Origin of the sequence: Candidatus Desulfosporosinus nitrosoreducens, assembly GCF_030954495.1 — a bacterium.
Classification (GTDB): Bacteria; Bacillota; Desulfitobacteriia; order Desulfitobacteriales; family Desulfitobacteriaceae; genus Desulfosporosinus; species Desulfosporosinus nitrosoreducens.
In genome coordinates, this window is the sequence record NZ_JAVHUW010000050.1 from 1 (window position 1) to 57,671 (window position 57,671).

Consider the following 57,671-nt stretch of genomic DNA (forward strand, 5'->3'; position numbering starts at 1 on the left):
GCCTTCGAATGGGGGCCGGACCCGGTCAGGGCAGTTCCGCGGCGGGAAATGAGGTTAAAGCGGTAACAATCCGGACAAGCAGGACATAGAATAAATTGAACAGGTTGAGTTGTTAAGTTAATGAAGCTTAATACAGAGGAAAGGAGGGATGGGCATGGCAGTGAATGTCACTCCTTTAAGCTCGGCGGTGATTGTCAAATATCAGACCGGGACCACACCTGAAGGCAGCCCGGTCTTTAAGCAAAAAACACTGAATAACGTATTGGCTGACGCCCCGGAACAGGATATCCACGATGTGGCGATGGCTTTGTTCAGTCTGATCGGAAATAACGTGACAAACGTCTACCTGAGAAGAAACTACGAGTTGATCGAGGAGTAACCTCCCGGGATAAGGACTCATGAATTTATAATAGGGAAAATTTCGCGGAAAGGAGGCGGCGCCATGGCTATTACAACGACCAAGGTCATAAAACTTGTTTTTACCACTGCGGGCGACAAAACCTTCGCGCTCAGTATAACTGATCCGAAGGAAAACCTGAGTAAGGACGACATCGTGGCCGTAATGAACACGATTATTGAAAAGAACATCTTCCTTTCGTCAAGCGGCGCGTTAACGGGAATACAGGACATTCGGATAGTTAATACAACCACGAATGACCTGTTTGATCCGCCGCAGGCTTAAGCGCAGGGATAGGAAAGCGGTGGCCGGGCGGCCGCCGCATCTTATGTCCCAAAGACAAAGCACAAAACCTGAAGCCTGACGCCGGTCAATTTAAATACTCCTTTATTGGTATTGACCTGCAAAGTTCTCATTGAGCAAAAGGAAAACATTTTTCACATTGAATACACACTTCATTTCGTTGAGAACTTTATTTGGTCAAACCCGCATTCTTTCTTTTTGGTTTTGCCCCCAATTCAGGCAAAAACAGCATTACGACTCCCTAAATTCAACTCCTTATCTGAGAAGATGACATACATTGTTTAGGGAAATACCGTAATAAATAAAGAATTAGCAGTTTAAGATCAAGTCCAAGGCTCTTAAAGTACCAATGTGAAATAAGCTTATATCACCGGAACAATTTATTTTTTTGATACAATCATAAAATGTGGACTCATTCCCATAATTTCTTCTTCATTTTCTGTACGTCGTATAATATTTAACAATCGTTCTCTACTAGTATTGTCTTCCCACTTTTCATCTAAGTAAGGTGTAAACCAAATTACACCTTCAATAGCATATTTCTTAATTGTCTGGAAACCCATTGTTTCAAGCTCCTGTTGTAAACCTAACGGGGTATTAAAGTACGCTTGGGCAATAAAATTCGGAAATTCTTTTGGCCGCACATGAATTCCGGATGATAATTCTTCATTAATCATTTTATTAAAAATATCATCGTCCAAGAAGTTATTGCTTTTTCCGTATGTTGATAACGCCCAAGTTGTAGAGCTGAATTTTGATATGCCTACTGAAAATAAAAGACCCTCTTTTTTTAAAACTCGTTTAACTTCGTTCAAGACTTGCAATCTGTCATCTATATTTTGCAGATGATATAACGGTCCCATTAGCAAAATAATATCTGCACTTTCATCTGGTCTGGGAATATTTCTTGCATCACAAACCTCGGCAATAAAACTGTTATTTTCTGTTTGATTTTTGAGAGCATATTCAACAGCTGCTGGGGCCAGCTCTAAAAGATGAACTTCGTTATTCATCTCTGCAAGCCAAGACGAATAAACTCCAATTCCACCACCAATATCATAAATTCTTTGATTACTGGTTATATATTTCTTTAATATTTCTTTTGTCCTGTACAATTCAATTTTTCCAAGCCCTCTTTCTAATCTGCCTTCTTCAGCACCAGCGTTATAGAATTCAAATACTTCGTCTATCCTCTCCATATAACTCCCCCTAATAACTTAGTTATAATTTATTTCCTATTATCCTATTAACTACACATTATCCCAAGTTCGTCCAAACTTCCAGTTGGCAGAAAGAAGATTTGCCAAAAATCAGCCGTTGAGCAAAAGAATTATGCAAGGGTAAAATCAAACGGCATGTCCCAAATTCGAATGCGCATTCGAATTTGGGACATGCCTGCCTAAAAAGACCTACCGTTGGGTCCCTTCCTCCCGACGGTTACCTACAAAAACTTCAGCTTTTTAGCCTCAAATTATGGATTTCATCTGGTACCAGTTTACTCCTAGTCTCGCCCCTTACTCCATTTCTATTTTCTACAAATTCCGATACAAACTTCACAATGCTGCGTCCACGGGTACATGTACAAAAAATATATTTCCTCTACTGCTCTTTCTTCCTATTTCAAATTCTGAAATTTGGCGAGATGCACTAACTTGGGCAGCCCAAACAGCCCTACGGGATATTATAGGCAGGACTCAACTTGCTGAAATGCTAGCAGGAAGGGAGAATATTGATGAAGAATTGAGGAAAATCATTGACCTTCGTACGGAACCTTGGGGTGTATCTGTACAGTCGGTAGAGATTCGCGACGTAATTATCCCTAAAAATCTCCAGGATGCTATGTCCCGGGAAGCTCAGGCTGAACGGGAACGTAAGGCCAGGATTGTTTTAGGAACTGCGGAAACAGAGATAGCTACCAAGTTTGCTGAAGCTGCAAAAGCTTATGAGAATAACCCTGTAGCAATGCATCTAAGGGCTATGAACATGCTTTATGAGGGGTTGAAAGAAAAAGGAGCTTTGGTGGTAGTACCCAGTACCGCAGTTGAAACAATGGGCCTGGGTACAATTACTGGACTTGCGTCAATGGCAAAATATCCGGCTGAGAAAGGCTAAACGAAAGCTCTTATTATTAGCCAAAGCAGCTTAATCCCCCTTAACCGGGGGCTTTCTTTTCATTCAAATCGGAAATTCAACTTTTACAAATACGCAAAACACCTTATAATTCCGCCAATTTTTCGGATTGGTGTAAGAGTGCGCCTCCCTTCCCCCGGAACATACGTCCAAGGAAGCATAAAACACACTGTCACTCCCTCTAGTTCAGCCCGGTTGTATGCTGCTCATACTTTTTTAAAACAATCACTGCATTGTGACCGCCAAAGCCAAACGAATTTGATAGCCCTATCTTCATATTTTTTCTACGGGCCATGTTAGGTACATAATCTAAATCGCATTGCTCATCGGATTCTTCCTGGTTAATTGTGGGAGGTATAATTCCTTCTTGCAAACTTTTTATTAAGGCAACAGCCTCTGCTCCACCAGCAGCTCCCAACATATGACCGGTCATAGACTTATTCGCCGTTACGGGAATCTTATAGGCCTGGGTTCCGAAAACCCTCTTAATGGCCATTGTCTCGGATAAATCACCTGTCAATGTGCTTGTGGCATGAGCGCTTATAACATCCACTTGTTCACTGGAAATACCTGCATCTTGCAAAGCCTTATTCATCGCCAGAAATGCCCCATAGCCTTCAGGGTGTGAAGCCACCATGTTATAGGCATCCGAACTTAGACCGTAGCCGAGGACCTCGGCATAAATTCGTGCGCCTCTGGCCTGAGCGTGTGCTAAAGACTCAAGTATTAATATCCCCGCACCCTCGGACATGACAAATCCATCCCGCTTGGCATCAAAGGGGCGGCTGGCTTTAGTTGGCTCATCATTCCTCGAAGCCAGAGCCTTTGCATTCACAAAACTGGCTATGGCCAAATCAGTGATTGCGGCCTCAGCCCCACCGGCAGCTATGACATCTGCTTCACCATACCTGATTAGCCGAAACGCTTCACCAATTGCAGTGTTTCCGATTGCACAGGCAGAAACCGGTGACATTGTCGGCCCCAGTGCACCCCATTTAATACTGATCTGTGCTGTGGCGGCATTGGCAATCATTGCGGGCACCAAGGTTGGGCTTACTCTTCCCGGTCCCTTTGCGCGCAGAATATCTACATTGTCAATTAAAGTTTTAATTCCACCTATGCCCGACCCCACATAAACGCCGAGACGTTCCAAGTTAATTTGTTTTATTTCCAGCTTTGAATCTGACCATGCCTGATCGGCCGCAGCCATGGCAAATTGACAAAATCTGTCCATATGCCGTGCTTCTTTGCGGCCAAGTATTTCTTCCGGGTTAAAACCACGCACGATACCGGCGATTTTGGTTTTCATGTTGCTGACATCAAATACATCGATTGTTGAAATTCCCGACCTGCCTGCAATTAAACCTTGCCAAAATTCTTCCACAGTGTTCCCCAACGGTGAAACAATTCCCATTCCTGTGACAACCACGCGTTCCAATCCTGATCCCCCCTACTAAATAGGCTTTTCTATATTCTTACATATTGGTTATCCTATTACAAGTTATAGATTATCATAGTATAATTAACACCATGTACACGCTTAGGGGGATTCAATATTGAATGATAAAACAAGATTGGAAGCATTGTCTGCCTTTCTAAAAGCAAGGCGCGCCAAAATTCAACCAAATTCTGTCGGATTGCTAACGGGTGCTCGGAGAAGAACACCTGGACTTAGGAGAGAAGAAGTTGCTCAATTGGCTGGAATGAGCACCACTTGGTACACCTGGTTGGAACAAGGACGGGATATCCAGGTTTCTTCATCCGTGTTGGATTCTATTGCCAAAGCTTTACAGCTTAACAGTGATGAACGCAAGTATCTCTACGACCTTGCTTTTGAATCGAATACCAAAGTTTTTGAGCCTGAGGTCACGCAGTCTAAAATTCCTTCTCCCTTAGAAAGAATTCTGGCTGAACTTAAATATTGCCCAACCTTTATCACTGACCGGCATTTTCAAATTGTCGGTTGGAATCCTTTAGCAGCCCTTGTTTTTCTGGATTTTGAACAAATACCGACCGAGCAGCGCAACATGATTCGCTTAGTATTTTCAAGAAAAGAATTAAAAAGCTTAGCTGTTAATTGGAGACATTTTGTCAAAGGATTTCTAGCTATTTTTCGAGCTTACTATGGTCAATATGTCAATGATGAGTGGTATAATCAATTTCTTCAGGAAATGTCGGAGCTTTACCCGGACTTTCCGTCTTTATGGCAAGAAAGTCATGTTAGCATGGCACCGGAAGTAATCATCGAATTCAGACATGCTAAAGCGGGAAGAATGCTCTTCAACATGACTTCTCTGCAAGTGCAAGGTGCTATGGATTTGCGCTTTAATATATACACTCCAGTGGAGGACTCATCAACTGAGGTAAAGCTGAAACAATTAATAGATAAACAGAAGTAGGTTTCAAGCGCTTTCAATCCGAATTGCAAATTCGATTTTCCCTAATTTCTTCAGCGCCTCATTTTCAGTCATCTGTTTAAGCTTGTAAAAAAATTATTGCATTTTAAATATCTGTAAGATATGTTTACGCAGAAGTTCCCTCACGTGTTGAGTACGGCTTAAGTGAGATGGGTACAAGTTTGCTGACCGTCTTAAGAGAACTGAGAAAATGGGGACTTAAAACGGCTGCGCGACAGCTTCCGGTTAAATGTTTTCATTGTAAGCAATGTGAACCTTTTAATGATTAATCCCCTATAATTGCCCGACTGGGCTGCACTCTGTCATCTGCTCCCACTTGATTCGCTCAAGTTGGGAGCTTTTTTATATAATATCATTACTATAAAAACCTTCGCTTACTATATCCGTACTTCTGATGCCAAAGCGTTTTTGCGGCGTCATCCAAATCCAAGACTTCAAGAGCGTCTAAGTCCCTGGATAAGTGCGACTAAGATTCAGATGGAGTTAAAACTCCACCTGAATCAAGTCTTCTTTATTCACCCTCAGCTAAAAAGCCATTTTCAAAGGGCTTAAGTAATCCATAAAGGGCGCGAACTGTTGGCAGCTCCAGTCCATGTTTAATGCCAAGTCTAATTGCCGCACCTTGAAAACTTTCAACCTCTAAAGGTAAACCTTTACGAAAATCTTTGTGCATAGAAGAAGTAGAGCCTTTAGGGTAATTAGAAATAGCATTTAAATTTTGTGGCACAAAATCATCGCGCAGTATGGCACCGCATTCCCTAGACAGTGACCACATTTCCTGCAGTAAGTGAGAATAAACTTCCTTTGTCGCTTCGTTCTCTGCGACCTGGTCGATAGATAGCCGGCTTGCCGTTGTGATTGCGGAAAAAGCAGTAATGAAGGCATACTTGCTCCAAATATCATCCCATATGTTACCACTACACGTGATAGTTAAGAGAGAATTTTCTAGCGCTTGTTTCACCTCAAGGCAAAATTTGCTCTGTGATGGCTGAAGGGCTCCAAAAGTAATTTCATGAATTTTATCTGTGTGGTGAATTACCCCATCGGCATCAAGAGTTGAAAATATTTTGCATAATCCACCTAAAACCTTGTCTGAACCAAATTCTTTAGCTAAAAGTTCGTAGTGTTCAATTCCATTTAATAAGGGCAATAACTTGGCGCCTAGACTAACAAGCGGCCTAATTTGAGCAAACGTCCCCTCCAGATGATAATTCTTAGTACTTAGAATGATTAGGTCGCAAGTCTTTATTTCTTGGGGATTCTGGACTATATGTGGTGTGAGTGCCAGATCTCCATGGGGACTTTTGATTACTAAACCAGAATCGGCTAACTGCTTAGCTCTATTCTCACGCACCAGAAAAGTAAGGTTATGGCCGGCTTCCGCTAATCTTCCACCAAAATAACCTCCTACTGCTCCTGCGCCTATTACAGTAATATTCATTCTGTTTTTCACTCCTAATTCTATATTCTTAGCCTTAATTTACGCGGAGATCTGAGAAAACGGCCAAAATGACTGATCAGTTACTTCACAGTCGCTTTTTCGCTATTCGCGAATGCAGATTCGGAGATCTCATTTCCGAGGCCTGGCAGTTCAGGAATACTGTGCTCACACTACTCATTACTTAAAGCGATATTGCAACTGTCGATTTTAATATTTTCTTTGAATTTTTATTTACTTTTACCTTATTATACGGATTATAAACCTGCAATAACGCACTTTTAGGTATCATCACTGATATAAAGGTAACTGAAAGAACTCACCTTCAATTTATATTTATTAATTTGACACGCAATCTATTTATGGATATTATAGGTTCACAAAGTCTATGATAGGAGACAGTATTATGAAATATTCCAAAGCAACTGATTATGCCCTGCACACAGTCTTATATTTAGCGAGAAACCCTGCGGAAAAAAATATGGGCGTTAAAGAATTAGCGGAACAGCAAAATATTTCACCAACTTATTTATCAAAGATCCTCAACAAGTTGGTCAAAGAAGGTATGATTTATTCTTCATCCGGCGTTAATGGCGGATATGCGCTTAGCCCCCATTGGGAAAACATCTCTTTCCTGGATATCATTCACGCTATTGAAGGTAAATCCTCCTTGTTCGACTGTTGCTTAAACTCGAACCCCGAATGTTCAATCAAAAAGGTCATGCTGGCGGCGGAGCAAAAGCTTGAAGAAGAATTAAGAAATAAAAAAATTGCAGATTTAGTTTAGAACCGGCAAAAAGGCGAGAGGGGTAATTACTTGTGGCGATTACGATAAAACAACCCATTCAATATAGCAAGATAGGGGTCTTATCTTTGGCCCACATGCTCAATGATTTGTACAGTAACTTTCTCCCCCAGATGCTTCCCTTTCTTATCCTTATCAATCCTAGCTTTACAGCGACTCAGGCAGCGATCCTCGTCTCTTCTTTTACCATCACTTCTTCCATAATTCAACCCTTAATCGGCTATTATCTGGATCGTCAGGGCAAACGCTGGTTTGTTTATATAGGAACCCTCTGGATGGCAATTATGCTGAGCTTAACAGGCGTTGTCCACGGCAACTATCTATTGTTGGTGACTTTAGCGGCATTAGCCGGACTTGGCACTGCCGCTTTCCATCCCCAAGCCTCCACTATGGTCAATATTTTAAGTGGAAGCTACAAAGCGGTACTGCTTTCAACCTTCATCGCCTTTGGCAATTTTGGTTTTGCTTTAGGGCCGCTGCTCTTAGTTCCACTGTTCCAGACCTACGGTTTACAAGCTACGTTAGTCACGGTAATCCCGGGCATGCTCGTCTCATTATTGCTTCTCTTTTTTGCACCGCGGATCAACTTATCTTCCGACAACTCTTCGGACCTAGCCTCAGTGGTGGCATCCGTCAAATTTGCTGCCAAAGAGCTCTCCGCTATTGTCAGTGTAATTGCCGTCCGCTCATTAGCCTATACAGGTCTGCTGACTATGCTTCCCTTATATTTTCAAGCCCGGAACTTATCTAATATTGCAGCCAGCCACTTGGTGACAATCATGCTGGCTACCGGGGCTATCGGGGGAATCACCGGCGGCTTTATCTCCGATATGTTTGGCCGTAAACGTCTAATTGTCGGTTCCCTAGTTCTGGCAACTCCTTTATTCTTTGCCTTTCTCTTGACACACGGCCTATTAAGCACTGTCTTTCTTGCTTTAGCGGGTGCGGCTTTGCTTTCCAGTTTTTCCGTTACAGTTGTAGCGGCTCAAGAGGTTATCCCGAATAACAAAGCTATGGCAGCAGGCCTAACTCTGGGCTTTGCCAACGGTATCGGCGGTTTAGCCGTCGTGCTGATTGGCCGTGTAGCCGATTTCTGGGGACTTTATGCCGCAGTATCGGTACTCTTTACCCTCCCGCTTATTGCCGGTTTGCTGGCTCTTTTTATGAAAGACCGTCCGGCGGCACGAGCACAAAGGGTAGCTTAGCTTAAGCAAAAACACGCAAGTTGTCAAGGGCATCCAGAAAGCGTTCCTTCGGGAACGGCGGCATCACCCTTCCCCTGGCAGGGCTTATCATCCGTTCCGCATATCTGTCCGACGATATGAAAAACCGACATCTTCCCAATCCGGATTTTTCTTTTCCATGTTCATTTCCTCCGATTTAGCTTGACTGTTCCGTATGGGTAGCGGAACGATAAAAGGTAGCCTCTAATTCCATTTTTAACTATAAAAAAGCGGTCATTGCTACGAGCTATAGATCCGTATGGCAATGACCCCATTTTTCTTACTTCATTTTTGCCACGGTCCCACAGTGTTATCAGATTCTCTGGAGGTAATAATTTAAGCACCCGACAATCTTAGACAAGATAATGTCTTACCTCTGTGCTATACTTAAAACTATAAAAAATATAAAGGTGCTATAAATTATGGATAATGAAAAATTTCAAGAATTAGTCTTAAACTATTTAAAGAATAACGATAAATTCCAAGAGTCCGTCTTGAATAGTTTGGAGGATAATGCCAAACATTTGGAGGATAATGCTAGACTTTTAGAAGATAATACTAGACGTTTGGAAGATAATGCTAGACGTTTAGAAGATAATACTAGACATTTAGAAAAAATTAACCTAAAGCTTAAGGAACACGACGAACGTTTTGATCGACTGGAAGCCCTGAGTAAACAACATCACGAAGAACTCGAAAAGGTCGCTGCTCAAGTAGAAAAATTGATCCTAAATGAAGACGAAATAACAGATTTCCTAATTAAAAGACGCAAGAGGATGTAGGCTATGCCTACATCCTCTATCTATAAGGAATCTAATTCGGATAACTTTCATCGCTCAGAATCACTTGAGATGTACCTCGCTGTCTCGTGTTGTCTCAATCAGCAAAGTTAATACCCTTTCTTTTTTTAGGCTTACCGCTAGAAAACAAAGGCAAAAAAGAGAGAGTATAATCCCCAAACAACCCCAGTAAACAGGGTAACGTGTTACTGGGGTAATATTTTGTTCCACATCTTTCCCCTGATATTTTGCTTCTATCATTTTATATTCCTTAAACTAGATTCTTCTCAGAATCTATTAATACTGAGAGATTCTTGGGATTTTTTCATTAGTGCCATCATTAAAAGCAAAACAGCTATAGAAAATATAAACATTGGTATGAACCCTATTGCTAGTAGAAATGGAGCGGCTAAACCTATGGTAAACCAGATAATGAATACTACTTTGTAAAAAAAGTAATATTTCCACCTATGGTGTGCCAACTCTTGAAGATCATCATTGGATTGGTCTTTTGCCAGATCAATAATTCCCAGACACAGGTGATATACGAGAAGCAAATCTAATACCGTAGTAATGATTCCGAGAGCAACCGCTCCAAGTGATAAAAAATCAAAATTTACACGCCCTACCGAGTTCTGAACTTGGTATAAGCTAAATAACGATAGAACTGCTAGAGGTATTGAGTATTTTTTAGCATTACCAAACTGAGAACTGTATAAAGATAAATTCCCCAACCCATAATACATAAATATGTATCCTATAAAATTAGGTAAAATATCCCAGACCTGAATTCTGAAGTCAAACATAAAGAGAAAACCCCAAAAAATAGAACTAAAACCGCTCACTGTCCCAACTCCTTTCTTAAGTATCAATATTGTTTAAAGCCCATCATTATTGGCTTAAAACTGTAAATCCTAACCATCCTATTATGCCAACATATGGCAGTGTTAGAATCCACGCTAATCTGTTTTTACCAGATTTAATTGCTAATGCTGATCCAATAAAAAATAGAGGAAGACCATACATAATATATCTAAACTTTGGAGTCGAACCCAAATACCAAGATATTGGTATTGCAAAAGCCGTTCCTAAAATTATTAGGCGAATCCTCTTTGTATATATTCCGATACTTACAAGAGCGATAGCCGTAATAATACCAGGCCAGCCAATAAGAACTACTGCCAATACATGAAGCAATGCCATATCCATCCCCCCTTGTTAACAATAACTACTTGAGCCACCATAGGATATAATTCCTACTGAGAACCCCCATTGTGTCTTTATTGACCAATAATTCAAACTCCGATATGCCATTTTACATAACGCTTATGAATTTGCGCCGAACCATACCACTTTCAGATAGCCAAGTGGCGCCAAATTTTAGGTTATCTGACGTAGACCCCGCCTCAAATTTTTCTTCCAGTAATTATCGGCTGATAATATCCTGTCTCTTCGGGTAGATACCAAAGCATATCGGTAAATCCAGTTTCCGATAACAAGCGACTCAGCTCACACCGCAAAATTGCCCTGTACGTAGTTAAACGGCTGCTAGTCCTCCATTCGTCCCCATATTTCTTTACAATAAAATGCTCTAAAGTATAGATGTTATTGTTATTGTTATTGTCCTTCTCCCAGTCCCATACTTGAAATACAAGCCGTTTTCCCTTGTGGTCATCATAAGCCACCGGAATTGTCGCACGAGGTTTTTCCTTCAATAATTGATCATAATCTCGTATACTTGCTAAAAACAAGCCGCCTGATTCTAACTTATCCCATATATTTCTTAATGCTTTATTCAGATCGTCGTCATTCAATAAATGCGGCAATGAGTTATCACAAGAAATTAGCACATTAAATTTTCCTGAAACTTCTTTGAGTAAACGAAAATCTGCAACACCAAACGTAAGATTCGCGCCTAATCTATAAGCTTCCTTTTTAGCCCGAGAAATAGCACTCGGGCTTAAATCCGTAGCATGAACATCATAACCCAACAGCGCTAATCCAATTGCTTGGGTTCCAATACCGCATGAACAATCTAATAGCTTTAGTTCTCGGAATGGTTGATTAAAATAATTTCTAATAAGCTTGTTTAAGATATTACTTTGGCGTCTAATTGAAGCATCCCAATCTTCAAAAATAAGGTCATAATCACCTGATAAATCATCATAAAATTTCCTTACAGAATCCATTATGCAAAACTCCCCAGAGAAAAATTTACAAAAATAAAAGGCCGATATTTGTCAGCCTCATGTTGCTAATTAATACTATTATTCCGAAGCATCAAACAGTTTGATTTTCGTCCGCAAAATAAACCTACACTTTATAATTGTTAGTTGGTACTACCTGCTTCTAATTATACCTCAAATATCCCTTTATTGAAAAGAATGCCAACTATTATTACTAAATTGGCCTTAGTTCTCCTGTCCCCATGCAAGAGTCGCTTCCGGCTGTTGACCAAACTTTGCCGGGCAGGTTAATTCCCCTTACAAAGTAAAATAAGAAGGAGCAGACAATCTGCCCCTTATCCATCTGGTGTTATAAAAGCCCATCAAGCCCACTGCTATAATCGCAATAATTGAGTCATAATATCGGAATTAAATTCTCTTGTCGTGACCTTACTCCTTATGCAGCGTGGCCTCATCGCAATTAGCTGACTCTAGAATCTTTTTCGCGTTTTCTAATTCCTCAATAGTCCCATGTAAAATCACCAGAAACTTATCAGCCTTAAGTGAACTTTCGTATTTTAGGATGCTGTCTTTGGGAATTCCCAAGCTGTATAACGCTGCCCCAAAAGCGCTTAGTCCACCCGCAAAAACAGCACCTTCGAGTGCACCAATGATCCAGGTTACTAGGGGACCGCCAACAACTAGGGGACCGATCCCGGGAACAAAAAAGAACGCTGACCCAAAAAGAAATCCCCATAATCCGCCCCAGAATGCCCCTAGCCTTCCCCAGTATTTTACACGATCACCGGTATTATAATATCCTACTACATGCTCATCCGTATGATAGTCCTTGCCAATTACAGATAATTTCTTCATGTCAAATCCTGCTTGCTGAAGTTCCTTAATAGCGCCCTCAGCCTCCTGGTGACTGTTAAAAACAGAAACAACCGAATTCCCTTTTGACATAAGCTCACAACCTTTCTTTTTTAGGCTCTCCTATATACCACATTTATTTAGCGATTAGTACTGAACATTTTGACTTATGGATGACATATTGACTTACACTGCCTAGTAAAGTTCCTGTGATCGCCCCGTATCCATGACTCCCCATAACGATCAGGTCAATGTTTTCAGATTCAGCTTCTTGGACAATAACTTCCCCAGGTTTTCTTCCTACCATTTTTTTCTGAATCAAAGTGACTCCACTTGTATCAATTCCTTCAAGTGTGTTGTCAAAAATAATTTTACTTTCCTTTTCTAAATTTTCCGGTGATATTAAATACGCAAATACACTTGATTCATATGCTATTGGCATCTCCATAACAAATAGAAGCTCAATTTCAGCATTAAAAATCCGGGCAAGCTCTAAAGCGCTTATTAATGCTTTACGGGAATACTCTGAAGCATCTGTTGCTACCAATATTTTTTTCACTTAAATCCCTCCCTTGTAAGACCTTTAACACTTTCAACGTAATAATTAATTTCATGTTGAGTATAGTAATCCCTTATCAACTTATGACGTTGCCTACGGGTATTGAAAGATTACTGGTCCTTCCAGAGACCGTGAACTGTACAATATTCTCTGACCTCAACCACATCATCCGCATTGACCAGAAAGAAGCTTTCCGGATCTTGACCTGGTACTAATTCAGCTCTAAGTACTTGATCTTTTGTCAATACTTCGATAAACCTAATATAATGCTTCTCCTCCATAGGATGAGGTGCACTGCCTACTTTAACTTTTATTCCATCCTTGACTGCCTCAATAATAGGAACATGTTTCTCTACACTAGCGTCTTTACTTCCCGCTACAAGTTTTTCCATGGGTTTACCACAGCAGACCAAAGATGTGGCGCCATTGTTAACAACTTCAACTACATTTCCGCAAATAGCACAATGATAAAGTTCCCTTAGATTTGTCATTTGATAGGCCTCCTCTTTTTCTTTTGATCTGATTATTAACGTCCAACTTAATTGCCTTCTTTAGAAGTTACCGTATTAGCCGCAGGTTTTTTCCTTCGTCACTGAATCTGATCGGAAGATTGCACAACATAATTTACGGCAGGAGTAGCAGAAGTCACATTTTGAGACACTGGTTTCGATACTGATTTTGGTAAAAAACCTATTCCTATGAGTAATAATGCCGATAAGGCAATAAAAATTATTATTTCCTTTGCGTCCTTCATGATTACCCCCTCCGCTAATTATTAAATTTCTTAGGTATTTCCTTTACCGAGTGCCGTATTTGTTCTCGTTTATCTTAAGTAAATGATAATAAAAAAAAATGCCATTCTCATGACATTTTAATAATATTTAAATAATATTCTTTATAAGTTAAATAACTGGAAACCAGGTTTTGCGTAGGATTATCCATTGATATAATATTTCATCTCCAAAGGTCAAGAGCAACTAATGAAAGAGTTTTTGCACTTCTTTATAGATTCTTAGACATTCTTCTTTTTCTCGCTTTTTAACTGCTTCCTCAAGCTCCACGACCAAGTTATAAATTGGAGTTATACATAGATTTCCAGCTGTTCCTTTTTGCTTATGAGCCAAAATTCTCAAGTTTTCCAGATCATCATTGGCAAGATAATTTTCAACTTCCTGCAATATCTGTGAGAGTTTTTGAGCATAATCTGCAAATATTTCTTCAGCATCATCTCTGGAAATACCGGTGCGCTCGATAAATCCTTCAATATAATTGGCGATAAAGTTAAAGTGTTCTGAACTGACCCTACCTCTCTCTGTATAGGATTCTATTATTTGAAACATGTCATCAAAATTAATAGGCTTGCCAATATAATCATCCATACCGGCCTGAATACACTTTTCTCTATCACCTTCCATAACATTAGCTGTCATAGCAATAATGGTAGTATGTTTACTGCTGCCCTCCATCTCTCTTATTTTTGCTGTACACTTATATCCATCCATAACCGGCATCTGACAATCCATGAGAACAACATCATAGTCTTTTTTCTCTACAGCTTGATAAGCTTCCAGGCCATTGATCACTACATCACAGGCAATGCCCCTCGTCTTAAACATTGCTATGACAATTTTACGATTTATTTCGTTGTCCTCAACTAAAAGTATTTTAGGTTTCCTCTTATCAAGACTTTCTTGAACAACATATTTGGTAACAATCGGTTCAGTATTTTCCTCGCTTTTTAAACCTAAAACGATAGCAATACAATTATGCAGGTCATCTCTTTTAATCGGCTTGATAAGATATCCCGCGAAGCCCAGCTGCTCCGCCTCTTTGGCACCCCCTCTTTGAGCTGCCGAAGTAAGCAGTATTAATTTAATATCCTTGGCAAAAGGAATGGCTTTCAAAGAAGCTGCCAGTTCAAAGCCGCTCATACCAGGCATTTGGTAATCTATAAGCGCAATATCAATTTTATCTCTAGTATTCACTTTGGAAATGATGGCAGTGATTGCTTCGCCGGGATCTTTAGCTTCAAATACTTTGCAGCCCATACCCCCTAGATAAGATACGGCAATTTTTCTATTACTGGGATTATCGTCGACGATAAGGATATTGACTCCCGCCAGCTCTTTAAAGACATAGCTATGGTCTGGGGCTCTTTTAGCAATCTGCAAACGGGCGTCAAATTTGAAAGTAGAACCTTCTCCAAGTGTGCTTTCAAATTCAATTTCCCCGCCCATGAGGGCTACTAACTCTTTAGAAATTGCCAGCCCCAGTCCCGTACCTCCATATTTTCTTGTCGTTGAGGAATCAACCTGGTTAAAAGAATGGAACAATTTTTGAAAATTTTCCTGACTAATTCCGATTCCAGTATCCTTAATCACAAAGTTAAGTAAAGCAATTTCGTCCTCTTCCTCTAGACAATCAACGGTAACAGAAATCTCACCTTTTTCGGTAAACTTCACTGCGTTACCAATCAGATTATTTAAGACCTGTCTTAAGCGTTGAGCATCACCAATAACCTCTTCCGGAACGTTGGCATTTATCATAGAATAAAGTTCTATATTTTTCTCAAAAGCTTTATGCACATGGAGAGAAACAGCATCTTCAATAGCTGTCCTGGTTTTAAAGCGAGATTCTTCCATCGCAAGCCTGCCGGCTTCGATTTTGGAAAAATCCAAGATATCATTAATAACATATAATAATACCGCTGAAGCAGATTTCGCCTCACGTATATACTCTTTTTGTTCTGCAGACGGGTTGGACATATTCAGCAACTCCAGAAAACCCATGATGCCGTTCATTGGTGTTCTAATTTCATGGGACATATTCGCCAGAAACAGACCCTTGGAAATGTTTGCCGCTTCGGCTGCTTCTTTGGCCTTGATTAATTCCACTTCACGTTTTTCTTTCTCTTTGTTTTGCTTGGAGAGCTCATTTATGGTCATTGCCAGGCGTTCTGTCATACTGTTAAATGACTCGGAAAACTCCCCCAAAAAAGCAACACGTTGGGAAAAATCTCCCGCAGAAATTGCTTTTGTTTGCCACACTAAGTGACGCAAAGATGCTTGCCAACTCTTTATGGCACCGGGAAAATATCCTTTTGACTTAATAGGATATGTCAGTTCTCCCTTACCAAGAGCTATAAAAACATTGCGAATCTCCAGTAAAGAGGCATATATTTCTCCAAAATCTTCGATGTTCACAATCTCTTCCGGAGGTACTGATGGAACTTCTTTATCTTCAATGAGGCTCTTTAAACATTTTATGAGTAGATTAATTTCTTTCAAGTTATCCATCTAAAGTGCCACCTATACTCTATTTTATCGCCTTTGCCCTAAAACGACACGTTCTATCGCCAGTACACCAACAATCTACTTCCTTGACCTGGAATGGCGCTCCCAAATAGCATTCAAGCAGTGAGGAGATAAAGCCCTCATCGTATGTGCAAATCTCAAAATCCATTTCCGGCAAACCAGAACAATCTAGGTCTTCGGAAACTGTCCAAACCAGCTCTCCATTTTCCAGATCTGTTTTTTCAACGCGCAAAATCCCTATGCCCAGTTCCAGTAAAGCCACTTGTAATTGTCGGATAAATTCATTAAAATCTTTTGTCGGAGTGAGCATATGCTTATAGAATTCCTTACCGGCCAGTTTACCGGCTTGATAAAATACTTCGTCGGTTTTTTCCGTACCTAGATATTGTTCCATAACATCCCGACAAGAAAACTGCATGAGACGATAGGCCTCTACTCTTGCCGTATTACCCAAATTAGGACGACCATCCGCGATATCGCCCATATGATTCCACGAAAAAGTATATTTTCGGCCTTGCTCCATATATATGCTCTCCTTTCGTTCTTACATACAAAAACGCTATGGCGAACCTCTGGCTTATTCGTTAAAGTGGTTTCACTCCCAGTTTATATCCCACCCCATGTATTGTTTTAATATAATATTGATCAGAAACATCCGGCTCAATCTTTTCTCGCAGACGTTTTACCAGTGAGGTTACAACTGAAGTACTTCCGTAATAGTCTATATCCCATATTTGATCAAGGAGCTGTTCTCTTGTAAAGACCTGATCCGGGCGGTTAGCCAGAAGCCAAAGCAGAGCATATTCTTTAGGTGTCAGATCAACAACCCTGCCTTTAACCTCTGTAATTCTGCTGATATTATTAATTGTCAGGCCCGGAAGCTCAACAATATTCCGCTCCTTTTCCGGCTTACCGTGTTCTTTAGCTCTGCGCAATACTGCTTTGATGCGTAACACAAGTTCCGTGCTGTCAAACGGCTTGGTTATGTAGTCATCACAGCCCAGGATTAGTCCTGAAATCTTATCCTCATTATTTTCCCTTGCAGTTAGAATGATGATAGGCAGATTACTTTCTTTCCGTATGTTGCGGCAAACTTCAAAACCATCCATCCCAGGCATCATTATATCAAGCAACAGTAGATCCGGCTTAGAAAGCCGGCACTCATTGATTACTTCAGTCCCTCTTTCCACAACTTTTACATTAAAACCCTCTCTAGTCAGCAAGATACTTAAGAATTTCCTGATACTATCATCATCTTCCGCCACTACTATTGTTTCGATGGTAAACAACCTCCTTTTCCCTGGATACCAAAAACTGCAGTAAAATAAAATTTACTCCCAATCCCCTCCGTACTTTCGACATATATTTTACCTTTCATCAATTCAACGAGTTTTTGGGAAATTGCCAGCCCCGCGCCTTCAGATTCCAACCTATGGATACTTTCATCCGGACTGAAACTCTTTACGAGTCTGACAAGCTTTTCCTCAGGCACTCCTGCACCAGTATCTGTCACTATGAATTTTAACTGCATACTAATGTCATCTTGCTCCCCAATAACAACTTGTATTGTTACTTCACCGTTGTCAGTGAAGTTTACACTATTGCTTATTAAGTTTGAAAGTACCTGTTTAAGTCTTGTTGCATCGCCAATCAGCTTTTCAGGAATACTCTTATCCAGGCTGTTTAGTCTTAGCTGAATATTTTTTTGTTGGGCCGCAAGGGTAAATATACCAACTACTTCATTAATTGTTTCACGCATGTCAAATGGAACTTGCTCTATATTGACTTTGCCCACCAGGATTTTGGAATAATCCAGAACATCATTTAACACTTTCAAGAGTAATTTTGTTGATGACTTGATGATTGTCAGATAATCCAGCTGTTCTTCTGTTAGCTCAGTCATAAGTGTTAAATCTGTCATACCGATGATTCTGGTCATATAGGTCCGAATTTCATGGCTCTTATGATCAATAAGATGGCTTTTTAGCTTATCGCTTTCCACTTCTTCCACTGCTTAATAGCCTCCTTTGTGTATTTTTGATTATGATTACATTTAGCCGGATGTCACTTACAAAGGAATTCGATTATCTTAGAGACATAAATCGACTTTATGAAAATACTGGTGATCATATCTGCATACGATTGAATTGAATTTGATATATTAATTTATTATTCTACATTTTAACCTCTGTTTCCTTCTCTGATAGATACCGAAAAAGCTATAGAAGGTCAGACCATCCAACAGACGGCCCGACCTTCTATAGCTTTATTTACCCATGACTAATTCTATATATCTTTTACCATTTATAATTTTAGCTTCTCACAGCGCTATTAACATACACCTTTAAAACCTTAAAGTCCCCCCACCGCATTTAGATCCATGTAATTTTCAACATTTTCTTCAAAGAGATTAAGAACATCCCGCCAATTAACAAAATTCCACCATGCTTCAATCCAGCTTGCCCGCTTGTCCTGATAATTGAGATTCGTTACCGGATTCCAAGCATCAAAGACTAAAAGTGGAATAACTCCCCACTGGGTAAGATCCTGATGTTTTTCCGCCTGGATAATTTCTAATTCTTTAAAACATGGACTCCAAACTAATAATGTCCAACTGGATTCCTCAATAGACGCGGCGGTATCAGTAAACGTTTTTTTGAAATTAGCAAAAGAGCCAAAATCATTAGTAATTTGCTCCGCTAATATTCCCTGTACCGGCCCACTGCCGCCAGAACATAACTCCTGCCATAAAATGCTGTGCAGTTGGGACTTTCTGCTATGTAAACCTTGGTAAGGTTTTAATTTAGCCTTGTTGTAATAATGTTCTGATAGATTATAAGGATACAGCCATTCGGGTAATCGACCTGTCATTTTGATCTCCTCCTAGTTATTAATAAATCTTAAACCAAATGTCTTCCTTAAATAGAATCTTAAATGAAAGGAATGCCATTATTATGACATTTTTCTTTTATTTAAGTGATTTCATAATGTTTATCCGATGACTAAGCCGCTCTAAGACTCCCGCTTTGGCAAGCGGTAGTCAAGAGCGGCTAAGTCCCTGGATAAGGGCGACTAAGATTCAGTTGGAATATAACTCCGCCTGAATCAAGTCTGCTTTATCCGATGACTAAGCCGCTCTAAGACTCCCGCTGCTGCAAGCGGTGAGTTAAGAGTTTCCCTCCGTCTTGAAAACGAATGAACACCCGCTTATTTTTTAGTTAATGATAACAAAAAAAAAATGCCATTTTATTATGACATTTTTCTTATAAATAAAGTTATCACCCTGCCGTTTTCTTTGCATCACATAACGTACTACAGTTCATCAATTATTTTGAACATTTCTGCAAAGTCGACAGGTTTGCTAATATAATCATCCATACCGGCTTCAAGACATTTTTCTTTGTCACCCAGCATAGCATTTGCCGTCATAGCGATAATTTTGGTATGCTTGCTGCCTTCGGCTTCTCTGATCTTCTTGGTGGCTTCATACCCATCCATAACAGGCATCTGACAATCCATAAAAACTATATCGTAGTCTTTTTTCAGTATTACTTCATAGGCTTCTTGTCCATCCATGGCAACATCACAGGTCAGGCCGCGGGATTTAAATGTTGCTAAAACGACTTTACGATTCACTTCGTTGTCTTCAACAAGTAATATTTTGGGTTTGAGTACACTCTGATTTTCATTATGAGTATATTTTGTGACAATTTGCTGGCTATTCTCCGGATCTTGTTCCAAACCTAAGACGATAGACATACAATTAAGTAACTCATCTCTTCTGACCGGTTTCGTAAGATACCCTGAAAAGCCTTGTTCTCGCGCCCTAGCAGCATCACCCATTTGGGCAACAGAGGTTAATAATATTAATCTCAAGTCCTTGGTAGCGGGAATCATATTTAAAGCTGTGGCCAAATCAAAACCATTTATTCCAGGCATATGATAATCTACCAGAACAAGCTGTATCTTGTTGTTTTCTGAATAGGCATTATTTATGATGGCAGATAGTGCTTCATCACTGGATTTGGCTTCCATCACTTTACAGCCTGCATCTTCAAGATATGATCTGACTATTTTGCGATTGTTATCATTATCGTCCACAATACAAACATTGACGTTATTTAAGCTGACATACTTATCGCAGGCAGCTTTCTTATTGAGAATTTCAAATTTTGCCGTAAAGTAAAATTTAGAGCCCTGGCCTGGCACACTATCCAGACCGATGGTTCCCTTCATGATCGTTACGAGTTCTTTAGTTATAGCAAGGCCCAGTCCTGTTCCTCCATATTTCCTCGTTGTTGAGGCATCAGCTTGGGCGAAGGGCTGGAAAATCCTTTCAGCGTCCTCTTTTTGGATACCAATCCCAGTGTCCCTAACCTCAAATCTAATCGTTGCCAAACCATTTGTTTCTTCAACTGTTTCGACAACAATCGATATTTCTCCATTTTCAGTAAACTTCAAAGCATTAGAGATAAGATTACTTAATATTTGTTTAAGTCTTGAGGGATCCCCACTCACTTCATCCGGTACGTTTGCTTTTATTTGCGTGTATAGTTCGAGATGTTTTTCATAAGCAGTTGGTATAAACAAGGATATTGCATCCTCGATAGTAGTTCTTAGGTTAAAGTTCAAGGTTTCCAAAGTGAGTTTTCCAGACTCTATTTTGGATAAATCCAAAATATCATTAATAAGGTGCAGCAATGTTTCGGAAGAAGATCTTACCTCACGAACATACTCCCGTTGCATCTGTGACAGCTGGGAATGATTTAATAATTCCAGAAACCCAAAAATGCCGTTCATAGGTGTTCTGATTTCATGGCTCATATTGGCAAGGAATTGACTTTTGGCTTGGTTTGCTGCTTCGGCGGCTCTTTTTGACGCTTGTAATTCTAAGGCTGTCCTTTGATGGTCTGAAATTTCTTCCTCAAGTGTCGCATTGGTTTCTTCTAATTCAGCATTCATTTCTTCTAATTGAGCATTCATTTCTTCCAATTCATAATTCATTCGCTTTATTGCTGCTTCAGCTTTTTCACGTTCGTCTTCCGCTTTCTTCTTTTCCGAAATGTCATTACTCATAAGAAGATAACCAATGGGATTCCCCGCAGAGTCGTCACGGCGCGTGACAACAACGCTGGCAATAAAACGCGAGTTATCTTTCCGAACGCGCTGAAGCTCACCTTCTGCTAAGCCCTGCTCATAAGCCAACTTCAACAGTTTAGCCGCCTCACCCGCTTGGAGGTCTTCGGGTGTATGGAGGATGCTTGAGTCCTGGCCGATAATCTCTTCTGCTGTATAGCCGTAATTTCGCATCGCTCCCTCGTTCCAGGAGAGTATCCGGCCCTTTAAATCTTTACCGATGATAGAATACTTTGTTGAACTTTCCAAAATATTATTAAGGTATTCCTTGGTCTCCGAGAGTTCATGCAAGGTTTCTTGTAATTCTAAGGTTGTTTCCCGATGCTCATGAATTTCTTCTTCCAGAGTAGCATTTGTCTCTTCCAGAAGCCTGTTTGTTTCCAGAAGTTGTTTATTAAGATTTTTAATATTATCTTCTGCCTGCTTTAGATGAGTGATATCACGGGCTGTTATTACTGATCCAACGATAACGCCATTCTCATCTTTTATCGGACCAAAGCTATAGCTGCCGATCCAAGTCTCCCCGGTATCTCTCCTCCGCAGTGTATATTCGGCATTGCTGATTGATTCACCCCGCAAAGCTCTCGGTACAGCCAACCCCTCTAAAGCCGCCGGCTTGCCGTCTGCTGTAAAAACATCGAGTATATCCGGGTACTTGCTCAGAGTTTTCAAGCATTCATCTTTGCTCCTGAACTTATGGAAGGTAGCGAAGGCCTCGTTGAAATTGATCAAATTGCCCTCGGCATCAGATATGAAGACGGCATCTGTCATGCTTGCCAGAGCTGATTCCAGTTTGGCTTGGCTTTCCCGCTCCTGTTTGACTTGTTCTGTGATATCTCTAATGCAAAGAATAGCTTCTTTAACCAGACCATCATTTCCTATAATAGGGCTTCCATTTATGCTGGCATAAATCTTTTTGTCAGGCCGGACAATTGTTAAAATATAATTATCAAAACTACCTTGATTGATTATCCTAAAAGCCGGCAAATCAGTCTTTGGGATCTCTTCACCATCAAGACCATAATAGTACTTGTTATTTTTTAAGGAATCCCCGGCATTTAGTTTTGATTCCGGACAATAAAAGAAATCTTCCGCAGACTGGTTCAAGAAGGTTATTTTTAATTCATGATCAACAACCTCCAAGCCATCAGACATACTTTTAATAATTGCTTCTAACCGTTCTTTTTGTTGTTTGTTTTCTGCCTCAGTTTTCCTAAGCGCTTCTTCAGCTTTTTTCTCTTCGATAATATCAATTCCCAGAACGGTAATTCCTTCCGCCGAAGGAAATGCAGCCATTCTATAATACGAATCAGTATATTGCCCGCTCACTTCGAAGCGTGTTATCGCCCTTGTGTTCATTGCCGCACGAAAGTTCTTTTCAAATAGTGTTCCTTTATATTTCGGTAAAACATCCCAAATGTTAGTTCCGATTAAATCCTTAGGTTCCTTACCGATTCTGGAAGTGAATTGATGGTTAGCAAAAACAAAGTTAAAATCAAAGTCAAGAACATAAACATCATCTCGTATACTGCTTAAAATATCATTAATTTTCTTATTTTGAAATTCAATAATCTTTACCTGCTCTTCAATTTGAGTCTTATATACAACTCTTTCTGTTACTTCCGTGCAAGTTTGAAAGATATATTTAAGCTTTTTACCTGAAAATATCGGAACTACGGAACCATCCCAATAGGTAATTCCTCTTTCATAGTGATTATATTTAAATTCATTATAGTAACTAGGCATACCGGTTTTTAGAATAGACAAAAATAACTCTTCAGAATTACTGCCTTCAAATCCAGGCCTGCTTTCCCACAAGGACAAACCTAGGCATTTTTCCATGGTATTACAGGATTGATCCATGAAATCAAGATATTTGTGATTTGCTTTCAGCAAAATTAAATCCGGTACACTGTAAACGGAACAACCCACGTTATTATCTTTGAATAATCGTTCTTCAAAAATGAGTTTATCATCGAGCCTGGAATTTTGCTTTTCCACAACAGTATAAGTATAATTTTCTGCATTCTGATCCTGTAAAACAGATATTATAACTTCCCTTACTTCTAAGGATTTTGTGAATATGTAACACTCTAAATTATTTTCCGGGTCAATTTGCGCCAACATCTTTGGTGATAATCTTAAGAGCTTGGTAAACACTTCCGAGATATCCTTATTTTCAAGTTCATCTTTTGAATATCCGGTGAGCTCAAGAAAGCCATTACCTATGTGAGTCACCCTGGAGGCGGAGGATATTATGTACGAGTTATCTTTAGAATCAATGTTACTTAGTTCAGTTAACAATTTGAATTTCCCCTCTCTCCAAAACGACTTAGTTTAATTGATTAGTCAAAGAGATTAATAAAGAAGACTTGATTCAGGTGGAATTTTAACTCCCTCTGAAGCTTAGTCGCACTTAGCCAGGGACTTAGCCGCTCTTAACTCACCGCTTGCCGAAGCGGGAGTCTTAGAGCGGCTTAGTCAGCGGATAAATGGCCAAATCTTTGGGTTTCTGTAAGTTTTTATAAATTATAGCTGTTATGTGGTTAGATCTTTTAAACTATAAGGGGATGATTTTATTTAATTTTTTATAGTAAATTATTATAACATTATTTGCTCGACATAGCACCCCAGTTAGGTGAGTGAACTCCGAGCACCCTATGGCAGGCGATATCCGAAGACGAAAGGCGTGTTTATTAAAATAAAAAGAAAATGCCATAATAATGACATTTTCTTTTTATTTTAAGACTTTTTTTATTTAAGTTTTAAACTTCAAAGCAGGTTCATCTTAATTGCTGAATAACCTCATTAACATCTGGGAGTTGATGTATATCGTAAATTTTAACCCAACAGATTTTACCGTTTTCATCAATAATCACATTTGCCCGCTCAGAAAACCCTTCCAGTTCACGAAACAAACCATATGCTTTGGCAACTGCTCCATGAGGCCAAAAATCCGAGAGTAATTTGAGATTGGCAATTTTAAGTTCCTTGGCCCAGGCATTTTTGGAAGGAACCGGATCAACACTTAACCCCAAGGGAACCGTACCAAGTTCTTCAAATCGTGCATAATTAGTTTCTAATGATTTCATCTGTTCAGCACATACACGAGTCCAGGCTAAAGGATGCCAGGAAAGCAATACTTTTTTGCCGGTATAATCACTTAAGCCAAGCATATTGCCTCGATTATCCTGCAAATTAAAAACCGGGGCAGTTGCTCCAATCATTATTGAATTTTCCATTTTTTGTGCCTCCTATTTTTTTACTTACTATCTTTTGTCCGCTAATAACAGTTTCATACATCTGAACAGAACATTTTACTTCATGGAGTTTTAATTCTACTTAAGAAATCCGCTGAGGATGACATCTTCCGCCTCGGACTCTGAGAATCCTAACGACATCAATTTAATTAATTGTTCGGATTCGATTCTGCCAATTGCGGCCTCATGTATGAGCTGCGCATCACTATGATAGGCAGAAATCTTTGGGATGGAATGAACCTGGGCATTATGCATAATAATTGCATCGCATTGAATATGACCACGCCCTTTATTCCGCCCAACCAAATCAAAATTGAATTCTTGCTTCGAATTGTCCTGTGCAACAGAGCGCGAAATAATCTGGGCCGAAGAATTCGCTCCTAATATTTCGACGCTTATGTTGGATTCTGCTTCTTGATCTTTATTTGTTAAGAGTCGTTCGGTGACCACTAGCCTAGCTTCACTCATAAGCCGAATTTCCGTATCTCTTTTCGTACGGTCAATGCCCTTGATCTGAATAAGTTCGAGTTCGATAGTAGAACCTTCTTCTGCCTCAATAAAAGTCCTAGGATTTAAAATTCTCTGCCCCTGTCCTTCACCCTGTCCATAATGCTTTTCGACATACTTTAGTTTAGCGCCTTTTCTCACAAAAAAATTGTGTATTCCGTCATGCTGTGAAGCGTTAGTCCCTGGATTATGGATTCCACAGCCGGCAACGACCAGCACGTCCGAGTATTCTCCAATTTCAAAGGTATTATAGACAACATCATTGATATTATCTGCTGTCACAATAACCGGAATATGGACACTTTCTCCGACTGTAAAGGGCTTTACGATCACATCAATTCCAGACTTATCTGCTTTAGTGACGATGTCTATATTAGCAGTTGTATTTCGCTGTACCCCTGCTCCATTTTTTCGGATATTAAAAGCTCCTTGAGGTATTTCGTGGAGATCGGCCACTTTCTCCAGCATCAGCCTATCTAATGCATTCAACATTCTGACCAACCCCTTTCTCACAATTATTTTTACACTCACAATTATTGGGATTCAAGATTCTAGCAAGAAGTAAATTCTTTTCGGATTGCTTACTGATCACGCCTCCGGCTATCAAAATTATTTCATCTGCCAGCTGCATTATTCGCTCCTGGTGGGAAATGATGACAATCGTTGTATCATATTTCTGATTAATATTCTTAAACGTTTCTGCAAGTTTCTGAAAGCTCCATAAATCAATCCCTGCTTCTGGTTCGTCAAAAACCGCCAGCTTTAGATTGCGAGCCAGCACAGTAGCAATTTCGATCCTTTTCATTTCTCCCCCAGAGAGACTGGCGTCCACATCCCGTTCGAGATAGTCTTGGGAACACAAGCCAACATTAAAGAGCAGATCACAAATATTTACTTTTTCAGGATTATGGGAGGCTGCCATATTAAGTAGTTCTTTCACTTTGATGCCTTTAAAACGAGGGGGATTCTGAAAAGCATACCCAATCCCCAGACTAGCTCTTTGGCTGATTGTCATCGCAGTAATGTCTTGCCCATTCATCAGAATTTTACCTAAGGTGGGACTATATACCCCCATAATAATTTTGGCTAGAGAAGACTTTCCACCGCCATTGGGCCCCGTGACAACGTATATTTTTTTGTTGTCAAATTTCAAATTTATGTCCTTTAGAATCTGAACTCCGTCCTTTCCTTCAAGTTCTAAAGATACATTCTGAATTTCGAACATTACCCTTCCCCCTCTGTTATTTGTGAGTTTCAGGAAATTTCTTAAATTTACATATATTCGTTCTACTCCTTTTGAGACTAATAGATAAAAACGCCATTATGATGGCATTTTTATTACATTGAAAGAGCTATATTTTTTCAGAGTTTTAATTGGAAAATGATGCCACATGGCTCATAACCTGAGGGCATTAAAATCATATCCGCTCCTCCGTAAATTTTATGAGCCAGTTTATTAGCGTATTCTAGCTTTCAGGCACCCACACCATAAAATGTGTCCCCTCAAGCCATCCCTTTCTGTGATATGGGCACCAAATTTGCAGTAACTACAAAACAGTTCTCCCCTATCAAAAAAGGCAGAGTTCATGCTGATCAAGAAAAGACTCTATTTCCATAAACATAACATCCTTATTCTAATGGCCGAATAATGCCTTAAATAGCCCATGGCCAGGTTCCATTCATACACTCCCCTATAATTGAACCTTCAGAAACTTTTTGATAATCCTTAATAACTGTAATCCTTTCATGGTCCTGATGGATACTTTCCCAAGCACCAACGATACAGTTGTTCATAATTTCAGCATTTTCTCCGACAATCGTTTTATAGAGGCGTGATCCTGTTTGAATCTTGGCAAAGGGTAATAAAATTGAATCTTTAATTTGAGCACCTTTTCCAACATAAACCCCTGGAGCAAGAATTGAATTCCTTACTTCGCCATGAACAATACAGCCTTTACTGACGAAACTATTTTCCACTTTTGCTGTAAAACCAAATGAGCTTGGTGATAGGCTATCTTCATTCGAAAATATCCTGGATTTCGAATCAAAATTATTAAGGAAATGATCCTTATGTAAGGAATCCATATTGGCATGATAATAGCTTTCGATTGTCCCCACATCCCGCCAGTAACCCTGAAACTTATAGGCGTAGACTTTTTTCCCGTGCTTTAGTTGCTGAGGGATAATGTTCTTACCAAAGTCATGCTGAGACTGAAAATTTCCTTCATCTTCAAGTAAAGCCTGTTTAAGGGTTGACCAGTTAAAAATATAGACTCCCATTGAAGCAAGATTACCTTTGGGTTGAGATGGTTTTTCTTCAAACTCTGTGACCCGTTGATCTTCATTTAGAGTTAAAATACCAAATCGGGAAGAGTCCTCTCGGGGCACCTCAACTGTTGCTATGGTTATTTCTGAATTCTTCATTTTATGAAACGCTAACATCTGGGAATAATCCATTTTGTAGATATGATCTCCGGAAAGAATAATCACATATTCGGGATCGTACAAATCAATAAACTCAAAATTCTGGTAAACGGCGTTGGCGGTTCCGCTATACCTGGTTTCTCCTTGTTCATTGGGAATAGGGGGAAGTATATTCACTCCGCCGTATGGGTTAGCTAAATTCCATGCTGAGCCCAAACCGATATAAGAAATAAGCGATAACGGTTCATATTGAATAAGAACCCCAACCGTGTTAATCTTTGAATTTGTACAGTTACTTAAGGTAAAGTCAATAATTCTATAGTTTCCGTAGAAGGAGACCGCAGGTTTAGCCCGTTTCTCAGTTAGACCACCTAGCCTGATCCCTTCCCCACCTGCTAATAGCATTGCCACACATTCTTGCTTGTACATCCTCGTACCCCCTTCTCTTATTCTTGGTTAATGCAATCTCCCTCAATCCCATAATCAGACAGATTCGCCTATTTATATAATCCGGCTTTTTGAAGTTCCGAGATTTATCCCCAACTTCCGGCCGGTTTGTTGCTGCCAATATTTTTCTATTTTGGCCCGTCTCCAGTGTGTCCTGGTTTTTGCTTGTCTTAAGTAAATGCTAATAAAAAAAAATGCCATTATTATGACATTTTTCTTATATTCGAGATATTTTTTAATATTATTTTAAATATAAGTCGCTACTCCAGCTCTTTCATAAACCTCTCGGCATCGCGCGGTTCCCAGACCCGGTCGACGAGTGGCGGCCGATCAGATAGCCAATAAAGACGTTCTTGGAACGTTTGTTTTTGCACACGGTAAAATATGCCGATTGGTATCTTTTCTCCCCATTCCTGGGCTAGCTCCATTGCCTTACTCAGATTGCCGGTATCAAACTCCTCTGTTAATTCATAAACCCGCTCCGCGTACCAACGGTAAGTGTTAACTTTATTAAAACTGACGCAGGGTTGAAGAATGTCAATCAAGGCATAACCGGGATGTTTAATAGCCTCTTTCATTAGCTTGATGAGGTGTTCCTGGTGTCCGCTGAACCCCCGCCCCACAAAAGTAGCTCCGGCTGCCAGGGCTAACATGAGCGGGTTAAGAGGTTGATCCAAATTACCTTTCGTCTGAATTCCGGTCATCTGTCCCAAAGCTGTTGTGGGTGAAGCCTGTCCCTTGGTTAAACCATAAATCTGATTATCATGGACAAAATGGGCTATGTCCACATTGCGCCGGATATTGTGAATAAAATGATTCCCACCTTCACCATAAGTATCTCCATCTCCGGAATGCACAATAACCGTTAATTGCGGATTGACGATTTTAGCCGCTACCGCCGGGGGTAAAGCACGCCCGTGCAAGCCGTTAAAAACATTGGTTCGCAGATAATGAGGGAGTTTGGCTGCCTGGCCTATGCCTGATACCAGCAAAATTTCTTCCGGCCGCTTGTTTAATTCCAACAAAGCCGTCTTGATTGCCCTCAGAATGGCAAAATTCCCGCAGCCCGGGCACCAGGCGATTTCGTCATCGGAATCAAACAGCTCTTTTATAAGCTCATCTTTAGACATTTGCCATGACCTCCTTTACTTTCGCTGAGATATACTGGCCGCTCATGGGCCTGCCGTCATAGCGCAGGATACTGTATTGACAAACCAGCAGGGCTTCTTGGCGGATTAAAGCTGCCAATTGGCCGGTGGCATTCTGCTCCACGTTTATCATGGTTTTAACTTCGGGATACAACTCCTTAAGCAGCTTCGTCGGCAATGGGTAAATATCTCCGAAGATTAAGGCCCCAATAGAGTAATCTGCTTGCAGAAGTTCGATTGCTTCACGCACCGGCCCGGCAGATGAACCCCAAGCCAAGAGCAGGATCTCAGGCTTAGTCTGTCCGATAAACCATGGTTCCCGAACCTCATTCTTAAGATTCTCCCAGCGCTGCAGCCGTGATTTCGCCATGGCTAAACGTACGTCTGCCGCTTCTGTAATATGCCCGGTCTCAGTGTGCTCATCACTATCCGCGATGACGACCTGTGATCCGCATCGACCAGGAACTAAACGAGGGGAAACCCCGTCCTCTGTCAATTTATAGCGCTGATAAGCTTCCTGTTGCTGCCAGACTTCTTTACCGGCTAAAGCACGTTCAATGGTCAAAAGGGAAAAATCAAAAGGAGGAATCGTCTGATAATAATCCCCTAAATATTGATCGCCAAGCAAAATCACCGGCATCTGGAATTTATCGGCAATATTGAAGGCCCGCACAGTTTGATAAAAAGCATCTTCCGGATCACGCAAAGCAATAATCATTCTTGGAAATTCGCCATGGGAAGCCGTTAAGACAAAACTCAGATCGCCTTGTTCGGTGCGTGTAGGAAAACCTGTCGCCGGACCCGGGCGCTGAATATCGGCTATTACGAGTGGCGTTTCCGTCATTGCTGTCAGGCCCAGTCCTTCAACCATCAAGCAAAGCCCTCCGCCGGATGTTGCAGTCATGGCACGGGCGCCGGCATAGGATGCCCCAATCGCCATATTGATAGCAGCTATTTCATCTTCGGCCTGCTCTACCACAATCCCCGCCTCTTCCATCTTGCCCGCTAAATAAGTCATAATCCCTGTTGAGGGAGTCATAGGGTAGCCTGAATAAAAACTAACCCCTGCAGCCAAAGCCCCCAGGCCAATGGCTTGGTTACCTGTTACCATAATTCTCGGCTGAGCTTCCGGAAATTCGACCTTGAAGCGGGATTGGGTCAAATTGTAACCAAATTCCAAAGCCCGCCGGTTCATCTCAAATATCTCCTCTTTAAACAGGCTGCTTAGCACCGGCCAGATCTTAGCAAGCTCGAAATCAAACAACCTCAAAATAGCACCTACGGCTACAATTCCTTCCGTTACTATGTTACCTGCCTCGGTGGCCTTGGCCTTCAACGGAAGCCAAAAAGCCTCGCCTTTACTTATCGCCCCACTGTTACTCTCGTCACTAACCAGAACACCTCGCGGAGAAAGCTGTGCGGAATGCAGCTCTACGGTTGTAGAATCAAGCGCCAGGATAACATCGATATCCTCGCGATGGGAGTATAGCGGCCGATCCGCAAAACGAAGCTGCTGGAAATTGTGTCCGCCTCTTACACGGGACATATAATCTTTGTAGGAAAATACTTCGACACCTAGTTTTTTGAGGATTTGTTCCAGCACTTTTCCGGCTGTATCAATTCCTTGGCCGGCAGCGCCACCCACTAATATGTTGAAATCCAAATTAATCACCTCGTTACTTCAATTTATTAAATAAGCCCCTTTGTTCTCTTAAGTAATGCCTAACCGTACGTTGTAAATACCTCTATTTATCTAAAATGATAATATAGAAAAATGCCATTATCATGACATTTTTCTCGCAATTTGATCTTACTTCTTAATCAGGTGCAAACACCTTTGCATATAGGTTCAAAAAAGAGCTGTTTTTATCCCGTTTCCAACCAGGAGCTTTTGTAAACACAAAAGCCTCTTCCGCCATCCCTGGCAGAAGGGGCTCCGTTTTTCGTGTATCCCGTTTACAGCAGAGGCTGAGTGCTGACTGTTATCTCAGAAACTTAACAGTCGTATCAGGTAAATATTTCCACGAGGTAGTAAATAGGTTGTTAATAAATTCCTGTTCATCGTTTAACATTTGTTCTAAGACACTTTTATCAACAATTACATACGGTCTAATAATTCCTAACGGAACGTGCAACTCCGACGCTAAAACTCCGTATTCGATATCCCGAATTTGCAGACCATCCAAATGAAATGTGTATTCACCAACAGTGCCTCCGTTTTCTGTAACCCTCATCCCAATCCTATTATTATTCCCGGCTAGGTACTTTTCTGCCAGACCAAGAATATGAGGATGTTTTTGTAATAGACTATCAACCAATCTCTTACGCATAGGAATAATCTTTTCTTTAACTAGGGTATCTACTTCATTCATCTAACCACATCCTGTCTTATAATTTCAAGCTTTGTTCTATGCAGCTATTCTTTACCTTTTTTCAACCATTCGGCGACTTCGATAGTTCTTTTTGCCTGATGGCAAACGCATTTTCATTTACGACTTGAACCTCTGCAAGTGTTCCCTTCAGCCCACTTCTCAACAATAGCGTAAAATTCCTTTGTTTCAATAGGTTTTGTTAAGTAATCATCCATTCCAGCATTGAGACATTTTTCCCTATCTCCTTCTAAGGTGTTAGCAGTCAGAGCAATAATAGGTATGCGAGTACTACTGTTACTCTCTAATTGTCTTATTGTTCCCGTTGCCTTGAAACCGTCTAATATCGGCATCTGGCAATCCATTATGATTACTTCAATTTCCCGTTTCTGATAAATATCAATAGCAACTTTTCCGTTCTCTGCCAATAAAACCTCCCATCCTTTTTTAATTGCTATTTTTTCCATCACCATTCTATTGATCTCATCATCCTCCACAATTAGCAATTTCAACGGCTTAATCAGGCTAGTATTATCTGTAGTATTATCTGTATTTTTAACTATGTTCTTCTCTGTTTTATTCACTGCCCTCAAACCCCTCCAAATTAGTTAAAAAATAGTTAGTCAGATCTAAATCTACCGTAAAAGCAACGCTTGTGCAGCCTTCCTTACATCTTCCAAGGCTGTAGGATGATCCATGATCTCTCCGGCCCGATCAACACCACTGTAAAGACAGGCTTGATCATATTTTATTTCTAACATATGAAAAAATGTTTGAATAGAACGTTCGGCACACTTGAATACATCTGGTTTTTTAGTACCGGCGGCTGATAGGAAAAGTCCTCTGCGCTCGGATTTAAATGAATTGATTAAAGGAAGATTAAGAACGTATTTACGAGCCCAAAGCACCTGCATGCGGTCAATTAAAATCTTCGTTTGAGCATTTACTCCCATCATAAAAATTGGAGCAGCTATAATAATCCTATCTGCAGAGATCAGCTTTTCCTGAAGTTTTGGCACATCGTCTTTGATTACGCATACCCCGCTAATCGAACAAGCATTACAGCCTTGACAGGGATTTATTTTTAGATCAGAAAGATAAATGAGCTCTAAAGTCTGACCCTCGCCCATTATAGTTTCTTTTGCCTCTAATAGTAACCGGGCAGTGTTGCCACTGCGCCGAGGGCTGCAAGCAATTCCAAGTACTGATAACGGCATGTAATCCCCAACTCCCTTTTTCATAATCCAAGGCGTTATAATTTGTCCCAACCATAGGAGCCAAAGGCAACTGCGAGTTTGTCTTTGTTATAAATATAATAATTTGAAAAAATGATATTATAATGACATTTTCCTATTATTTAAGTTCAATTTAAAATTGGCATTAAAATATCTTTTCCCTGATATTTTGCTTCTATCATTTTATATGCCTGTAATACCATTACTAATAAAAATATAAGTTACTTATAAATTTCCTAATATATTTTCAGGCTTTAGTTGTTTAGTTATACTTTAGCCATGAAGAAAACCAAACTATTATCTGGAGGAATTAATATGAGTGTAAAAGCATACTTAGAAATCACAATGGTGATTGACGGTGCCAATCGTCCGGCAGCAGTAAAGGTCTATACAGATTATCGGCAACCTTTCTTAGATCAAATCAAAGGAGCGCTTACTAAAGAGCTTCTTGTCCGAGACGAAGATGTCCAGGTTCTTCATGGTTTTGACAGCGTCGAAAATGCCAGGGCTTATCTTGACAGCGACATGTTTAAAAATGATGTTTTTGTTGGCTTAAAGCCGCTTTGGAGTGTTAACCCTGATGTGAAAATCTATAGTGTCGCTTAAGCAGAGAAGTTTCTGCAAGAACTAACTTTATACTGATGAACAATATTTCTGCTCTCAGGAATAATGTTAAACGGCGGTTTGAGATTTACATCAAAGCCGCCGTTTTATTATGAAATTCAAATTAAGACAGATAGATTCAGAGAGCAATCTCATGATATAGGAACTATTTCATGAGCTGTGGCTCACATGCCTTTATATTACAGCTTGTCACAGGTTCGGCACGGGGGCAATTTTTTATCCAAATTCCCACCTGTGTGCTGATTTGACCATTGGCAAATGCTTTGGAGAATTGGCAGTGCCGATTTACCTTTTTCAGTAAGAGTATATTCTACTTTAGGCGGAATTTCATTATATTGTTTACGAAAGATAATTTCATCTGCCATCATTTCTTTTAGCATCGCGGCGAGTACGGGATCGGTAATATTGCTGAGTTCCTTTTTGATTTCATTGTATCTCATGACATCTTTAGTCGATAATATGCAAATTATCCTTGATTTCCACTTTCCTCCGAAAATATCAAGACCGTACTCGAGGGGACACATGATTTCCTTTACTAATTTGGGCTCATATTTCATTATTTTTCCTCCAACTTAAGCCTATCATTTTATCACTAACTATATCAAACAAAAGTAACTATGTAAATTTAAGTAATAATATTATATGAAGGTATCTCTCACTGTCCTTGCTCCATCCTTTAACTGACCGGCAAGAGGTCTGTAACTTTCAAGGTTAGTGAAGTCATCCTATGCACATTGGACCCCAATATCGGAAACAATCTAACTGCAATTTGATGATAAAATTGAGAAAACACAGAAATGACCCGCTTAACGAGCAGCTTTTAACTGACTTTTTCCCTGCTACATCTGATATTAGAGTATCATATACGAAAACTTTCATGCTATCACCACACTGGGTCTTATTCAATTACGCTTCACCATCAGGGGTTATTTCTTCTTAACCATAGCAAGGCGCAACCGGCGCAGCGATTTAGCAATAAGAACTTTTAGAACGTATCGAAACATTGTACACGCATCGCACATAAAATAAAACGATAAATCATAAAAAGGGTGATGTTTGTGCAGTATTTGAAAATCGGCTCCCGAGGAAGCGATGTCGCGGAAGTACAGTACTTTTTGCAGCAATGGGGCTATGATCCCGGCCCAACCGATGGTATTTTCGGTCCAAGAACAGATCAAGCCGTCAGACAGTTTCAAAGTGCTCACGGTTTAGTGGTTGATGGTATTGTCGGGCCGGTTACATACCAGGCCCTCCGGTCTGATTTACCCGGTACTATGACATACACCGTCAAACCCGGAGATACCTTGTACTCAATCAGCGTCAGCTATGGGATCTCTATCGACGCGCTTATTGCCGCCAATCCAGGTGTAGACAGCAGGAACCTCCAAGTCGGACGGCGGCTGAGAATTCCGGTCAGTCGCTAGACTGGCTAATTTGGAGATAGGGACACCATTCAGTAACTCCACTCCCACGGAACACAAGTGCGAATTTCCCCGCTCCAGGTTTTTCTGTACTTGACTGCTCCCGGCAGTGGTTTACTTTCAAAACATTTATTGCCTCAAATGTAGAGCAATTTGGTCTATATGAGTATTATCAGTTCCACAACACCCACCGGCAATTTTTAAGGAAATTAATTCTCTTAGCTTAGATACGGCCCACGCTAATTCAATAGGATTAGAGCATATTAATTCAGCAGAATTATCCAATTCTTCGGGTGATAGCGCCGAAGTATTGGCTTGAATTCCATGAAACCGGCTTTTTACTAAAGGCGTTTTATTAAAATCATAGCTTAAAGCTTTGAACAAAATTGTCGGATGTATACAGTTGGTCATATAGCAAACCGGCTTTTGATTAACGCTATTATCTATCTGTAAAATTGCATCGTTTATTGTTGTGCCATCAGGCAATTTTCCATTATCTCCAAGCATAAAACTAATAATATAAGGTAACACAGTTTGTTCCATTGCTTTTGCCATGCCAATTGCTTCTGATAAAGAGGGCATAATTCCGGCAAACAGAAAATCGACCCCGGCTTTCATAAATAGGTCAGCCTGCCAAGAATGAAATTCTTGAGCTTCATCTACTTGTAATATTTCGGTTGCTTTATAGGCGTCCCCTTTACACCCCATTAATCCGCCAATGTATATTTCGTGATCAGAAGTATCTCGTAGTTGCTTTAAAAGAGAGACGTTGTCAAGAACGATTGTTTCACTAAACCCCGCTCTAAATACACGCTCTTTATTGGCACGCCGTGTTGGTGTCGTGGCGATAAAGGGGAGGTTATATTTTTGGGCTATGTCAATATATTGGTTCCATAATTCGGCAAGTGCTTCTTTTCCCCCTTTTCTGTAAATAATGTCAGCCAAAGCTACGATATCATTGAAAGGCATATTATACTCTCTCTTCAGCCTTTCGCCCAAGGCCCCCTCCATTAAAATAATTGAACTTCTTTTATAGCAAGAAACAAAACTCACTTTCTCAGCCCCTCCACCATTAAGTTGAGCAGGCAAACCCTACGAATTATCAAGCAAATATCTGGTTTGCCCTCTGAGTTAAACTCATCGTCATTCGTTATCCAGCCAGATTTCAGTATTATTTTCATCGCTTGCTCTTATTGCCCATACTTTAGAACCATCGGCCAAAATCGAAAAGTTAAGTCTCGTTGCTTTAAAATGCTCTTTGGAAAAATTCCCTTTTAAGGATACCAAAAACATAGGCTGATGGATACCATCGGTTAAATCCGGATTAATACGCGTTATTTCAGGATGACTTTCGCCATATCGTTCAGAAATCTGTTGAACTGAATTCAGCGGGGGGCCTGTGGTTGGCCCTTTATTTTTTGAACAACCCAGAGTTGTAAACAAAAAGACAATCGTAAGCAATATTAATAATCTCTTTTTTAGATACATCTAAAAACACCCCTATCCGTATAGCATCATTATACTATTTGGACAGGGGTGTTTCCGCTTTTTTCTGCAGTCTGAACAGAACGTTCAAGAAGATGTTTGGCTTTTTCCTCCAAATCACTGTGGATCAAGTACCTCTATACCCTTTTTTGCCTAAGGAAAATATTATATCATCGAAATCAGGCGGTTAAAATCAATGTTTTGGTCACTCGCAATAGCTTAAGCACTCTTTCGCGGTTGAGGTTCAGAGAAGCGATTGAAGTCAACTCATCTATAACACTTGTATGGGGATATTCCTCGATAGCAAATCCTGCCTTGCTGAAAAATTGCCGCATATCATCTTCGTCCACAAAAGTATTGTTTTCAATGTCACTGCCGGTGGCGCCGGATATATTTCTGATCCGTTGCTGCACGCAGTTCTCGTCGTCTTGGGCAATACGCTGCCAAGACTGTTTGCTGCTCACATCCGGGGTAATCCATATTCCGCCATATTCTTTAAGCAGAGCATGGATATTCGCCGCCAGAGTTTCTTTCTCCGCCCGGGTAAGGTAGGAAAGCAAACCCTCAGTGATGACAGCAATGGGCCTGCCGGACTGAAAAGGCGAGGCTGCCTGCAACAGCTCATCCCGCTCAAGGGCATTGACAACCCGGAAATAGAGGTTAGGACGTTGGCTGGGCAGCTTTGCCAATATTACCCCGGCAAGCGTCTTTATCTGCGCTAAAATCTGAGGCAAATCAGTGGCTACATAAACAACGCCGGGATTTTCCGTCAGGGCAAGGCCACGGGGTGAAAGGCCGGCGGCAAGCTCCAAAACTTGTGTGATCCGGCGCTGGGCAATAATCCGGTTGGTTGCCTTGTAGCGCGCCTCCCAGATGGGGGTGAGCTGGATTACTGACTCAGCGCTCTCGCCTGCCAGTGCTTGAAAGTCTCTCTCCGCCTGGCTCTCCTCCGCTATCTCTTTGGCATACGGGATGTCGGTATACGTTCTGATATGCGCCACATACCTGGCTGTGGGACTGATTTTTTCATTGCCTTCCTGTCTGCTCATCATTACTGCCTCCCCTTACTCCTGATGTTTGATAATAGTGTAAGGGCGAATTATACTTAAAACAATCAACAAAAACAGCAATGTGTTGCATAATGAGACAAGGAGGAACTATTGATGCCCAAACACACCGATTTACGGGTGAGATATACTCGTTCAATCTTAAGGGATGCTCTGATCGATTTGATTAACGAGAAGGGTTTCGATGCGGTCACAGTGGGGGATATTGCCGAACGGGCAATGGTCAATCGGGCCACCTTCTATAGACATTATCAGGATAAATACGCCCTGGTCGAGAGCATATTTCAGGAGACAGTCGACACGATGCTCAACGAGTTTGGTCCGCCGGCTGAGGATATAGAGACCTTCATCAAACTCGACAGCGCTTTTGAATCGGGCTGGACAAAGCTATTTGAGCACTTTGCCAGGTATGACCGCTTATACCGGGCCATGCTTGGCAGTCGGGGCAGCAACTGGTTTAAAGCACACATGATTAACTCGATAGCGGAACTTTATAAAAAACGTGAGTCGCCGCTGATCCTGCAACTCATGGCCTCCAAAAAGATGGATATACCACCCGAGGTCATCAGTTCGTGGTTTGCCGGTTGGCTTGTAAGCGTGCTGACCTGGTGGCTGGAAAACGACATGAAGTATTCTCCCCAGCAAATGGCCTCCTGGAATCGGCAGCTTATGGCTCAGGGGCTTCATTCAACACTGGGTATAAGCGATGCTTTATCCGGCAATTTGTAAAGGCTCAGTGCTTAGCAAAGTGGCTTCTTGACCTTAGCAAGGCGCAGCAGCAGGTGATTTGGTTCGCTGCCGTCTAGCTTACGTTTTTCCGATGGTATTCTACGATATCACTGGCAATTTTATGAGCAGTCTTCCCTACTTCCTGGGAATCCAGGGTTAAAAGAACTCCATCTTTAACAATTATTTTGCCGTTCACAATCGTCATTTTGGTCAGACTTGAGTTTCCCAAACATACCAGGGACACCAGAGGATCATGACATCCCGCATACTCAATGCCATTGAGATCAAAAAGAATGATGTCTGCCGCTTTTCCCGTGTCAAGCCTTCCCGTATCCTTGCGTCCCAGGACATCGGCTCCGCCGCGTGTTGCAACTTTTAAGATTTCGTAGGCATTGAGACCTTCTGTTCCATATTTGAGGTGATTCAAAAGATAGGCCCTTCTCACTTCTTCCCACATATTAGAGCCATCATTACTCGCGCTTCCATCGACTGCAATACTCAGCTTTCCCCCGGATTTAACAATGTCCGATGTTCTGCATATCCCGCTGTTCAACTTCATATTGGAAGAAGGACAATGAGCGATCCCCGAACCTTTGAGGTTAACCACTTCGTTATCATTGAAATATATGCCGTGGGCAAACCAGACATCCGGTCCCAGCCACTCCAATTCTTCCATCAATTCATACGGTCTTCTGCCAAACTTACTTAGGCAAAAAGCCTCCTCATCCATGGTTTCGGCAAGATGAGTGTGCATCATGACGCCTCTTTTTCGGGCAAGTTCTTTAGTTTCAGTCATGAGCTTTTTGGTCACTGAAAAAGGGGAACACGGTGCAAGAGCTATTCTGAGCATGGAGAAGTCACTTGCGTCATGGTATTGGGAGATCAGCCTGTCACTGTCCTCCAATATCTGGCTCTCAGTCTGGATGACAGTCATGGGAGGAAGCCCTCCCTGATCCTTGCCAAGGGACATAGAACCTCGCGTTGCATGAAATCTTATTCCAATATCCTTAGCTGCTTTAATTTGATCGTCTATCAAGGTTCCCGGCTGATTGTTGGGGAAAACATAATGGTGGTCGGATGTTAATGTGCAACCTGTTCTCAATAATTCGCTGAAACCTACCAAAGCACTGTAGTACACCGCTTCCGGGGTTAGATGCTTCCAAAATTCATAGAGTCCGATAAGCCATGGGAAAAGAGGTTTCTCCTGCACCTCCTTGATCCCTCGAAACATGGTCTGATATAAATGGTGGTGAGTATTAACAAAGCCAGGCAAAGCAACTAAGCCGGTACAATCGATCACTTCGGTTTCTTCAGATGCGGCAAGCTCTTTCCCTATCCTCTCAATCTTAGATCCTTCAATCAGAAGATCTGTTTTTTGAAATATCTCGTCTCTGTCGTTAAATGTAAAAATATGGTCGATGTTTTTTAATAATAACTTACTCATTTAAATCCTCCCTTAAGTGTTAAAAATAAAAAACAAAAAAACCACTCAAACGTATTTCAAGTGGTTAACGTACACTATTACTTCCGAAAAGTTTTAACTTCATAATATCCTAATTATAAATCAATAAAATACTTTTTTCAATATCGGTTTAAGCGCTACTTCAAATACAACATATTAGTTCAGGGAATGACTTGGACCTTTCCTTAGGTTGCCCCCTGATTTAAATTGACAAATAATGTTACAGTGCTATACTAAAAGCGTATTATCCGAAAGATGAGGTGTCTTGATGTCGGTTCCGTCTGTTATGGTGAGAGTCAACTAAATTAGAGTTGCCAAGGGATAGGATTGCGGGTAACTCCCGTTTATTTGTTGTTCCTTGGAAAGACACTACCTGACAGACTGCTTCAAACCGTGCGCTAGATGAGGCGTGGCAAGGAGTGCTTGTCACGCTGTTTTCATATCTTGAGACTTTGGCCCGCAGGAGCATTCTGCACTTTTTTGGTGTAGTCTGTCTTTGGCGGGCTATTTCATTTTGAGGAGGACTCGCCTTGAATTATATTATTCAAACACATAGATTATCTAAAGAATACAAACGCTTTGCAAAAGAAGCGGGCCTGAAAGGCAGCCTAAAAAGCCTTTTCAACCGAAAGTTTGTCAGCAAAACCGCTGTATCCGATTTTGACCTTACCGTTGAGCAGGGGGAGTTTGTCGGACTGATTGGGCCTAATGGCGCGGGCAAGACCACTCTTGTCAAGATGCTCACCGGCATCATTGCTCCCACGAGCGGGGAGATCTCTGTGCTGGGTCATTACCCGAACAAGCTGGCAAACGCCTTCAAGAAGCAATATGCCGTTGTGATGGGGCAAAAAAGTCAGCTCATTTACGATATGACCGCAGCCGATACATTCCTTCTGTTCAAAGAGATGTATGAGATACCGGAGGCGGTCTACCGGCGCAATCTTGCCTTGTTTACCGACCTGTTTGACGCCGAAGAATACCTGAATATGCAGGTGCGGACGCTTTCGCTTGGTGAACGCCTGAAGATGGAACTTGTCACCGCTCTCTTACATGATCCCAAAGTGCTATTCCTCGACGAGCCGACTATCGGGCTGGATGCCCCGGCACAAAGACAAATCCGCGCCTTTTTGCAGGAAGTAAACAGCCGCAAGGGGACAACGATTTTGCTGACCTCTCACTATATGGAGGATGTTCGCAGCCTTTGTCCGCGCAGTATCGTCGTCAACAACGGCTGTAAGATTTATGACGGTGAAACAGCTGCCCTCTTTGCCTCCTATCAGACCCAGAAAAAAGTAACCATCCAGTTTGAGAGTGCAAGCGAGTTTGTTGCTCCGCCGCATTGCACCATCCTTGAGAAGAACTCTCATAAAGCTTTGTTTATGATACCTAAAGAGAAAACCGGAACAATTCTTGAGCGGATCATGAAGGAGTATCGGCTCAAGGATATTTCCGTTGAGGAAGAAGATATTGGTCTGGTGGTCGAAAAAATCTATCAAAACGGCAATGGGGTGCAATCATGAGAAAATACTTTGAAGTCTTCCGTCTGAGCTTTAAAATGCAGATTGTCTGGCGCTTCGATGTCGCCATGACAATGTTCGCCACGATCAGCCGCATCGTGGCAGCTTGGATTTTGTGGAACGCGATCTTCAGCGGCAAAGCACTCGTGAGCGGGTTTACCTTTCAGGCTATGCTATCCTATTACCTCGTCAGCTCTTTCCTGACCTCGCTTGACCTGTCCGGCCAAATCAGCGGAGAAGTTTCTTATTTGATCAGGGATGGCGGTTTTACCAAGTATATGGTAACGCCCCTGAATCCCTTGGGATTTTTCAGTTTTAGGACGGCGGGCGAAGCGGCTTTTCAGCTTGGATTCAGTTGCCTTGCCGCAGTCATTTGCGCGCTGCTGTTGCCTATAAACATCATATTGACCAGCGATATCAAGCAGATTTTCCTGGCCATTGTTATGATCCTGCTGGGGCTTCTGTGTATGATGTGCTTTCACCACCTACTGGGGATGCTCGCCTTCAAATTTCTTAGCGTCAGCACTTTTCTCCATGCCGCAAACAACCTGACTGCCTTTCTGACAGGGGCCCTTATTCCCTTGGCCCTCTTGCCTGAGTGGAGTATAACGGCCATGCGCATGTTCCCATTTTATTATGTGACCTATCTGCCGGCTATGCTATTAACCGGGCAAAGTGGCGAAGAAGCTTTGACCGGGGTTATTACGCTTGCTTGCTGGACAGGTGGACTGCTTGCGCTCAACCACTTTATTTATCACAAACTCAGAGTTCAGTATGACGGGGTGGGCATATGAGAAAAAATCTGCGTTTTATCTGGCTGCTTCTGAACTACAAATTCAGCCGTATGATGATGTACCGGGCCGATTTCTTTGCCGCTTTCATCAATGACGGTATCCTGTTTATCGTTCAGCTGCTGGCCTTTGAGACAATTTATTCTCAGGTGGATACTATCGGCGGCTGGAACCGTGGGCAAATGATTATTTTCGTCGGTACATTCTCAATTATCAACGCCTTGAACATGCTGATCTACTTTTTTGGCGTGGTCGATATTCCCGAAAAAATCAAGCGGGGCGACCTCGACCAATATCTCACGAAGCCCGTCAACCCGCTATTGCGTCTCACCTTTGAAAAAATAAACGTCGGCTCTGTACCACTGGTTGTGATGAGCGTTTTGATTGTTTGCTATGGTGTCTCAGTTACCGGCCTTAAGGTTTCTTTTACCGTTGGGCTTGGCTATGCCGCCTTGGTTCTTTTGATGACACTGCTTTGGTACGACCTGGAATTGATATTGCGTTCCGTCCCTTTCCTGGTGATTTCCGCGCAGGGCATCATGAAGATGGAAGGTCAGCTTCTGGAACTAAATTTCAAGGTCCCGGGCGTGTTGTACAAAGGGATATTCAAAATCCTGTTTTACTTTTTGCTCCCCTATGGCATCATGTCAACGATCCCAAGCCAATTTCTAACCCAAAGCATCACCTTACCCGGCGTTTTGCTCGCGGTCTTAACGGTGGCAGCCTTTACCGCATTGGCGCTGTGGTTTTGGCAGTTCGGGCTAAAGCATTACCAGAGCGCAAGCAGTTAAGCGCTTATGCAGCTTAGACCCTGCTCTGAAAAAAGCGTTGGCAGGAAGACTTATAGCTTCCCAACCAACGCTTTTCTCGATTATCCAAAAAACGTGGGTACTCAAGCATAGTCAATTCAAGGAGATGCTTGAACTCAAGTTCCAGAAATCAGCCCTAATGTGGCTGAGGAATTCCATACCCCGACAGGCACTAGAAAATTAAACCGGTAATACCTTAGATATTGTAATTTGCAACGAGACGTACTATAATTTATTTTACAAGTTACGTATTTCAATAAATGTAACTGGTAACTCTCATTATACAGTCTGTGTCCAAGGAGGAACTATCTGGATATAATCTTTCTTTCAATTAAATACCTTGAGTTTAAATACCTTAAGTTTTTGGGAAAGGCAGGGTCTTAAATGAGTAAAGTTATAGCTTTCCTTGGTAGCCCGAGAAAAAACGGGGTTACCTCCAAACTAATTGAGGAAGTCATTAAAGGAGCTCAGGCCAAAGGCGCTGAAGTGAAAATCTATGACCTTAATGATGACAGAGTCAGGGGATGCCAAGGCTGTTTTTATTGCAGAAGTCATGAGGGCTGCGCTACGAAAGATTACCTACAGCCGATGTATGAAGACATAAAGAAAGCCGACGGAATAATCTTCGGCTCACCCATCTATAACCAGAACATCTCAGGACAAGCAACGCTGTGGATTAACAGAATGTATCCGATGGTAGCAGGGACACGCTTTCCATTCCAGGCCCGTTATCCGGGAAAAAAAGCAGTTACGGTCTTCTCGCAAGGAAATGAGGACAAAGATGCGTATCGATCCACCATCCAATCTCTTAATGGCGCCTTCTCCCACTATGGTTGGGAGCTTGTTGACAGCCTTCTTTGTTCGGGCACAAGGTCACCTGGCTTTGAACCGTCGGATGAATTATTAAAACAGGCCTTTGCTGCCGGAGAGTCCTTGACAAAATAAATACGAACCATGGACTCAAAACGAATAATAAATAAAACTGTGCGTCAGCCCGCATTGGGCGGCTGGAAAGTCTCAATTTAGCAATCACTTTTCGTCTTACCATGAGAAGGAGGATATTATCATGCGCGTTTTCGTAACAGGCGCGACAGGATTCATAGGTTCCGCCGTTGTCCGCGAACTCATCGGGGCCGGGCATCAAGTTGTCGGCCTTGCCCGTTCGGACAAATCTGCCGCCGCCCTAAAGGTTGCAGGGGCTGAGGTGCACCGCGGCTCCCTCGACGACCTGGACAGCCTTCGCCGCGGTGCCGCTGCGGCGGACGGCGTCATTCATCTAGCGTTTAAACACGACATCATGTTCTCAGACTACTCCGGAGCGGTCACAGCCGATCTGCGCGCTGTCGAGGCCATGGGGGCAGTGCTGGAGGGGAGCGGCAAACCCTTCGTCATCACCTCGGGGACATTGATGCTCACCTTCGTGCTCCCGCCAGGACAACTCGGGACGGAGAAAGACAGGGTCAACGCCTCGGTGCCCCGGGGCGCAGCGGAGAACGCGGCTATCGCGCTGGCTGAGCGCGGGGTGCGCTCAGCGGTCGTCCGTCTGGCACCTACCGTACATGGCGAAACCAAAGCCGGTTTCGTTTCAGTGTTGATCACTATTGCTCGTGACAAAGGCGTCTCGGCCTACAGCGGTGACGGGGCCAACCGCTGGCCGGCCGTACATTACCTCGATGCGGCGCGCTTGTTTCGCTTGGCTTTGGAAGGCGCTCCAGCGGGATCTCTGCTGCACGGGGTCGGTGATGAGGGTGTGCCGGTCCGTGACATCGCCCACGTTATCGGACGCCACCTGAACCTGCCGGTGCTCAGCATTTCCGCTGAAAAAACGGACACCCACTTCGGCTTTCTTGGTTCCTTTGCGTCAACCGACAACCCAACGTCGAGTGCGCTGACTCAAGAACGCTTGGGCTGGCAGCCGGTGCATTCGTCATTGATCTCGGATCTCGAAGAAGGTCATTATTTCCGGGACTGAACACCGGCGTATTAGGCTCCTCTCACCCGGACTGTGTATAGGCACTTTTTTAAAATATGGCCGCCAATAAGGCGGCCATATTTTTATCTTCAGGATTCATTTGTTGGAATTTTTAAGCCCGCTTAGCAGAAGATTGACAACGGAATCTATGTTTTTCTTTCTGTCGGGATCTGCGAAGGAGTCTGGGTGGATAAATACACTGGTTGCCAGATATACTGATTTGGCCACTTGAGGGGAAGATTCCGTAAAAAAAATACCTTCTGCAATCCCTTGCCGTATAACCTTTTCAATTTTATTAATCCCATCTTCTTTGACCTTTTCTATTACTTCCATTGAGCTGTGGGCTAGTTTGATGTAATGGGCAAACATTTCCGGGTCGTTGATCGCGCTGAGACGCTTAGCTTCCGCAAAATTCTCAAGTAAATGGTAAAGCTTAACATCCGCCGGCATATCTTCATTTAAGATGTGATTATAGGGAGCATGCAAACGTGCGAGCCAGCGTTCTGTAACGGCATTCCAGAGGGCTGTTTTTCCATTGTAATATCTATAAATGGCAGCGTGGCTGACTTTTAATGATTTGGCCACGTCAGAGATATTCGCTTTGTCTGGTCCGAAACGGCGAATGACCTCTTCTGTAGCATCGAGAATTATTTCTTTATCTAAGGAGATCTTATCCAAAACTTATCACCGTTTCCTCAATAATATTCCAATCATATCATGTTTAGTTTTATGTTTCAAATTACAACGCTTGTAACAAGCCGGTTTAGTCACTCATCGGCTAACTCCAAGAGTCAGTTTTCCCAACATAGAATTTGATATTTTGATAGCATCTTCTTTATAATGCATAAGGAGAGCAAAAAAAGAACCGACTCATTGCGGTTGAGTTCAGTAAAAACCATCAGGAAAGATCACGGAAACCACTGCGCGCCGGCGGTTTAGTGTTATTTATAAAATCGACAGCTCAGGTCAAATTATGACTTCCGGTTTTGTTTATAATGATTGGAAAAATCATGGAACCTTAACTCTACAGGGAGGAAAGCACGATGACATTACAACAACTTAAATATTTTATCGAAACCGTGAACTGCGGCTCCATCAACAAAGCCGCCGAACGCCTGTTTATTGCCCAACCGAGCCTTTCAAACGCCCTTCGCGACTTGGAAGCGGAAATTGGCCTTGAACTTTTCACCCGAACTCCGAGAGGCATATCGCTAACTTCTGACGGTGCGGAGTTTTTGGGTTACGCTCGTCAAGTCGTTGAACAGGCTAGCTTTTTAGAACAACGCTGGCTGAACAAGAAACCATCGCGACGGTTATGTTCTATATCGACCCAGCACTATGCTTTCGCTGTGAACGCTTTTGTAAATATGGTAAAGAAAACAGATGCGGAAGAATACGAGTATACTTTTCGCGAAGCAAAGACTTTTGAGATTGTCGAAGATGTTAAAAATCTACGCAGCGAACTCGGCATACTTTATATGAACAATTTTAACCGCCAGGTGATAGAAAAACTGCTCCACAAAAACAATCTGACCTTCCATCCGCTGTTTACCGCCAAACCGCACGTTTTCATAAGCACCGCAAATCCCCTCGCTAAGAAAAACCACGTTACCCTTGAAGACTTAGCTGATTACCCACGTTTGTCGTTTGAACAGGGCGATTACAACTCCTTCTATTTTTCGGAAGAAATACTCAGCACGGAATACGCCAAAAAAGACATTCGCGTCGGCGACAGGGCAACTATCTTCAATCTTATGATAGGGCTTAACGGCTATACAATTTCTACGGGAATTGTGAGCGCGGATTTAAACGGCGACAATATCACTGCCGTACCGCTCCGTGTTGACGATGCAATCGAAGTTGGCTGGATTTCGCACAAAGATATTCAGCTGACATGGCAAGCGGCAATGTACCTGGAAGAGTTAAAAGCTGTTGTTGCCGAATATGGCGTTGACCTTGAAAATAAGTTATAGTCGTTGGCTATAGCTCCGCATATATTTTTAGCGTTACCCATAAGCCCTCCTTGCATAGTACAATCGATTTACACTAAAGCCACATCTAATCAAGGAGGGATTTCCGATGAGCAAAAAGTTCCAAACAGTAGGCAGTCTGTTACGCCCGGCAGCTTTATTAAAATACAAGGGGCAAATCGAACACCGCGATGACATCATCTACCCGTTCTACCAAGACTTTGAGGGCTATGAGCAGTGCGAAGCTGAGGCAACAAAAGCTGTTGTCGCGAAACAAATCGAACACGGGTTGACGGTTATTACCGACGGCGAGTATTCCAAGTCTATATGGCATTTGGACTTCGTATGGGGACTCGGCGGCGTCAGCCGCTACATCGCTGAACACGGCTACTTCTTCCGTGACAAGGACGGAACCACGAAATACGAAACGCGCAAAGACATTGGTTTGCGAATCACCGCCGAACTCAGCGGCAAAAGCCATCACTTTATTAAGGCCTTTAAAAGACTGAAGCCCATCTCGGGCGACCGCGAAACGAAATTGTGCGTTCCGTCGCCATCACATATCTTTGGTGAACTATCTTGGTCAGATAACATCGGCGGCAAAGACTCGGTTTACAAAAGTCCACAGGAATTAAAAGCGGGTCTGGTTAAGGCGTACAAGGAGTTTGTTGAGGAATACGCCGCCACCGGAGGAAAAATACTGCAATTTGATGATTGTCTGTGGGAGATTTTTGCGGATGATAACCCAAATTCCCCGTACACAGGCGAGAATATCAATCAGGAAGAAGTCAAAGCTCTTGCCGTCGAGTTTATCGACATCAACAACACATTGATTGACTTCGGGCATAGTCTTGGTCTGAAAATGTGGACGCACAACTGCCGCGGCAACTATGATTCGCGCAATATGGGCGGCGGCTCGTACGTTAAGATTGCGCACCTGTTTTTGAAACAATTAAAATACGACCGCTTTTTCCTTGAATGGGACGACGAACGGGCGGGATCGCTTGATGCACTTAGCGTTTTTAAGGACAAACCGAACACCGAGATTGTATTGGGTTTGTTGTCATCAAAAACAAGCACGCTCGACGATGAAACCCGTGTTATCAGGCTACTTGACGAAGCGTCAAAGATTATCGACAAGAACAGACTACTTCTCTCTCACCAGTGTGGTTTCGCGTCCTGCGACGGCGGCAATGAACTGACGGAGGAAGAGCAATGGGCAAAAATAGATCAAGGACAGAGGATTGCTCAGCAGTACTGGGGGGTATAATAGTTGGGGGGTTGATGATTATGAATACATAATCATCGGTTACCGTGAATCGGGACGAAAGGTGAACTTAAGTTCTGGAGTAAGCGGGAATGTACAATTTTTATTGTGCAACTTGGTTAGTCGCAGAACTCATTCATACGCCAACTGCGGACTATTAAAAGCCCGCAGTTTTATTTTAGAGCATAAACAAGAAACGTAATTTACCAATGTCATTAAGTTAAGCTGCAATCTAGTCGGATTGCAGCTTAACACTTTTTGCTGTGACACCAGCTTCGGGTTATGCTCATAATGAGACGTTAAAAACATTTACTTATGGCACATTATATGGATATAATGTGAACAAATACAATTTATACTTTATCCATTTCAATTTCTCTCAATATGTCCGAAAAATTCGTTTTATACATCTCATTAAAAGATTTTCCACGTGCATCAGAAATGTATTTCAGAAATGGGCTTATATCTTGGTCAATAATTTTTCTTATCTCACGCAGGGTTTGTAACAATTCAATTTTAGCACTTTCACTTTCAATCAATTTAATACGATCATATATCTTCTTATATTCAGTTTCCCAGTACAGAATATAATCAGTTCTATTCATTGGGTCATACACTTTTGCAATATTACTTTCAATCAACTTTTTCTTGTAAAACTCCTCATCACCAGGAGAAAGCACTATAAAAATAATTTTATTTTTGAAGTCTTTATTGTTTAATAATTCACCGACTTCATACATACATGCAGTTGATTTCAAATATTTGTCACTGATCAACATTACAACATGATCATGTTGATTTAAACTTCCCATAAATTCTTTAAAACTACCTTTATAGCCAACATCACGGGTAAACCTTGACACTTTTATGTTTTCATATTTACTCATAAATTCATCAATAATATCAGCCAAATCATTATCAAAACTACAATATGATAGGAAAACTTTATAATTCGTTTTTCTATTTAATACCTTTTCATTTTCCCAACGTATATCAATATGTAGCTGGTTTGTTACACTATAATAGCAATTTTTATAATTATCATCCAAAAGTATATCTGCTTGTTTTAATTCATTTTCATTAAGAAAATCAGTATATTTTCTTGTATCATAGCAAAGCAACTTTGCAACGTCAGTAATTATTGAGTTAGAACGATTATTTGTTTTTTGCTCTACAGCAAGAAATTGCTTAATGTGTTTTTGAGTCTTCCTAATTTCGTAAAGTTCTGGGATATTGGGTTGGAAAGACATAGTTGATAGATGCATTACATCGTAAATTTCCTTTGCCGTTGCATAAGCATTAGCCTTATAATATTTCATTATTGTTTGCGAAAAAACATGTTGATGTGCCTGTGTTGTAATACCTATAATACTGACTTCAATGGCTTCGTCTAATACTCCTAAATCAAGTAGCAGCGATTTAATCTTAATAGCAAGAGGTAAAATACACGCTGACCCAAATCCACCATATAATGACGAAACAATCACAATGGAAATCTTATCATTTTGAGTAATTATTTTGTTAAATGTATTTCTTAAGTATTCTTTTCTAATGAAATATTCAAACTGTAATCTTCCAATTGCACGAATAGAGCTTGCGCCATAATTAATGCCATCCCTAATTAAACTATATGTTTGAGTATCAAAATATGTTTTCATATCATCAAAATCAAATGGATTTATTGTACGCAAATTAAGCGACAAATCAAATGTAAAAACATTATTAAAAGATGCGTTAGACTCTTCAAAAAAGGCTGCATATTCTTTTATCATTGTATCGTTATTAAGTAAGAAATAATAGTCGTTACAAATAAAATTTGACAGAACATTATTTTTAATAACTTCACATCCTATACCTCCAAGCCCAATAAAAAGTCTTTTCAACATTAACGCCCCTTTCGTTCTTGTTTTCACTTCACACCCCAAGTTTGGAAACCGTATGTTTTTTCATCTTGACACATATTATAGTAATAACAGATGGCTACTCTTTAGTTTTTCAGTTTCCCATTATATAAATAATGAATAATTCAAATTCCCGTTTATCGTTCTCAATAATTATAGCAGATTACACTATACAAGTAATAATTCCCATGATTTTTCACCCTAACATGCTGAAAAAAGGTACCCCGCCCTTTCTTTAAAAAATGGGCAGGGTACCTTTTTCACTGGCGGATTTTGGTTTAACTTAATGACATTGCGTAATCCTACTCCATTCTTTTTGCCCTGCTTCAAGCAATAAAAAATGCACATAACACAAGCACCTTGTTTTTCTTCGCATTGACAACATGGTAATTAACGCCGGATCCATCCAGAATTGACTTTTCCGTCCGGCAGTTTGGACAGATCTTGGTTGTAAAGAGATAAGTAATGTTCTCTGTGGCGGCAATTTCATCCAGCACCGAATGCACCGTTTCAGTAAATTGCGCGCTTTGCCTCAGCAGATGCCTGGCTGGAACTGAGGTTTCTTTCCAGGCACACCGCCGGGTCCCTCCCAAATGAGCTGCTTGAAGCTCCAGCCTACTCAGTAGCCGGGCATTAAAAGATCATGCGGATGGATATTTACTTATAAGCTTTTATATAAACAAACTTTTCATTGTTCCTATGCATCCAATAATCATCCTTTATGAGCGCATTAACAAATTCCTTACCGCCTGATTCCACCTCAACCACCTTTATTTCAAGCTCTTTTTCCACATCACTTACCGTAATATCATCCAGAAATATCTGTTCTCCCATCCTCAGCATATTAGACGGTATCAGCAATACATCACCAAGATATTCACCATTATCCTTTTTTCCCCGTAACTGTTTTATCAGATCCTGCCCTGTAATAAGCCCTGATACTGTTATTGTCTCTCCGAAAAAATCATTTCGGATGCAGCAGACATTTATTGTTATTCCCGGAAAAAGCTCCATAATCCGAGCCGCAAAGCCTTTTATAGTTAGGTAAGTGAGCTTCCCCGTAGCCATGGTGAGGGTTCTGGAAATGTTATTTTTAACTTTCTTGCGCTTTATGTTTTTCTTAACCCGCTCCAGCGCCGCATTAAACTCATCTATGAGATTTCTCATCATGCCAACACCATTTTCGAGCTGGATATAGCCGTCATATCGTTCTTCTTCCGGAAAATCTCTTTCCGCAGTAATATACCATTCGTCACTGGCATGAATAAAATGAAGACCATATTTGTCGTAAAACTCATTCTGCCTGCTTTCGATCATATCGATAATCTCTCCGGCCTCCTGCTTGTTAAACAATGCAAGCGGATACAAACCCTCACGGTACTTTGTAATTCCGGCCGGAACCACAGAAATACTGCGCATAAAAGGAAGATATTTTGACAGATCTTCGATTGTTCGTTCCAGCTCACTGCCATCGTTAACATTTTTACATAATACAATCTGTCCGTTCATTTCAATGTGGCCTGCATACAGTGCATCCAGATACTTCAGCTTATTACCGGCGAATCTGTTATGAAGCATTTTAGAGCGGAGTTCGGGATTTGTAGTCTGTATCGATATATTAATCGGAGCAAGATGAAACCGGATAATCCTGTCGATATCCTTTTGCTGCATATTGGTCAAGGTTATATAATTTCCCTGCAAAAAGGACAGTCTTGAATCATCATCTTTGAAATAAAGCGTTTCCCTCATACCGGGCGGCATCTGGTCAATAAAACAAAATATACATTTATTGCTGCAGGAACGATAATTACTCATCAGGCTGTTGTCGAACTCGATTCCTAAATCGTCATCATAATCTTTTTCAATCTCAAGCAGCCATTCTTCGCCATCCGGCTTTTTGATTAATACTTCAATATATTCATCCTTGATTAAATACCTGAAATCAAATACATCTTCTATCTCCTCATTGTTAATTGTCAGCAGAAGATCTCCCGCTTCAATTTCCATTTCTTCAGCGATAGAATCCGGATATACTTCTTTAATCAAATGACCTTGCTTCTTCGTTTTATTCAAGTTAATATTCCTTCCAAAAGCATATTTCCAAACCTTAAGCTTTTACTTAGTCCCTAGTTTTTGGGATACCTCTGTCGCCCGAAGCTGTCTTTTCTCCAGATAGAAGATTTCCCAAATTCAACTTTTGCGATATCCGGTATTTATTTCTGCTTGCATTGGCAACACCCTTCAGAACTCCGGCAGATGAAGCCGACACTTGACATTTTTTACTGGCTTTAATATCTTAAATAAATACATTTATAGACGCTAGCCATACTTTAAGTGATTGTTAATCAAAAGAATGGCTTATTTTAGTATTAGTCAAATAGTTTTGGTTATAATGTTTCAATCATATCATGTTTAGTTTTATGTTTCAAATTACAACGATTGTAACAGACTTGTTTAGTCTGACTCATCGCCTAAACCGGAATTAGAGTTGCTTTTAAGTCTTGGTAAAAGTTAGCTTTCGCTGCTTCATAGTAGGGATTGGCCCAAAGTAATGCCAAACCAAGAGTTAATACTCCTAATAAAAACCAACCTAAAAAACTAAGTTGAAGTACAAATAGTTCAAATTTATGCCCAACCATCATATATTTACTTTGTTTTAATGCTTCCAAGGCGCTTAACTGGGAGTTATCCATCATTATGTAGTAGGCCATAGAATAGCGGTAAGCGGCTATTATGCCTGGGATAACCAGAAGTAAACTCCATAAAGTTGTGAAAACCGTAATCAGGAGATTCAGGATAAAAGATTTTAGGAACGCTTTAAAGCCCTCACCCAGATCTTCAATGCCGGGGCCTTCATTCCTGATCAACTTAAGAAAGAAACCCGATACTCCAAGGGTTAAGGGACCCATCAAAAGAAAACTGAGCAAATCGCCCCAATCCCCCTGCCCAATCAAAATAAACTTAATAAAATGATCAACGCTGCTAAAAGGGTTTACCGGAGGTATATTTGCTACGTTCCCATTGAGATAAATATCTCGGGCCAAATGAATCGGTCCTTCCCCTTTGATGGCCATTGTCAGTAACCAGGTAAGAAAACATACAATAATTGCCTGAGGCCAATAACCACTTAATTGCTCCTTTGCCCTGCGTTTTAAATCATAGCTTTCCTGAGGCATCTTTCACCCTCCTTTATAATTCCCCGTAAAATTAGTGCTGAAGAAATCTTTGTGGATCATGTAATTAAGATAAATCAGCTGACTTCAAGTAATTAAGTGAACAACTATTGCCGCTAATAAGAAAGGCATCCCCAATAGAAATAATTTGTTTGACACACCCATACGTGCCTGAAATTCTTCTGAATCGGTATAATTTGCTCTAACCCTATTACCACTCACGTATGCTCCGGTCATGAAACCTGAAATTATAACTGGGATAAGTCCTATAACAAACAGTATGTTCATGATCAGATTAGATTCGTGCCAAAGAAACGAAAGTATTATGCCGAAGATTCCCAAGATTAGACCGGGCACAAGTAACAGCATAGACCCCTCTCCCCTCCGGAATATACTACTATTTATTCTCTTATTAGGGGCCATATCCCTTTATTTATCTTAAGCACAAATATACATAAGCAAACCGTAATCACTTTAGGCCTGATTACGGTTTTTCTTTTATCAGTATAGTACGACGCATTGCGGGGAAATATTATCGCCAATAAAGAAGACTTGATTCAGGTGGAGTTTTAACTCCATCTGAATCTTAGTCGCACTTATCCAGGGACTTAGCCGCTCTTAACTCACCGCTTGCTGAAGCGGGAGTCTTAGAGCAGATTAGTCAGCGGATAAATAGTTTAAGTTCTGAAATTATGTCTTATCATCTGTTCTGCCTATATTTGAAAGTAAACATTCATGTTAAAATAATACTAAATTTGATCTTATGGAGGCATTATGACTAGAAACACCATCCCTTATGAGATTATGGATACGATTCTTTCCGAATTAAAGATTGGTTTAACTCTTGTAGATAATACTGGCAACATTATTTACTTCAATCAATTAGCAGCTGAATTACTGGGATGGGACTATAACTCTCCTGACAACAACATTCTATCCTGTCATAAAAAGGAAAACAAAGATAAGCTCCTGACAAAACTGAATCAATTCACGAATAAAGAGTGGCATAACGTCATTAGAATTCAAGACAAGTTTATTGAAAATGTCATTGCTCCGGTGAATATACAAGACAAATTAACCGGAGCAATGATTATTACCAAGAATGTCACGGAAAGAGAACAAAGCTTAGAAAGACTAAAGAACATTGCCGAAATAGATTCCCTTACGGGCTTATACAACCGTAATCTTTTCAATGAAATTATTCACAGTTATATTGCCGAGTCCAAACCTTATGGCATTGTTTTCCTTGACATAAGCGGCTTAAAATATATTAATGATCATTTCGGACATGAAGAAGGCGATCGGATCATTATTAGGGCTGCGACAATTATCCAAAATAGTGTCAGGAATACTGATTTAGTATTTCGTTTTGGAGGTGACGAATTTTTAATTCTTACCTCCAACCAAATATCCGTATTAAAAATGATTGAAAATAGGATAAAAAGCAAAAATACGATTCCCACTGCTGAAAAATCTGCCGTACTAAACCTAAGTTTAGGCTTTGCTACTTCTAATGAAGGAAAAGATATTGAAACAATTCTGTCCCTAGCTGACCAGCGAATGTATAAAGATAAAGAAAACTTTTATAGGAATGAAGGAAAGCTTCTGAAGCGAATCTGACCGGAGAAAAGCAATTTAGCAAAGAATACTCATGAAACATGTGATAGTTGCCCTGACGTCATCCAGACTAAAGACTTCTTTTAATTTTAAAACAATAACCGCTAAGGAATAGGAATCATTACATTGACCGGCATCAAGAACTCTGGGAATGCCACTGATATCTCCCAACGATTTCACCGGTCTCTAGTTCTGTGGGTGGCGGGCATTTCTTCGCCTGTTCATTATGGCGCTTTTTGCGTCGTTGGTTCGAAGGGAATGTTTGTGCCGTGCTGCGCGTTGTATTCATCTAAATCCGCTTTACGCTGCTGTTCTTTCTGTTGAATTACGACGTTCAAATCGGTTATCGGCCTAACGCCTCTATGCCACGCCGGAAGTTTATCGTCTGAAACGATATCCGCCGCATTTATGCCTGTGTCAACCGTGCCATCAATCATAGTCAGTAGCGAGTTGCGATCCTGGTCGATCCCGTAGAAGTCTCCGACTTCCCAACGATCCAAAATGTCTACAAGCATTCCGCGATTGACCGTGTTTTGACCAACTATTCTGGCCTTCAATTCCGTGATCTTTTTGTGTGTGATCGGTTCCTTATCCCCTATTCCATCGGCAATTATGTAATTGTTCGCCATCTTGTTCATCTCAACTATGACTTGATGCTCAACGTTTACATCCCCTAACGGTAAGGTGTTCCCTGCACCCCCCGGACTAGCACCCAACGCCACGGCAGCGGTAGTAAAACAGATAAGGACAAGAATACAAGCTGTGCCTGCAAAACTCTGTACAAACGACAGAACCTTTTTTAATTGTTTTTTCATGCCCCTCAAAAACCGTCCTTTCAATTTTAAAAAATGGGCGACTTGCGCCGCCCTTAACTTCTTGAAACAATAACCTACTTAATTTACAATATAAAGGTTGTATAAGTTTATTACAAGGGACAAATACTTACAATTGATTTTGCCCCAGCATAAACGCTTTTCCTCAATATTTAAAAGGAAGGTCTTCGCATCTAATACAAGATGAATATCCAGAGCTGAAGAAAAGATATTGGGGTCAGCACTTATAGGCAAGAGGCCAATCACCTGACAATTCCCCGGCAATATCATCACCTCTAAAAATCATTCTTTTTGAATTTCCTCTTTGCAAATTCCTAGGAATAAATAGCCTATAGGGCTTAACAAGTATCCTTTCATACAGTACCTTTGAATACGTTCTAATTCAAAAAACACCTATTTTAAAAGCAACGACAATGGTATTAATCATAACTAAAAATGCCAAAGCTCCTGCTCCAATAGTCAAATAACCCAATATACCTTCTTCTTTTCTCCGCGAAATAGTATCCAAACCCATAAATATCATCATGAAGCCAAGACCCCCTTGCACAAAAATACGAAGAAGCCAGTTTTCTATATTAAAGAATGCCGAAACAGCCAAAATAAAAGTTACAAGGGAAAAGAATTTATAGAGAATTTTAAATAGCCCTTTTTCCGATTCGAATTTTATTAGCATGCAACACCCACCTTTTTACCTCTCTGCTTATTAAGAATATCCGTTAGTACTTAACGGAATGACGCCAGATATTTAGTCATTCCCTAGCGCATTCTCTATTTCCTTTTCAACCATAATCTGTTGCAAATTCTTCTCTTTGGTAAGCTCCATAGTATTATTATTTATGCATTAAACTCCTAATTTTACATAATAGTAAACTGATTTTATTGAAGATAGAACCGATGGATCTAACAGAAATAAAATGGCTAAGAGTAATAACGTTTGGCCTACATTCAGTACCCTTCTTGCTTCGAGGACTAACTATATTCATCTAACGTTTAAGAATTTAGGCCGCGTAATTCCTCTTTCATATCTAAAATTTCCTCTCTTTGTTGAGGGAATATTTCGACAGTTATTAATTAAATTCCTGTTAATGGATTTTTCCGGTCCGGTATTTAAGCGTGTTTATTTCAACCGCAATAACAGGCGGCATCCGATCTGAGGTAAAATCATTTATATTATTGCCTGCCCGTTTCAGTACCATATTTCCAGAATATGTAACCAAGCTTAGGAATGTGAGACCCCATACAAAGGCTGTGCCAAAATCGACAACGTTGTCGATTTTGGCACAACCCTAACCGGCTCTTCTTGAGAAAGGAACGTTAAGGCTGTAACGGTATTCGATTTATCAGAATCTACTGGAATTGGCATTAAAACTTCAAGATATTTAAATTTTTCACAGGCCACCTACTGTAAGCTAAAACGCACAGTGGGTGGTTTTTGTATCAGCTTGAGGCTATGGGTATTATATGGACATTAATAAATTAAACATTAACCAGGCAATAGAGAATTAAACATACCGGAACCCGTTTTCCCAAGAAAAATTCCACAAGCGGCGGACAAAAAACTTAAAATTATGATCAAAAGCATTGTAGTTGCGGTAAAACCATTGATTAAATATAAACTAAAAATAACTATGGACAATACTAGGAGTATTATACCGGCTTTAGCTTTATTAACCAAAAGAGGTGTTGTCAGTTTTTTAAAACGAAGTTTCCCGTCAATAAGTCCTGTAACAAAGCCGAGAAGTACAGAAAAAGGTAAAGCTAATATAGAGAGTTTGGCAGCCACCAAAAACTCTTCCCGCAGGGGACTGCCTACCCATAAGGCAAGAGAGAGCATAACCATAATGACTATGATAAAAACTTGCGGGAAATGGACACAAATAGGATGAATATGTTGATCAATAATAAATCTGCGCCTGGGAGAAATCTTTTTTGTATATGGCTCAAATACAGTCTTTGGTAATCCGCAGGCAGGACAAACGTCTTTGATGTGATCTGCGTCCATAATAAAACCGCAGGCTTTACATTTGACAAAAGTTTTCAATGTCTGCAACTCCTTTCACTGCTGCCGGAAATTAAATAATTACCTAAACCAGAGTTTTTAGCA

58 protein-coding genes and 2 pseudogenes (1 of these 60 running past the window's edge) are annotated in these 57,671 nt (G+C 41.0%); 20 read left to right on the forward strand and 40 right to left on the reverse strand.

The genetic code is table 11. From position 1 onward, the window contains the following. The first annotated feature begins 154 nt into the window (after positions 1-154). Together REC12_RS11745 and REC12_RS11750 are read left to right on the forward strand one after the other, a co-directional pair. Positions 155-379, forward strand: a complete 225-nt coding sequence (locus REC12_RS11745; protein ID WP_308894635.1) for a DUF1659 domain-containing protein — start codon at positions 155-157, stop codon at positions 377-379. 63 nt (positions 380-442) lie between these two features. After that, complete coding sequence (locus tag REC12_RS11750; RefSeq protein WP_308894636.1) at positions 443-682, forward strand: DUF2922 domain-containing protein; 240 nt, start codon at positions 443-445, stop codon at positions 680-682. A gap of 398 nt (positions 683-1,080) precedes the next feature. Here REC12_RS11750 and REC12_RS11755 read toward each other — a convergent pair whose 3' ends face one another. Then, positions 1,081-1,899 carry a class I SAM-dependent methyltransferase gene (locus REC12_RS11755; protein WP_308894637.1) on the reverse strand — a complete coding sequence of 273 codons (819 nt, stop codon included), beginning with the start codon at positions 1,897-1,899 and terminating at the stop codon, positions 1,081-1,083. A gap of 274 nt (positions 1,900-2,173) precedes the next feature. Between REC12_RS11755 and REC12_RS11760 the strand changes: the two genes are divergently transcribed. Next, entirely contained in the window at positions 2,174-2,812 is a 639-nt protein-coding gene (locus tag REC12_RS11760; protein ID WP_308894638.1) for an SPFH domain-containing protein, read from the forward strand. A gap of 199 nt (positions 2,813-3,011) precedes the next feature. On the opposite strand, the gene fabF is transcribed toward REC12_RS11760, so the two are convergent. Then, positions 3,012-4,259, reverse strand: coding sequence for a beta-ketoacyl-ACP synthase II (fabF, locus tag REC12_RS11765; RefSeq protein ID WP_308894748.1), 1,248 nt, complete (start codon positions 4,257-4,259; stop codon positions 3,012-3,014). A 127-nt stretch (positions 4,260-4,386) separates the two neighbouring features. On the opposite strand from fabF, the gene REC12_RS11770 reads away from it, so the two are divergent. Further along, positions 4,387-5,229 carry a helix-turn-helix transcriptional regulator gene (locus REC12_RS11770; RefSeq protein ID WP_308894640.1) on the forward strand — a complete coding sequence of 281 codons (843 nt, stop codon included), beginning with the start codon at positions 4,387-4,389 and terminating at the stop codon, positions 5,227-5,229. Positions 5,230-5,336: 107 nt separating this feature from the next. Then, positions 5,337-5,516 (forward strand): winged helix-turn-helix transcriptional regulator, encoded by a 180-nt coding sequence (locus REC12_RS11775; RefSeq protein ID WP_308894752.1) that lies wholly within the window; start codon positions 5,337-5,339, stop codon positions 5,514-5,516. 242 nt (positions 5,517-5,758) lie between these two features. Here REC12_RS11775 and REC12_RS11780 read toward each other — a convergent pair whose 3' ends face one another. Continuing rightward, entirely contained in the window at positions 5,759-6,688 is a 930-nt protein-coding gene (locus REC12_RS11780; RefSeq protein ID WP_308894642.1) for a ketopantoate reductase family protein, read from the reverse strand. 403 nt (positions 6,689-7,091) lie between these two features. Between REC12_RS11780 and REC12_RS11785 the strand changes: the two genes are divergently transcribed. From REC12_RS11785 to REC12_RS11795, 3 genes are all read left to right on the forward strand, one after another. Further along, complete coding sequence (locus tag REC12_RS11785) at positions 7,092-7,472, forward strand: RrF2 family transcriptional regulator (protein WP_308894645.1); 381 nt, start codon at positions 7,092-7,094, stop codon at positions 7,470-7,472. 32 nt (positions 7,473-7,504) lie between these two features. Further along, positions 7,505-8,695, forward strand: a complete 1,191-nt coding sequence (locus tag REC12_RS11790; RefSeq protein ID WP_308894652.1) for an MFS transporter — start codon at positions 7,505-7,507, stop codon at positions 8,693-8,695. 440 nt (positions 8,696-9,135) lie between these two features. Beyond that, positions 9,136-9,495: a hypothetical protein gene (locus REC12_RS11795; RefSeq protein WP_308894653.1), complete on the forward strand. Its 360-nt coding sequence runs from the start codon at positions 9,136-9,138 to the stop codon at positions 9,493-9,495. A gap of 284 nt (positions 9,496-9,779) precedes the next feature. Here the strand turns inward: REC12_RS11795 and REC12_RS11800 are convergent, their stop codons facing one another. The 22 genes from REC12_RS11800 to REC12_RS11905 all read right to left on the reverse strand — a co-directional run bounded on the left by REC12_RS11800 (position 9,780) and on the right by REC12_RS11905 (position 32,911). Further along, positions 9,780-10,337 carry a hypothetical protein gene (locus tag REC12_RS11800; RefSeq protein ID WP_308894655.1) on the reverse strand — a complete coding sequence of 186 codons (558 nt, stop codon included), beginning with the start codon at positions 10,335-10,337 and terminating at the stop codon, positions 9,780-9,782. Between the two features lie 46 nt (positions 10,338-10,383). Beyond that, complete coding sequence (locus tag REC12_RS11805; RefSeq protein ID WP_308894656.1) at positions 10,384-10,695, reverse strand: hypothetical protein; 312 nt, start codon at positions 10,693-10,695, stop codon at positions 10,384-10,386. Between the two features lie 203 nt (positions 10,696-10,898). Further along, positions 10,899-11,681 carry a class I SAM-dependent DNA methyltransferase gene (locus REC12_RS11810; RefSeq protein WP_308894658.1) on the reverse strand — a complete coding sequence of 261 codons (783 nt, stop codon included), beginning with the start codon at positions 11,679-11,681 and terminating at the stop codon, positions 10,899-10,901. 426 nt (positions 11,682-12,107) lie between these two features. Then, on the reverse strand, positions 12,108-12,623 hold the full coding sequence (locus REC12_RS11815; RefSeq protein WP_308894660.1) for a general stress protein: 516 nt from the start codon (positions 12,621-12,623) through the stop codon (positions 12,108-12,110). Positions 12,624-12,666: 43 nt separating this feature from the next. Beyond that, positions 12,667-13,089, reverse strand: a complete 423-nt coding sequence (locus tag REC12_RS11820) for a universal stress protein (RefSeq protein ID WP_308894662.1) — start codon at positions 13,087-13,089, stop codon at positions 12,667-12,669. Positions 13,090-13,199: 110 nt separating this feature from the next. Beyond that, a complete protein-coding gene (locus REC12_RS11825; RefSeq protein WP_308894663.1) occupies positions 13,200-13,580 on the reverse strand; it encodes a desulfoferrodoxin in 381 nt (126 codons plus the stop codon). 98 nt (positions 13,581-13,678) lie between these two features. Continuing rightward, a complete protein-coding gene (locus tag REC12_RS11830) occupies positions 13,679-13,843 on the reverse strand; it encodes a flagellar basal body-associated FliL family protein (protein ID WP_308894665.1) in 165 nt (54 codons plus the stop codon). A gap of 223 nt (positions 13,844-14,066) precedes the next feature. Beyond that, on the reverse strand, positions 14,067-16,385 hold the full coding sequence (locus REC12_RS11835; RefSeq protein ID WP_308894667.1) for a response regulator: 2,319 nt from the start codon (positions 16,383-16,385) through the stop codon (positions 14,067-14,069). Between the two features lie 19 nt (positions 16,386-16,404). Then, positions 16,405-16,926 (reverse strand): V4R domain-containing protein, encoded by a 522-nt coding sequence (locus REC12_RS11840; RefSeq protein WP_308894669.1) that lies wholly within the window; start codon positions 16,924-16,926, stop codon positions 16,405-16,407. A gap of 61 nt (positions 16,927-16,987) precedes the next feature. Then, positions 16,988-17,692, reverse strand: a complete 705-nt coding sequence (locus tag REC12_RS11845) for a response regulator transcription factor (RefSeq protein ID WP_308894670.1) — start codon at positions 17,690-17,692, stop codon at positions 16,988-16,990. Further along, entirely contained in the window at positions 17,671-18,414 is a 744-nt protein-coding gene (locus REC12_RS11850; RefSeq protein ID WP_308894672.1) for a sensor histidine kinase, read from the reverse strand. The genes REC12_RS11845 and REC12_RS11850 overlap by 22 nt, the downstream gene beginning before the upstream one ends. A gap of 341 nt (positions 18,415-18,755) precedes the next feature. Beyond that, complete coding sequence (locus REC12_RS11855; RefSeq protein WP_308894674.1) at positions 18,756-19,274, reverse strand: Fe-Mn family superoxide dismutase; 519 nt, start codon at positions 19,272-19,274, stop codon at positions 18,756-18,758. 441 nt (positions 19,275-19,715) lie between these two features. Beyond that, positions 19,716-23,843: a response regulator gene (locus tag REC12_RS11860; RefSeq protein WP_308894675.1), complete on the reverse strand. Its 4,128-nt coding sequence runs from the start codon at positions 23,841-23,843 to the stop codon at positions 19,716-19,718. 479 nt (positions 23,844-24,322) lie between these two features. Further along, the gene (locus tag REC12_RS11865) at positions 24,323-24,781 is read right to left on the reverse strand and encodes a redoxin domain-containing protein (protein ID WP_308894676.1); all 459 of its coding nucleotides are present in this window, start codon (positions 24,779-24,781) and stop codon (positions 24,323-24,325) included. A 96-nt stretch (positions 24,782-24,877) separates the two neighbouring features. Then, complete coding sequence (locus tag REC12_RS11870) at positions 24,878-25,798, reverse strand: SufB/SufD family protein (RefSeq protein WP_308894677.1); 921 nt, start codon at positions 25,796-25,798, stop codon at positions 24,878-24,880. Then, the gene (locus REC12_RS11875; protein ID WP_308894678.1) at positions 25,779-26,531 is read right to left on the reverse strand and encodes an ABC transporter ATP-binding protein; all 753 of its coding nucleotides are present in this window, start codon (positions 26,529-26,531) and stop codon (positions 25,779-25,781) included. The genes REC12_RS11870 and REC12_RS11875 overlap by 20 nt, the downstream gene beginning before the upstream one ends. 428 nt (positions 26,532-26,959) lie before the next feature. Next, positions 26,960-28,159, reverse strand: a complete 1,200-nt coding sequence (locus tag REC12_RS11880) for a glucose-1-phosphate adenylyltransferase (protein WP_308894679.1) — start codon at positions 28,157-28,159, stop codon at positions 26,960-26,962. A 278-nt stretch (positions 28,160-28,437) separates the two neighbouring features. Then, positions 28,438-29,307 carry a 2-oxoacid:ferredoxin oxidoreductase subunit beta gene (locus tag REC12_RS11885; protein ID WP_308894681.1) on the reverse strand — a complete coding sequence of 290 codons (870 nt, stop codon included), beginning with the start codon at positions 29,305-29,307 and terminating at the stop codon, positions 28,438-28,440. Then, positions 29,300-30,988 (reverse strand): 2-oxoacid:acceptor oxidoreductase subunit alpha, encoded by a 1,689-nt coding sequence (locus tag REC12_RS11890; protein ID WP_308894682.1) that lies wholly within the window; start codon positions 30,986-30,988, stop codon positions 29,300-29,302. The genes REC12_RS11885 and REC12_RS11890 overlap by 8 nt, the downstream gene beginning before the upstream one ends. A 319-nt stretch (positions 30,989-31,307) precedes the next feature. Continuing rightward, the gene (locus REC12_RS11895) at positions 31,308-31,697 is read right to left on the reverse strand and encodes a hypothetical protein (RefSeq protein WP_308894683.1); all 390 of its coding nucleotides are present in this window, start codon (positions 31,695-31,697) and stop codon (positions 31,308-31,310) included. Between the two features lie 113 nt (positions 31,698-31,810). Beyond that, positions 31,811-32,278, reverse strand: coding sequence for a response regulator (locus REC12_RS11900; RefSeq protein WP_308894684.1), 468 nt, complete (start codon positions 32,276-32,278; stop codon positions 31,811-31,813). A 51-nt stretch (positions 32,279-32,329) separates the two neighbouring features. Next, positions 32,330-32,911 carry a flavodoxin family protein gene (locus REC12_RS11905; protein ID WP_308894753.1) on the reverse strand — a complete coding sequence of 194 codons (582 nt, stop codon included), beginning with the start codon at positions 32,909-32,911 and terminating at the stop codon, positions 32,330-32,332. Between the two features lie 333 nt (positions 32,912-33,244). Here REC12_RS11905 and REC12_RS11910 point away from each other — a divergent pair, with 333 nt between their 5' ends. After that, positions 33,245-33,535: a hypothetical protein gene (locus REC12_RS11910; RefSeq protein WP_308894686.1), complete on the forward strand. Its 291-nt coding sequence runs from the start codon at positions 33,245-33,247 to the stop codon at positions 33,533-33,535. A gap of 197 nt (positions 33,536-33,732) precedes the next feature. Here the strand turns inward: REC12_RS11910 and REC12_RS11915 are convergent, their stop codons facing one another. After that, positions 33,733-34,110 (reverse strand): winged helix-turn-helix transcriptional regulator, encoded by a 378-nt coding sequence (locus REC12_RS11915; RefSeq protein ID WP_308894688.1) that lies wholly within the window; start codon positions 34,108-34,110, stop codon positions 33,733-33,735. Positions 34,111-34,611: 501 nt separating this feature from the next. Between REC12_RS11915 and REC12_RS11920 the strand changes: the two genes are divergently transcribed. Continuing rightward, a complete protein-coding gene (locus tag REC12_RS11920; protein WP_308894690.1) occupies positions 34,612-34,977 on the forward strand; it encodes a peptidoglycan-binding protein in 366 nt (121 codons plus the stop codon). Between the two features lie 126 nt (positions 34,978-35,103). Here REC12_RS11920 and REC12_RS11925 read toward each other — a convergent pair whose 3' ends face one another. The 3 genes from REC12_RS11925 to REC12_RS11935 all read right to left on the reverse strand — a co-directional run bounded on the left by REC12_RS11925 (position 35,104) and on the right by REC12_RS11935 (position 37,511). Beyond that, positions 35,104-36,027: a homocysteine S-methyltransferase family protein gene (locus REC12_RS11925; protein WP_308894691.1), complete on the reverse strand. Its 924-nt coding sequence runs from the start codon at positions 36,025-36,027 to the stop codon at positions 35,104-35,106. A 90-nt stretch (positions 36,028-36,117) separates the two neighbouring features. After that, positions 36,118-36,462: a hypothetical protein gene (locus REC12_RS11930; protein WP_308894693.1), complete on the reverse strand. Its 345-nt coding sequence runs from the start codon at positions 36,460-36,462 to the stop codon at positions 36,118-36,120. A 176-nt stretch (positions 36,463-36,638) separates the two neighbouring features. After that, on the reverse strand, positions 36,639-37,511 hold the full coding sequence (locus REC12_RS11935; protein ID WP_308894694.1) for a class I SAM-dependent methyltransferase: 873 nt from the start codon (positions 37,509-37,511) through the stop codon (positions 36,639-36,641). Between the two features lie 111 nt (positions 37,512-37,622). Between REC12_RS11935 and REC12_RS11940 the strand changes: the two genes are divergently transcribed. Then, positions 37,623-38,255 carry a TetR/AcrR family transcriptional regulator gene (locus tag REC12_RS11940; RefSeq protein WP_308894696.1) on the forward strand — a complete coding sequence of 211 codons (633 nt, stop codon included), beginning with the start codon at positions 37,623-37,625 and terminating at the stop codon, positions 38,253-38,255. Between the two features lie 73 nt (positions 38,256-38,328). Here REC12_RS11940 and REC12_RS11945 read toward each other — a convergent pair whose 3' ends face one another. Then, entirely contained in the window at positions 38,329-39,699 is a 1,371-nt protein-coding gene (locus REC12_RS11945; protein WP_308894698.1) for an 8-oxoguanine deaminase, read from the reverse strand. Positions 39,700-40,247: 548 nt separating this feature from the next. On the opposite strand from REC12_RS11945, the gene REC12_RS11950 reads away from it, so the two are divergent. The 5 genes from REC12_RS11950 to REC12_RS11970 all read left to right on the forward strand — a co-directional run bounded on the left by REC12_RS11950 (position 40,248) and on the right by REC12_RS11970 (position 44,806). Further along, on the forward strand, positions 40,248-41,237 hold the full coding sequence (locus REC12_RS11950) for an ABC transporter ATP-binding protein (RefSeq protein ID WP_308894702.1): 990 nt from the start codon (positions 40,248-40,250) through the stop codon (positions 41,235-41,237). Further along, positions 41,234-42,028 (forward strand): ABC transporter permease, encoded by a 795-nt coding sequence (locus REC12_RS11955; RefSeq protein ID WP_308894703.1) that lies wholly within the window; start codon positions 41,234-41,236, stop codon positions 42,026-42,028. Before REC12_RS11950 ends, REC12_RS11955 begins: the two co-directional genes overlap by 4 nt. Further along, positions 42,025-42,816 carry an ABC transporter permease gene (locus REC12_RS11960; RefSeq protein WP_308894704.1) on the forward strand — a complete coding sequence of 264 codons (792 nt, stop codon included), beginning with the start codon at positions 42,025-42,027 and terminating at the stop codon, positions 42,814-42,816. The genes REC12_RS11955 and REC12_RS11960 overlap by 4 nt, the downstream gene beginning before the upstream one ends. Positions 42,817-43,218: 402 nt before the next feature. After that, positions 43,219-43,779: a flavodoxin family protein gene (locus REC12_RS11965; protein WP_308894706.1), complete on the forward strand. Its 561-nt coding sequence runs from the start codon at positions 43,219-43,221 to the stop codon at positions 43,777-43,779. Positions 43,780-43,900: 121 nt separating this feature from the next. Next, entirely contained in the window at positions 43,901-44,806 is a 906-nt protein-coding gene (locus tag REC12_RS11970; RefSeq protein WP_308894707.1) for an SDR family oxidoreductase, read from the forward strand. Positions 44,807-44,902: 96 nt separating this feature from the next. On the opposite strand, the gene REC12_RS11975 is transcribed toward REC12_RS11970, so the two are convergent. Then, entirely contained in the window at positions 44,903-45,484 is a 582-nt protein-coding gene (locus REC12_RS11975; protein WP_308894708.1) for a TetR/AcrR family transcriptional regulator, read from the reverse strand. 365 nt (positions 45,485-45,849) lie between these two features. Here REC12_RS11975 and REC12_RS11980 point away from each other — a divergent pair, with 365 nt between their 5' ends. Continuing rightward, positions 45,850-46,779: a LysR family transcriptional regulator gene (locus REC12_RS11980; protein ID WP_308894709.1), complete on the forward strand. Its 930-nt coding sequence runs from the start codon at positions 45,850-45,852 to the stop codon at positions 46,777-46,779. Positions 46,780-46,885: 106 nt separating this feature from the next. After that, complete coding sequence (locus REC12_RS11985) at positions 46,886-48,046, forward strand: cobalamin-independent methionine synthase II family protein (RefSeq protein ID WP_308894711.1); 1,161 nt, start codon at positions 46,886-46,888, stop codon at positions 48,044-48,046. 350 nt (positions 48,047-48,396) lie between these two features. Here REC12_RS11985 and REC12_RS11990 read toward each other — a convergent pair whose 3' ends face one another. The 4 genes from REC12_RS11990 to REC12_RS12005 all read right to left on the reverse strand — a co-directional run bounded on the left by REC12_RS11990 (position 48,397) and on the right by REC12_RS12005 (position 53,486). Then, positions 48,397-49,956 carry a TIR domain-containing protein gene (locus tag REC12_RS11990; protein WP_308894712.1) on the reverse strand — a complete coding sequence of 520 codons (1,560 nt, stop codon included), beginning with the start codon at positions 49,954-49,956 and terminating at the stop codon, positions 48,397-48,399. Between the two features lie 645 nt (positions 49,957-50,601). Further along, positions 50,602-52,017, reverse strand: coding sequence for a DUF512 domain-containing protein (locus tag REC12_RS11995; protein WP_308894713.1), 1,416 nt, complete (start codon positions 52,015-52,017; stop codon positions 50,602-50,604). A gap of 398 nt (positions 52,018-52,415) precedes the next feature. Then, positions 52,416-53,120 (reverse strand): DUF975 family protein, encoded by a 705-nt coding sequence (locus REC12_RS12000; protein ID WP_308894715.1) that lies wholly within the window; start codon positions 53,118-53,120, stop codon positions 52,416-52,418. Between the two features lie 84 nt (positions 53,121-53,204). Further along, positions 53,205-53,486, reverse strand: a complete 282-nt coding sequence (locus REC12_RS12005; protein ID WP_308894718.1) for a DUF5316 family protein — start codon at positions 53,484-53,486, stop codon at positions 53,205-53,207. Positions 53,487-53,921: 435 nt separating this feature from the next. Here REC12_RS12005 and REC12_RS12010 point away from each other — a divergent pair, with 435 nt between their 5' ends. After that, positions 53,922-54,737 (forward strand): diguanylate cyclase, encoded by an 816-nt coding sequence (locus tag REC12_RS12010; protein WP_308894720.1) that lies wholly within the window; start codon positions 53,922-53,924, stop codon positions 54,735-54,737. Positions 54,738-54,791: 54 nt separating this feature from the next. On the opposite strand, the pseudogene REC12_RS12015 reads toward REC12_RS12010, so the two are convergent. Both REC12_RS12015 and REC12_RS12020 read right to left on the reverse strand, forming a co-directional pair. Continuing rightward, positions 54,792-54,908: pseudogene (locus REC12_RS12015) on the reverse strand (hypothetical protein); the annotation flags it as partial. A 50-nt stretch (positions 54,909-54,958) separates the two neighbouring features. Beyond that, complete coding sequence (locus tag REC12_RS12020; RefSeq protein WP_308894721.1) at positions 54,959-55,549, reverse strand: DUF6241 domain-containing protein; 591 nt, start codon at positions 55,547-55,549, stop codon at positions 54,959-54,961. 146 nt (positions 55,550-55,695) lie between these two features. Between REC12_RS12020 and REC12_RS26495 the strand changes: the two are divergent. After that, positions 55,696-55,794, forward strand: a pseudogene (locus tag REC12_RS26495) (transposase); the annotation flags it as partial. Between the two features lie 155 nt (positions 55,795-55,949). Here REC12_RS26495 and REC12_RS12025 read toward each other — a convergent pair. The 3 genes from REC12_RS12025 to REC12_RS12035 form a co-directional block, all read right to left on the reverse strand. Next, positions 55,950-56,240: a hypothetical protein gene (locus tag REC12_RS12025; RefSeq protein ID WP_308894722.1), complete on the reverse strand. Its 291-nt coding sequence runs from the start codon at positions 56,238-56,240 to the stop codon at positions 55,950-55,952. 810 nt (positions 56,241-57,050) lie between these two features. Continuing rightward, positions 57,051-57,608 carry a rubredoxin-like domain-containing protein gene (locus REC12_RS12030; protein ID WP_308894723.1) on the reverse strand — a complete coding sequence of 186 codons (558 nt, stop codon included), beginning with the start codon at positions 57,606-57,608 and terminating at the stop codon, positions 57,051-57,053. Next, a protein-coding gene (locus REC12_RS12035; protein ID WP_308894725.1) for a tellurite resistance/C4-dicarboxylate transporter family protein crosses the window boundary here: on the reverse strand, positions 57,605-57,671 show its end. Its footprint extends 1,064 nt past the window's final position; only the last 67 of its 1,131 coding nucleotides appear in the window; the start codon falls outside the window, past its right edge; the stop codon is at positions 57,605-57,607. Before REC12_RS12035 ends, REC12_RS12030 begins: the two co-directional genes overlap by 4 nt.

What these genes read in the sequence shown, in the direction of transcription:
- REC12_RS11965 (WP_308894706.1), top strand. Translation starts at nt 43,219, where the DNA reads ATGAGTAAAGTTATAGCTTTCCTTGGTAGCCCGAGAAAAAACGGGGTT.
- REC12_RS11875 (WP_308894678.1), bottom strand. Translation starts at nt 26,531, where the DNA reads ATGTTCGAAATTCAGAATGTATCTTTAGAACTTGAAGGAAAGGACGGA.
- REC12_RS11755 (WP_308894637.1), bottom strand. Translation starts at nt 1,899, where the DNA reads ATGGAGAGGATAGACGAAGTATTTGAATTCTATAACGCTGGTGCTGAA.
- REC12_RS12000 (WP_308894715.1), bottom strand. Translation starts at nt 53,120, where the DNA reads ATGCCTCAGGAAAGCTATGATTTAAAACGCAGGGCAAAGGAGCAATTA.
- REC12_RS11960 (WP_308894704.1), top strand. Translation starts at nt 42,025, where the DNA reads ATGAGAAAAAATCTGCGTTTTATCTGGCTGCTTCTGAACTACAAATTC.
- REC12_RS11885 (WP_308894681.1), bottom strand. Translation starts at nt 29,307, where the DNA reads ATGTCTAAAGATGAGCTTATAAAAGAGCTGTTTGATTCCGATGACGAA.
- REC12_RS11780 (WP_308894642.1), bottom strand. Translation starts at nt 6,688, where the DNA reads ATGAATATTACTGTAATAGGCGCAGGAGCAGTAGGAGGTTATTTTGGT.
- REC12_RS11910 (WP_308894686.1), top strand. Translation starts at nt 33,245, where the DNA reads ATGAGTGTAAAAGCATACTTAGAAATCACAATGGTGATTGACGGTGCC.
- REC12_RS11970 (WP_308894707.1), top strand. Translation starts at nt 43,901, where the DNA reads ATGCGCGTTTTCGTAACAGGCGCGACAGGATTCATAGGTTCCGCCGTT.
- REC12_RS11940 (WP_308894696.1), top strand. Translation starts at nt 37,623, where the DNA reads ATGCCCAAACACACCGATTTACGGGTGAGATATACTCGTTCAATCTTA.
- REC12_RS12005 (WP_308894718.1), bottom strand. Translation starts at nt 53,486, where the DNA reads ATGCTGTTACTTGTGCCCGGTCTAATCTTGGGAATCTTCGGCATAATA.
- REC12_RS11930 (WP_308894693.1), bottom strand. Translation starts at nt 36,462, where the DNA reads ATGTATCTAAAAAAGAGATTATTAATATTGCTTACGATTGTCTTTTTG.
- REC12_RS11815 (WP_308894660.1), bottom strand. Translation starts at nt 12,623, where the DNA reads ATGTCAAAAGGGAATTCGGTTGTTTCTGTTTTTAACAGTCACCAGGAG.
- REC12_RS11825 (WP_308894663.1), bottom strand. Translation starts at nt 13,580, where the DNA reads ATGACAAATCTAAGGGAACTTTATCATTGTGCTATTTGCGGAAATGTA.
- REC12_RS12025 (WP_308894722.1), bottom strand. Translation starts at nt 56,240, where the DNA reads ATGCTAATAAAATTCGAATCGGAAAAAGGGCTATTTAAAATTCTCTAT.
- REC12_RS11745 (WP_308894635.1), top strand. Translation starts at nt 155, where the DNA reads ATGGCAGTGAATGTCACTCCTTTAAGCTCGGCGGTGATTGTCAAATAT.
- REC12_RS11895 (WP_308894683.1), bottom strand. Translation starts at nt 31,697, where the DNA reads ATGAATGAAGTAGATACCCTAGTTAAAGAAAAGATTATTCCTATGCGT.
- REC12_RS11835 (WP_308894667.1), bottom strand. Translation starts at nt 16,385, where the DNA reads ATGGATAACTTGAAAGAAATTAATCTACTCATAAAATGTTTAAAGAGC.
- REC12_RS11750 (WP_308894636.1), top strand. Translation starts at nt 443, where the DNA reads ATGGCTATTACAACGACCAAGGTCATAAAACTTGTTTTTACCACTGCG.
- REC12_RS11810 (WP_308894658.1), bottom strand. Translation starts at nt 11,681, where the DNA reads ATGGATTCTGTAAGGAAATTTTATGATGATTTATCAGGTGATTATGAC.
- REC12_RS11870 (WP_308894677.1), bottom strand. Translation starts at nt 25,798, where the DNA reads ATGTTGAATGCATTAGATAGGCTGATGCTGGAGAAAGTGGCCGATCTC.
- REC12_RS11795 (WP_308894653.1), top strand. Translation starts at nt 9,136, where the DNA reads ATGGATAATGAAAAATTTCAAGAATTAGTCTTAAACTATTTAAAGAAT.
- REC12_RS11980 (WP_308894709.1), top strand. Translation starts at nt 45,850, where the DNA reads ATGACATTACAACAACTTAAATATTTTATCGAAACCGTGAACTGCGGC.
- REC12_RS11805 (WP_308894656.1), bottom strand. Translation starts at nt 10,695, where the DNA reads ATGGCATTGCTTCATGTATTGGCAGTAGTTCTTATTGGCTGGCCTGGT.
- REC12_RS11830 (WP_308894665.1), bottom strand. Translation starts at nt 13,843, where the DNA reads ATGAAGGACGCAAAGGAAATAATAATTTTTATTGCCTTATCGGCATTA.
- REC12_RS11935 (WP_308894694.1), bottom strand. Translation starts at nt 37,511, where the DNA reads ATGATGAGCAGACAGGAAGGCAATGAAAAAATCAGTCCCACAGCCAGG.
- REC12_RS11945 (WP_308894698.1), bottom strand. Translation starts at nt 39,699, where the DNA reads ATGAGTAAGTTATTATTAAAAAACATCGACCATATTTTTACATTTAAC.
- REC12_RS11760 (WP_308894638.1), top strand. Translation starts at nt 2,174, where the DNA reads ATGGATTTCATCTGGTACCAGTTTACTCCTAGTCTCGCCCCTTACTCC.
- REC12_RS11785 (WP_308894645.1), top strand. Translation starts at nt 7,092, where the DNA reads ATGAAATATTCCAAAGCAACTGATTATGCCCTGCACACAGTCTTATAT.
- REC12_RS11955 (WP_308894703.1), top strand. Translation starts at nt 41,234, where the DNA reads ATGAGAAAATACTTTGAAGTCTTCCGTCTGAGCTTTAAAATGCAGATT.
- REC12_RS11905 (WP_308894753.1), bottom strand. Translation starts at nt 32,911, where the DNA reads ATGCCGTTATCAGTACTTGGAATTGCTTGCAGCCCTCGGCGCAGTGGC.
- REC12_RS11865 (WP_308894676.1), bottom strand. Translation starts at nt 24,781, where the DNA reads ATGGAAAATTCAATAATGATTGGAGCAACTGCCCCGGTTTTTAATTTG.
- REC12_RS11915 (WP_308894688.1), bottom strand. Translation starts at nt 34,110, where the DNA reads ATGAAATATGAGCCCAAATTAGTAAAGGAAATCATGTGTCCCCTCGAG.
- REC12_RS11985 (WP_308894711.1), top strand. Translation starts at nt 46,886, where the DNA reads ATGAGCAAAAAGTTCCAAACAGTAGGCAGTCTGTTACGCCCGGCAGCT.
- REC12_RS11880 (WP_308894679.1), bottom strand. Translation starts at nt 28,159, where the DNA reads ATGTACAAGCAAGAATGTGTGGCAATGCTATTAGCAGGTGGGGAAGGG.
- REC12_RS12010 (WP_308894720.1), top strand. Translation starts at nt 53,922, where the DNA reads ATGGATACGATTCTTTCCGAATTAAAGATTGGTTTAACTCTTGTAGAT.
- REC12_RS11840 (WP_308894669.1), bottom strand. Translation starts at nt 16,926, where the DNA reads ATGGAGCAAGGCCGAAAATATACTTTTTCGTGGAATCATATGGGCGAT.
- REC12_RS12020 (WP_308894721.1), bottom strand. Translation starts at nt 55,549, where the DNA reads ATGAAAAAACAATTAAAAAAGGTTCTGTCGTTTGTACAGAGTTTTGCA.
- REC12_RS11855 (WP_308894674.1), bottom strand. Translation starts at nt 19,274, where the DNA reads ATGACAGGTCGATTACCCGAATGGCTGTATCCTTATAATCTATCAGAA.